Here is a 57,671-nt window from a genome sequence, read left to right as displayed (position 1 = left end):
AAACCATGCCGCTGGACGTGGTGCAGCCCTTGCCGGAAGAAATTCAACTGCGATCGCTCCCCGAAACCTGGAGCGTCATCTACGCACCCGCACCTGGAACCCAGCTCACGGCCACCACCCGCAGCCCTTGCCAGCTTCACGTCCACGGCCCGACGGAGAATTTGGAAAGCTGCCAATCGCTCCTGCGGCGCTGGCTCAACCGCAAGGCGACCTACCACTTTTTGCCCTGGCTGCGGCAGGTGAGCCGCGAGATTGACCTGCCCTACACCAGCGCCTCTGTCCGCCAGCAAAAGACGCGCTGGGCAAGCTGCTCCAGCAAACGCACCATCAGCCTAAATGCCAAGCTGCTGTTTTTGCCTGCGCCGCTGGTGCGCTATGTGTTTATTCACGAACTGTGCCACACGGTTCACATGAACCATTCCGCCCAGTTTTGGGCACTGGTGGGCAAAAAAGAACCCGACTATGAACGGCTAGACCAGGAACTGCAAAAAGCCTGGTGCTATGTGCCTGCCTGGGTCGAGCGATCGCGCCCCACCAGCGCCGCCCAATAACCCAATAAACTCGCCTCAAAGTCTATGTTAGAAATTTTGAAAACTGGAGTATCATAACACAGCCAAAGGACGCAAGCCGTGAATTGGGTGCCTCAGGAATCGACTCCAGTGGATCGACAAGTGAATTGCCAAGTGGATCGCCAGGTGAATTGCCGGAGGGCTGTTCTGGCGCTTGGGGGTGGGGGCGATCGCCCTGCTCACCGAAAATCCCCGTGAACCACAGCCGCACCCCAGATCAAGCCCATGTCATTATATTCTGTATAACCTTGCCTAAAAGGCGGTTCCCATGAGGTGTCCCTTCTGTCAATTTACCGACAACCGCGTTTTGGAATCTCGCTCGGCCGAGTCGGGGCAAAGCGTCCGAAGGCGACGGGAGTGCCTGAGCTGCGGACGACGGTTCACCACCTACGAGCGCATTGAGTTTGTGCCCGTGATTGTGGTCAAGCGGAACGGCGCACGGGAATCCTTCGACCGCTCAAAGGTGCTGCGCGGCATCATGCGGGCCTGCGAAAAAACGGGTATTCCCCATTTAGAACTAGAAAATCTGGTAGACGAAATCGAGGCCGAACTTCAGCAACGATCGGTGCGCGAAGTGCCCAGCCAGGAAATTGGCGAGCTGGTGCTGGATCGGCTGCAAGACCTGAACGAAGTCGCCTACATCCGCTTTGCATCGGTCTATCGACAGTTTCGCGGCATTCGAGATTTTGTAGACACGCTCAACCAGCTTCAGGGCGCGTTGGGAAACGGCAGCAAGTCTGAGCGGAGAGGGGCGATCGCCCCCTCAGTTCTAGACCCCTCTGAGCAGGAAGACGAGCTGGGTGTCTTATGAGGCAAGCCCCTGAGACAAACCACTGAGACAAACCCATAAGACAAGCCCCTGAGACAAACCACTGAACGTTCGCCCAGGCAAGCCCAGAAAAAGTTTCACGCTGAACTTACTTGATATACGCCTGAGACAAACCACTGAACGTTCGCCCAGGCAAGCCCCGTTCACCCGTGAGTCTGCTGCAAATTTGGAGCAGCCAGCCGCTCAATGAAACCCTGTTTGCACGAGCTTCAGCCAGACAGCCCCCCACACGCGAGAAAATTGCAAAGTTATACAAGAATTCCGCAAAAGTCTGGCTACCTGAAGGGCGACCGTGGGGTATGATAGATCTCCTAGGGTTAGCAACAACTTCGGTGCTGCGCTTACAATAGAAGGCGGCTGAAACATCAACGTCTAAAACGCAGAATCTTGGAGTATCTGGTTACGCCCCTTTGGGTGTACATCTGTCAGGACAGTGCTGGCTGATGCGGGCAGCGGTCGGGCATGTTGTGCATTAGCTTAAGGAGAATGTCGGCCCAACAAAAACTACGGAGACGAACACTAGGAAACGATTAGCATGGTCAATCAGGAAAAAGTAGACATTGGTTTTACGCACGAAGACTTTGCCGCTCTTCTCGACCAGTATGACTATCACTTTAGCCCCGGTGATATTGTGGCGGGGACGGTGTTTAGTTTGGAGCCGAGGGGCGCTCTGATTGACATTGGCGCTAAGACGGCCGCCTACATCCCTATACAGGAGATGTCGATCAACCGCATCGATACGCCAGATGAGGTGTTGCAATCCAACGAAACTCGTGAGTTTTATATCCTCACCGACGAAAACGAAGAAGGCCAGCTAACGCTGTCTATTCGTCGGATTGAGTATATGCGGGCCTGGGAGCGTGTTCGTCAGCTTCAGGCAGAAGACGCAACGGTTCGCTCTGCCGTATTTGCAACCAACCGGGGCGGTGCCCTAGTGCGGATTGAAGGGCTACGCGGCTTTATTCCAGGTTCCCACATCAGCACCCGCAAGCCCAAGGAAGACCTGGTGGGCGAAGAACTGCCCCTGAAGTTTTTGGAAGTGGACGAAGAGCGCAACCGTCTGGTGCTGAGCCACCGCCGCGCCTTGGTGGAGCGCAAGATGAATCGCCTGGAAGTGGGCGAAGTGGTGGTCGGCACGGTGCGCGGTCTGAAGCCCTACGGTGCGTTCATCGATATCGGCGGGGTCAGCGGTCTGCTGCACATTTCCGAAATCTCTCACGACCACATCGACACGCCGCATAGCGTCTTCAATCAAAACGACGAAGTGAAGGTCATGATTATTGACCTAGATGCTGAGCGGGGCCGGATTTCGCTGTCTACCAAGCAGCTTGAACCCGAACCAGGCGACATGGTGAAAAACCCCGATGTGGTTTACGAGAAGGCGGAGGAGATGGCTGCCCGCTGGCGAGAGCAGAAGCTCCAGCCCGCGCAGTCGGCTGATGCTGGGCTTTCGCAGACAGCAGACTACGAAGTGGAAGAAGTGCTGCTGGCTGCTGAGTAAGCGTCTGGCATTCGGAGACCTGACCGCTTGAGGCTATAGGCTCGGTGCGGTAGGGCAAATGGATTGATTACAGAATGGATTGATTACAGAGTGGATTGATCACATGTTAATCGTTAGCGTTTCAGATGGAGACGCTTCTGACTGAGGAGGGATTGTCCCTCCTTTTTGTTTGTTAGGACTGACGCAGTTGGTGTGCTTTTGGGGTAAGGATGCTGATTCGGTGTGGCTCGGTGATGTTTCCAGACGTGCAGGCGGTGGTCTTCGATAAAGACGGCACGCTGGCAGATTCGGCGCATTTTCTGCGGGTGCTAGCTCAGCGGCGATCGCGCTTGATTGATGCCCACATTCCCGGCGTGGAAAGTGCGCTCCAGCTTGCCTTTGGGCTGGACGGGGATCAGTTGAATCCGGCTGGACTAATGGCCGTAGGCACTCGCCGCGAAAACGAGATTGCGGCCGCCGCCTACGTTTCGGAAACGGGACGCGGCTGGCTAGAGTCGCTGGCGCTCGTTCAATCAGCATTTCAGGAGGCAGATCAGTCCTTTTCTCGAAAGGCCGACCACACGCCCTGCTATGAAGACGTGGCAAAAACGCTGCAACGGCTGGCGGGTGCAGGGCTAAAGCTGGCAATTTTGTCGTCGGATACGACGGCTCAGGTGGTAGACTTTGCCGACCGCTACGAACTCACACCCTATTTGCAGGTGTGTCAGGGAACAGAGGAGGGGCCGAGCAAGCCCGATCCGATTTTGCTAGAGCAGGTTTGTGGGAAATTGGGCGTGTTGCCAGGACAAACGCTGGTGGTGGGTGATTCTCAGGCAGATGTGCAGTTGGCGATCGCCGCCCGATCGGCCGGATGTATCGGCATCGCCCGCAATCCGGCTGCTGTATCCGGCTTAGCAGGAGCCAGCATCGTGATTGAAAGTCTTCAGGAAATTCAGATCTGACGACATTCAAAGCAGAAAAAAGCAGAAAAAAGAGGCGTAGAGTCTGATCTCTACACCCCTCACTCTAAAAAAACGGAGTCTCTAGAGCAGGCTTAGTCAAAAGCAACCCAATCCATCGACACCCAGCCACCACCAGCTAAGCGACCCCAACCACCAGAGATCTCCACAATGTCAATCGGGGTGCCGTTGGGAAGCTCGTCAATATCAATGAAGCCAGGGCCAGGGCCGCTCCGGACGATCAGCGTGCCGCCGTTGGTGGAGACATAGTAGCCGCCGATGCCGCCACCGCCGCCACCGCCGCCGCCACTGCCGCCAGCGCTCAGCCAGTCCATCGACACCCAGCCGCCGTCAGACAGACGACCCCAGCCGCCCGAAACTTCGACGATGGTGACCGAGGTGCCGTTGAAGAGTTCATCAATAATGGCAAACCCAGTGCCGGGGCCATTGCGAACCAGCAGCGTGCCGCCGTTGGTAGAGACGAAATAGTTGCCGGTGCCGCCGCCACCGCCGCCACCGCCGCCGCCACTGCCGCCAGCGCTCAGCCAGTCCATCGACACCCAGCCGCCGCTAGACAGACGACCCCAGCCGCCCGAAACTTCGACAATGGTGACCGAGGTTCCATTAAACAGTTCATCAATAACGGCAAACCCAGTGCCGGGGCCATTGCGAACCAGCAGCGTGCTGCCGTTGGTGGAGACGAAATAGTTGCCGGTGCCGCCACCGCCACCGCCACCGCCAGTGCCGCCACTGCTCTCGACTGTCCAAGCTTGTGAAATCCAGCCACCACCTGAGATGTTGTACCAGCCGCCTGAGGAACCCACCACGCGAACCACCGTGCCGTTAGACAGATAGTCGATGGGCGCAAACCCAGATCCCGGGCCGTTGCGAACGGTCAGGGGGCTGCCATTGGTCGAAACTCTGACGAAATCTGGGCCGCCGTCATCGCCAGGGCCGCCAGTGCCGCAGCTAACGCCCACGTCGTAAATCGAACCACTCAGACCGAGGCTGCTGGCGGTTGCTGGGCCGACCACGCCATCCACAGAAAGCCCCTTCGACAACTGAAACCGTCTGACAGCGGATAGCGTGTTGGAGCCAAAAACGCTGTCAACAGAGCCGGGGCTGAAGCCCGCCGAAGCAAGGGCGCTTTGCACATCGCCTACCTGGATGCAGGTATCGCCAAAGCGAACCACAGCTTGGGCTTCTGGCGCAACGCCACCAACGGCAGATACGACGACTGCGGTAGAGAGGGTTCCCAGCCAGACCGAGCTAGGAATTTCCAGGCTTACCTGAAGTTCAGGAGCCGGATTCGGGTCTTCGTAGGCAACCGCAGCATGAATATATGCTAGTGATTCCATAAGTCTCCTCACTCGTTGAATACGAGTTTTCCATGTTTTTAGACAGAACCGAGGCTCAGGTTTAGTCAGGTTAAAACCAAAAAAAATCGACGCTTCTTGGGACTATTTAAACCCAGGCTATCTCTCTCTAGAGGGCACCCGCAATATGAGAATCTGCGTGTTCTTGGAAAGAAATGGACGGCGAAGAAGGGCAGCTTTAAACCTAAACTATTTCCTGAATTATCCTACGAACTCTGAAAATCGCAAAGTGGATCGTGCAAAAATCTTGATTTAGCAAGGGGGCGATCGCCCGGAATATTTCTAAATATGGGCAAACGGGCGATCGCAACAAATCTGTAAACTAGGGCTGATTAAGAAACCTACTCAGGAAAGGGCAAAGTCTGCCCGCGATATATTGTGTCGATCCGCTACATTTTGCCACTAAACTTCTAAAGAAATTCTGAAAACCACGAACCTCAAAAGCCCCTGTCTTGTAGTACAAAAAGACTAATTTGCGTTTTTCATTGGTCCGAATCTGGTGATGAGAATCACGGGCTGGCTTTTTAGGTCTGGTAGATCAAGGTGATGCAGCATACAAATCCTCACAATGATTCGACCCATCGCTTCAATTTGCCCGACTCTCCTTTAAGACCTAAAGCCGAATCTGCTGTGAAAGCAACCCTCACATTCTCCCTATAGATTTGGCAACGAGTCGCTCCAAAAATCCAAACTGCGATCGCGATTTTGCCTGATCTTTGTCTGACTTGATAGGGCGGGTGGCTGAGTTGAGACGGGTTGACTGCAAGATTCTGATTGGCAAGCGAGATGCTCAGAATAGAGCCTCAAAAGAAGCGATCGCCTTGCGGGTTGAAAGGTCTCTTAGCTTAATCCCTTACAGTCGGACAATGCCCTCAAGAACCTGCTGATTCTGGTTCCTAAAACCAGATTTAGAGGATTTGCAAAGCCGAGAAAGATCGAAAAAGAGGCTGAATAGGGCGCTATTTTGCAGGGGCGGGAGGTGCGGACTAAGGGCGATCGCCGCCTCATTTGCAAAGCAAACTGCAACAGATTGAAACGGATATTTGCGTTAGCAAGCGGCAACGTTCATCCCTGCTGGGATTGCGCTACGATTGCGAGAGAAAGAAAAAAGTCAGGCAAGTAAAAGGAAATATCGCTTCATGTTCGACGAAATTGACAAGTCGATATCCTTCGATGGCAGGGATATTCGGCTGAAGGTGGGGCTATTGGCTCCCCAGGCAGGCGGCGCAGTGCTCGTGCAGTCAGAAGATACCGCTGTATTTGTGACAGCGACCCGTGCCTCAGCGCGAGAGGGAATCGACTTTTTGCCGCTGCTGGTAGATTACGAAGAGAGATTATACGCGGCAGGGCGGATTCCGGGTGGTTTTTTGAGACGGGAGGGGCGACCCCCTGAAAAGGCAACGCTCGTGAGTCGATTAATCGATCGCCCCCTGCGCCCCCTGTTTCCTGGGTGGTTGCGGGACGATATTCAGGTTGTGGCCACTACGATGTCGATGGATGAGCGAGTGCCGCCCGATGTGCTGGCCGTCACGGGTGCTTCAATCGCCACGCTGTTGGCCAAGATTCCCTTCAATGGTCCAATGGCGGCGGTGCGTGTCGGGCTAATTGGCGACGACTTTATTATCAACCCCACCTACAAAGAGATTGAGGAAGGCGATCTCGATCTGGTGGTCGCAGGTTCGCCTGAAGGCGTGATCATGGTGGAAGCGGGCGCAAACCAGCTTCCGGAGCAGGACATGATCGAGGCGATCGACTTTGGTTATGAAGCGGTGCGCGACCTGATTCAGGCGCAGCTTGACCTGATCAAGGAACTGGGCATCGAACTGGTGAAAGAAGCGGAGCCAGAAGTCGATTCTACGCTAGAAGACTTTATCGGCGATCGCACCACACAGGCTATCAAAGAAATCCTGACGCACTTTGAATACACGAAGGGCGAGCGTGACGAAAAGCTAGAGGAAGTGAAAGCCGCCGTTGCCGCTGAAATCGCCGAAATGCCTGAAGATAGCCCCATCCGCATGGCGGCCGAAGCCAACCCCAAAGCCCTGCCCACCGTGTTTAAGAGCGTCACCAAAAAGCTGATGCGGAAGCAAATTATCGAAGACGGGGTGCGCGTGGACGGGCGCAAGCTGGATGAAGTCCGCAAGATTAGCTGCCGCACAGGGGTTTTGCCCAGCCGGGTTCACGGTAGCGCCCTGTTTCAACGGGAGCTAACCCAGGTGTTGTCGGTGGTGACGCTGGGCACCCCAGGCGACGCGCAGGAAATGGACGACCTGCATCCCGACGAAGAAAAGCGCTACATGCACCACTACAACATGCCGCCCTACTCGGTCGGGGAAACAAAACCGATGCGATCGCCCGGCCGCCGCGAAATCGGCCACGGGGCCCTGGCAGAGCGGGCGCTGGTGCCAGTTTTGCCCGAAAAATCGGACTTCCCCTATGTTATCCGCGTCGTATCCGAGGTGCTGTCTTCCAACGGCTCCACCTCGATGGGGTCGGTCTGTGGCTCCACCTTGGCGCTGATGGATGCGGGCGTGCCCATTTCCAAGCCCGTCAGCGGAGCCGCTATGGGGCTGATCAAAGAAGGAGATGAAGTCCGCATCCTGACCGACATTCAGGGCATCGAAGACTTCCTCGGCGACATGGACTTCAAGGTGGCGGGCACCGACACGGGCATCACGGCGCTGCAAATGGACATGAAGATTACGGGGCTGCCTGTCTCGGTCGTGGCGGATGCGATCAACCAGGCCCGCGCCGCCCGACTGCACATCCTTGAAAAAATGCTAGCCGCCATAGACAAGCCCCGTGCTGAACTGTCGCCCTATGCACCGCGCCTGCTGACGATCAAAATTGACCCCGAATTTATCGGCATGGTTATCGGCCCCGGCGGCAAGACCATCAAGGGCATAACCGAGCAGACCGGAGCCAAAGTCGATATCGAAGACGATGGCACCGTCACTATTTCTGCAATCGACGGCGAAAAGGCAAAGGCTGCCCGCGCCATCATCGAGGGCATGACCCGCAAGCTCAGCGCAGGCGATGTCTATGTGGGCAAAGTGACGCGCATCATTCCCATCGGCGCATTTGTGGAATTCCTCCCCGGCAAAGAGGGCATGATCCACATTTCGCAACTGGCGGATTATCGCGTGGGCAAGGTCGAGGATGAAGTTGCCGTTGGCGATGAGGTGATCGTGAAAGTGCGCGAGATCGACCAGCGCGGACGGATCAACCTGACTCGTCTCGGCATTCATCCCGACGAGGCAACCGCGGCGCGGGAAGCAGCCGCGCAGTAGATTAGCAGCCGATATCAACTGGGGGTCAGGTTTTAGAGCTTGGAAGGGCGAGGTGTTCAAACCAAGCTACTCTCCAGCCGTTGAAATTTAGCACCTGACCCCTAGACCCTCAAACGAGTTCCTTGGCAGCAGGCAAGATACCCCGGCGGCTGAATCCATGATCCAGGCGGTTCAGAAGCTCCAGATCCGCTTCGGGCAGGGCAGCCGATGGCGTGCCCGCTGTCGGGAGCGGCTTTTCTAGAAATGTAAAGGCACGGCGGAACTGACGCGAATCTGCCAATAGTGGCGCATCCAGGTGGCAGGGCAGAATGCGGTGAAAGTCCCAGCCTGCGACCCTGGCGGCCCAGTCTAGCGTTTGCTGGGGGGCGCGGTTGAGGATGAGCTTTTGCAGAATGGGGGCGACGAGTAGCCGTCCGTCTTGGCGCAAGGCTTCAAAGGACTGTTCCCAGCCTGGTTTCCAGCGAAAAGGATAGAGTCCGAAATAGTTGCGCCGAGAGCGATCGCCCACCTGTCTTGCCTCTGCAAACACATTACCCCAAGGGGGAACCTCCAGCGCTCCGGGGCTAAAGTAAAAGGCAAATAGCACAATTCGCTGCCAGCCTTTGAGACGGTTGACGGGTTTGTCTTCGGGGACTTCCGAAGCGCGATCGCGGGCATGGAACAGCAGCGGAAATGGGTCAAGCTGCACCACAGGCGGCGGCTCAGCAGGAATTGAGACAATGGAATCGGTGAGCAGGAGGGAGTGCGATCGCCGATGAAAAAACGCCACTTCCTCAAAAGGTCCCACGCCAAGATGAATTGGCCCCAGCACGGCATAGTCAAACTCATCGGCAAAGGGCGCATCTTGCGGCTGTTCGGGCAAGGGCTGCGTCCGGCCCAGCGGCAGGCCCAGCCAGCTCAGCGGCAAGTTGAGCGGAAAACTCCACTGATGCGGCGCAACAAAGACCTGGGCAGTGCGGAACTGCCGCGCAAACGGCCCCACAAACACCTTATGCTCAAGCCCCGACACCGTTGGCAAAATGATGTACTGCACGGCACCATGCTGGGCTTCTAGCTCCCGCAGCAGGCGCACGCATTCTCTGGTAGGGGCGATCGGCGCGTAGACCAGCAGCCCGCCCGCTGCCAGCCGCACCACCGTCATCCGAATCGGCACCACCACGTAGAAAATGCCCTGGACTTGGTCAAATGTCCAGACTGTGTCTTTCACAATCTCGGTTCGCAGGGTGCGCCGATTGCCGTAGGGATAGAGCGGCACGAGGGGCCAGAAGGGCCAGCGCCAGTCTGACGAATTTTCAGACGAATCTTCAAAAAATACGCGCTGCGGCAGGCCTGAGGCCGGTGCTGGCTGCCCGCCGCCGCGTCCATTCAGAGTGGAATCATCCACAGTTGTTAATCCAGCAATCAAAAAGACAGGGATAAGACAGAAACTTCCATCCTATCCTTATCTAATCGTCAAACCAATCGCTTTAGCAATCCTGAGCCGCGTTTCTAGATGACTCCATGCTGCCTGAACCAGTCCTGCATCCGCCGCCAGCCATCGGCCGCCGCTTCGGGGCGATAGGTGGGGCGATAGTCGGCATGGAAGCCGTGGGGCGCTTCGGGATAAGCAATAATTTCGCTGGGCGCGTTGGCGGCCTTGAGTGCAGACTTCATTTGTTCCACGCTGTCCAGCGGAATGCCGTCGTCCTTTGCGCCATACAGCCCCAATACAGGAGCCTTGATGTCTGCTGCCACATCCACCGGGAATTGCGGCTGTAGCTCGGTCGGCGTGCCCACCAAACGACCATACCAGGCAACGCCTGCCTTGAGTTGGGGATTGTGAGCGGCATAGAGCCAGGTGATGCGCCCGCCCCAGCAAAAGCCCGTGATGCCCAGTCGGGTTAGATCGCCGCCAGCGGTGGCTGTCCAGGCTGCGGTCGCATCCAGGTCAGACATTACCTGAGCATCGGGCACCTGGGCCACGATGGGCCGGATCGCGTCGATATTGGGAAGCTGCGTCACGTCGCCCTGGCGCTCGAACAGATTGGGGGCGATCGCCAAATAGCCCAATTGCGCCAGCCGACGGCATACGTCCTGAATGTAGGCATGGATGCCAAAAATCTCTTGCACCACCAGCACAACAGGAAAGCCCGTGCCCGTGCTGGGCATGGCTCGGTAGGCGGGAATATCGCGATCGCCCACGGGAATCGAAACGAACCCCGCCGTCAGGCCCGCGTCGCTGGTGGTAATGGTTTCAGCCGAGATGGGACGCACAGCCACCGCGAAGCCTGCCGCCAAAGTGCCCAGCAGCAGGTCGCGACGACGAATGCCCAGCGGCAGACGAGAGTTGGAGGCATTGGGGGACATAGGCTTGGATTAAGTTTTGTAAACTGTGTCTGAGTGGATTGTACCGCCTTGGGGGCGATCGCCCGAATCCCTCTCCAGACACACAAAACAGACAGACAAAACTCGCCTAGGCATTGTTTTAAAACTTTCTAGGTCGTTGATTGCCCTGAGTCGAACCCCCTTAAATCCCCCTTAAAAAGGGGGACTTCTGGAGTGGCTCGGCTCGGTTCCCCCCTTGTTAAGGGGGGCTAGGGGGGATCAAAGGGCTTTAAAACACGCCCTAGCTAATTAGCCCAGAGCGCAGCGCCAGCACCGCCGCCTGGGTGCGGTCATCGGCACAGAGCTTGTTGAGAATATTGCGGACGTGGGTTTTGACCGTGCCCACCGTGATGAACAACTGCTCGGCGATCGCCGCGTTGCTGTAGCCCGCCACAATCAGCTCCAGAATTTCCAGTTCCCGCTCGGTGAGTGGAGAATTTTCCAGCAATTGCTCCACTTCAGGCTTCACGGCGCTAATCGTCACCGTCTTGGTTTCTATGCCCATGCCGTCGGGAACGGCTTGTCGCATCTGGCGCAGCACAATGCCCGCAATGGTTGGGTCGATCCAGGAATTGCCGCCGTGGGTCGCGTGCAGCGCTTCTGCCAGCTTGTCGATGCTGATGTCCTTCATGCAGTAGGAATCGGCCCCTGCCGCAAATGCCGCCAGCACCGACTCCTCGCTGTCGTGCATGGTGAGAATCAGCACCTTCGTCTTGCGCCCGTCTTCCAGCCCACTCTGCTGCTCCCGAAACTTGCGGGTTAGTTCAATCCCGTCCATATCCGGCAGCCCAATATCGACAATCGCCACGTCTGGTCGAACCTCTTGCAGCATTTGCAGTCCACTGGACGCATTCGCCGCTTCGCCCAACACTCGAATTCCCGCTTGCCGCTGGAGTGCCGCCCGCAAGCCTACGCGGGTAAGGTCGTGGTCTTCGATTAGCGTTACGCTAATTTCACCTGTTTGCATTACGTCTGTTTGCATACCGTCCTGCTCTGGGGCCATAGTTTTCAGTGCCACAATTTTTGATGATTACTAGATGATTACTGGATGATTAAACGCTGTATGCGTTTAGAGGGTGTTTGAAAAGGTATCGCCTGTAATATTAAGCACTCAGAGATCCCCCCTAGCCCCCCCTAAAAAGGGGGGAACCCGCCTTAAAGTCCCCCTTTTCAAGGGGGATTTAGGGGGATCTTGCACGCTTTTCTAAAAACAGTGGGACAAACTGTGGAACTTTTCAAACATCCTCTTAGAGATTTGGTTGAAGGACTTGGTTGAAACTAGTGTGAGAAATCTATCTGAAGCATCATGCAGCCTCTACCTAAACAAATATCTAGACCCGCTAGAAAAGTTTGCTTAGAGCTAATTTGTAAAGGAGCCTGAAAGCCTTGTTAATCAAGGATTTCCGAGAAACCGCTTTTCCTGGGCAAACATGACCTCAAAGCCACACATGCCAAGAGTTTCAGGCTTCTTAAGATTTGCTTCATAAATTAGCTCTTAGACCAGCCATCTCAGAGAAGCCAATCGACTCGGAAATAATGCTGTAGGCAACCTCGGCGCTTGACTTATGACCTAGATTTTTAGCTTGAATGCCAAGTCTGGATTTTCCGTTCCAAACTGCAAGATAGGCAGCATTATGGTTTGCAACTTTCACTCTCGTCATCCGTCAGCAGAGAGAGACTAAATTTGCACAGGATGAAAAAGATACCCCCCAAGGCATAGCGTAGGGAATCCATTAAACTGCCAAGATTAAGAATAGTTGCAAGCTGAGGAAGGGAATTGATAGCCGCTGGACTCTCTGAGAACCCGTCTCAGCCTCAGCAGCTATGAACCTAAGAGGGACAGCATGAGGCGCGGTAAGGAGCAGGTTTCAGAACTCAATCGGCAAGTTTTTATCAATTGGTCGAGGTTGCCAGTTGCCTATCGAGGAGCCGCGATCGCCGCGATTCCAGCAACCTGTCTGGCGATCGCCCTTGGGTCTTGGATTTGGTCGATGAATACACTGGGCGGCATTCGACGGCAGATCGAGGCCACACGAGACGTGATTACCGCTACAGATAATGTGCTGATTGACTTGCTCAATGCAGAAACCGGAGTTCGAGGTTACGGCATTACGCGCGATACCAGCTATCTCGCTCCTTACAAACGAGCTAAAGCTAGCTTAGATGACAGCTTGGCTCGGTTGGAGGCGAGCTACCAATACGGGGTTTCTGAGGCAGAGCGCGATCGCCGCAATGCAGACGTGGCTCAAATGGAACAGCTAGTAGACCGGAGCATGGGGCTACTAGATGATACAGTCAACACACTAACGACCCAGCCCAGCGTTCCCATTACGGCCCCTTCATTCGTCGGCTTGTTAGATGAAGGCAAGAAAACGGTTGATCAGGCGCGAGAATTTGTATCCCAGTTGCAGCAGCGAGAGCAGCTTCGTCTCAATGCCTACACCATTGAGCGTTCTCGATTGCTAAATACGACTTCTAGCATCATTGGGCTAACGGCCGGATTGAGCCTGATGGCATCCACGGCAGCGGTATACCTGTTTCGTCAGCTCGACCGTGAACTGCAAAGCCGAGAGCAACTGCTGAAAGAGAGCCGATTGCTGCTTCAGGCGATCGTGGGCAACGTGGTAGATGGCGTGGTGACGCTGGATGAACACGACGAAATCGAGATTTTCAATACCGCAGCAGAGCAACTGTTTGGCTACCAGGCGCACGAGGTCGAAGGGCGGCCGCTGGACGTGCTGCTAGCCCCGCAGGAGTTGCCTGTCTCTGAGGCGACCCGTTCAGAAGCCGCAATCTCTCAGACAACCAGTTCGGAGGTTACCAGTTCGGAGGTTACCAGTTTGGCGGCCGCTCCTCCGAAAGCTGCAAATTCCGAGGCGGACAGTTCAGAAGCTGCAAATTCTGAATCGGAAGCCGCAAATTCTGAAGAGGCAGTCGATTTAGAAACCCTGGATTCTACGTCTGCGGGTTTCGTGGTGATTGATCCTGAGTTCTCCAGTTCTGAGGCTGGTGAGTCCGACGTTACGGAATCTGAGGTTTCGGGGTCTGAGGCTGCGGAGTCTGAGGCTGCAAGGTCTGAGGCTATAGGGGTTGGGGTTGCCGGGTCTGATGGGATGGGAAATCATGCGCTTGCGCGGATTCAGCCCGGACAACCGCACCAAGTCATCGGGCAACGACGAGATGGTTCCCAGTTTCCGCTGGAGATTTCCCTGAGCGAGATTCAGTTTGAAGATCGGCGGATTGCGATTATTCGCGACATTACTCAGTTTTTGGAAACGGAGGCCAAGCTCAAAGCGCGGGCGGATGAACTGGATCGCTTGACGCGGGATTTGGCTGAGACGAATGAAATGCTAGAGGATCGCAACCGCGAGTTGGAACAGTTTGCCTATGTTGCGTCCCACGACCTGAAGGCTCCCCTACGGGCGATCGCCAACCTGTCTGAATGGATCGAAGAAGACCTATCGGGACAACTGCCCCCGGAAAACCAGCAGCAGCTTCACCTCCTACGGGGGCGCGTGCATCGTATGGAAGCGCTGATCAACGGGCTACTGGAATATTCCCGCGTTGGGCGTGTGGAGTCTCCGGTGGAGCGGGTGTCCCTGTCGGTGCTACTCGATGAGGTCATTGATTCCATCGACCCGCCCGACACGTTTACCATTACGATCCCGCCCGACCTGCCGACCTTGATTACCAAGCGGCTGCCCCTGCGACAGGTCTTTGCCAACCTGATCAGCAACGCGGTCAAGCATCACGACCGGCCGGATGGGCAAGTGCGAATCGGGGTCAAAGATTTGGGCGATCGCTACGAGTTTTCCGTAGCAGACGACGGTCCAGGCATCGCGCCGGAATATCACCGCAAGATTTTCATGATTTTTCAAACGCTCCAGGCCCGCGATGTGAAGGAAAGTACAGGCGTGGGGCTTTCCATCGTAAAGCGCATTGTGGAAACAGAAGGAGGCACAATTCACCTAGATTCGGAAGAGGGCGCAGGCACAACCTTCTACTTTACCTGGAATAAATAACTGTTAAGAGGCGTTTTAGCAACGCTTAGAAGTGCTGCATATCTCGCCCCGACTAAATTTACGCAGCATTTGGCTTGGTGCTGTCTTGCCCGAAAGTCATGACACCTTTAGGAATCCGGGGCAATTGCAGGTGCATCTGGAGACTGTCCCTTCATAAACAAAAAACTCTAACTCTAGGATGACGGCAGAGATATCATCGCTTATATAAAATTTAGCTATGGTAGTAAAGGCTTGCTGCTGGTGGCTGGTGCGGCTCTACCCCTAGGTTGCACTGGTTTTCCAAAAGCGCAAACCTTCTGAGGTAAGACTGTGCTGCTCTTGATCGCTGTGCCCTCCGCAGCAGTCGCATTGCCCCCGGATGTGCAGCAGTTTTCAGCAGAGTTCGGAAATGCCCGCTAATAGCGTGACGGAGAGCTGATATGGCGGGTTGCTGAATGATGGAGTGCTTAATGATGAGAGGGCGATGCGATATCGAGTTTATTCCGAGTCGCGCATGAATGGCGATCGCTCCTCACTAGCCTGACTTGCCTACAGGTTAGAGATAGAGTGCTGCTAATTCAAATCCCTTCTTATACTGGCTAAATTCGTCAAAAGTTTAGGAAATTAACGGATTTCTCAGGCTTTGGGGAGGTGGGTCAGGCATTAAACTACTAGTTCAGTAAGGTTTAGTCAAAAAGGTTTAGTCAAAGTTCTCAAAGTTCTCAAAGCTTCAACGTTCTTCAGGTTCTTAGAGGGCGATGGAGAGGGCGATAGGCTAGAAGGGGCTGGGTATCCAGGCTTTACTATGTCAAAACCTGTCGAAATCTTTGGTCTGTCAAAGCCTGATCAGAGTAGCGAGATGGGTTCAAGTTAGAAGTTTTTTATAAAAAGAGGCTTTTCTAAAAACCCAAAAGGGGTTAGTCCACTTTCAGATTATTTTACGAAATTGTATTTGTAGATTTGCGGTTTTGCAATGAGTTTCACTTCTGTTATTTCACTTCTGTTAAAAGACTTTTGAATAGAAAGATCTAGAGAGTTCTGAAAGTTAGTTTAGTGTGTCACGAGCTATGCAAGTCCAAGAGCGTGTTATCAACATTCTCCTCGTAGAAGATGACGAAGTGGATGTCATGAACGTCCGTCGAGCGTTCAAGAAAAACAACATCACCAATCCGCTGTACGTTGCGACGAATGGAATCGAAGCCCTTTCAATGCTGCGAAGCGAGGGGGGCAATCCAGCCATCGTGCCGCCGACTCGTCGGCTCATTTTGCTGGATCTAAATATGCCTAAAATGAGCGGGATCGAGTTCTTACACGAGTTGAGAACTGATCCAGAATTAAGAAAAACACCGGTCATCGTGTTGACGACTTCCAATCAGGATAAGGATCGGGTTGAAGCTTACAATCTCAATGTGGCGGGTTATATTTTGAAGCCTGTTACGTTCACCAATTTTGCTGAAACAATGGCCACGCTCAATCGCTATTGGATGCTGTGCGAGTTGCCCTAGTCAGCGGCGCTTTACAGACGGTCTAAGGACTCTGCTAGCTGATGCCTCTAGCTGATTCTTTGGCATCTTCATAATTCATAAACTGACCCTCCCTCAATTGAGAGGCGCGTGAATCATGTCTTTGAATGCTGCAACGGATGCTCTACGGCAGAGCAGTCTACTGGATGCCCCATTGTCTTTGCTGGTGGTGGATGACGACGAGATTGACCGGATGGCCGTGCGGCGATCGCTCCGAAATGCAGGCATCAACATGATCCTGACCGAGGCGGGGGACTATGCAGCGGCGATCGCCGCACTCCAGGAACGCACCTATGACTGCGTGTTTTTGGATTATCGCCTACCCGATCGGGACGGGCTGGCGGTCGTGCAGGATGTGCGAGGGCGGGGCGACAAAACGCCGCTGATCGTGCTGACAGGGCAGGGCGACGAAGAAATTGCCGTGGAGCTAATGAAGGCCGGCGCGTCAGACTATCTGCCCAAGTCGAAAGTGTCGCCAGAGGTGCTGGCGCGTATTCTCCGCAACGCCCTCCGAATTCATCAGGCAGAGCAGGAGGCCGAGCTAGCCAAGCGTCAGCGAGAGCAGCTTGCCCGCCAGCGGGAAGACTTTGTTTCGCGCTTGACCCACGATTTGCGAACACCGCTGGTGGCCGCCGACCGAATGCTGAAGCTATTCCAGCAGGATGCCTTTGGTTCGATTACGCCAGAAATGAACGACGCGATCGCCATTATGATCCGCAGCAACCAAAACCTGCTGCAAATGGTCAACACGCTGCTGGAAGTCTATCGCCACGATGCGGGCGAGAAGACCATGCTGTTTGACCCGTGCCACCTGCCGGAGATTTTGCGCGAGGTGTGCCAGGAACTGATGCCCTGGGCGCAGGACAAGCAGCTTGCTTTGGAGATGGTGGATGGCACAGAGGGCGGTGGGGTGGTGATGGGCGATCGCCTGGAACTGCGCCGCCTGTTTATAAACCTGCTCGGCAACGCCATTAAGTTCACCGACAGGGGATCGGTGACCGTGCGTCTTAGCCGGGTCGTTGCCGATGCAGAAGCCTCTGCCGCCAACGGCAATGCCCCTCGCCAGGTCTTGGTGGAAGTGCAAGACACGGGGCCGGGCATTCCGCCTGACGATCAGAGTATTCTGTTTGAGCGCTATCGCCAGGGCAACCACAAGCGGGCGGGCAGCGGGCTGGGGCTATACCTATCGCGGCGAATTGTGGAAGCGCATGGTGGGGCGATCGCCGTCCATTCGACGCTGGGGCAGGGGAGCGTCTTCAGCGTGTGGCTACTAGAGAAACGGTGAAGCTTCGCTAGGAGCGTCCCTTATCAGAAATCAGAAACGTCCCTAAAAGGCTCAGCACTCTGCTGCGCTATCCCGCCTTAGCTCCTCACAATAGGCTTTGACCTGCAAATCAATGCCAGTGATTGCCGTGCCCACGACGACCGAAAACGCGCCGAGGTCGAGGGCTGTTCGAGCCATTGCGGGGGAGGCGATACCTCCTTCACAGATTGCGGGGATCGATAGCGTTTTGCACAGTTGGCTGAGCAGGTCAAAGCCCGGTGGCTTTAGGTGGCGCGTCTCGGCCGTGTAGCCGTAGAGCGTTGTGCCCACCAGATCGGCTCCGGCGGCAGCAGCGGCGATCGCGCTTTCCAGCGTATCCACATCTGCCATTACGGGTTTGCCCAGGTCGGCGTGAATTTTTTGGATCAGGCTTGCCACCGTTTCTCCGTCGGGACGGGGACGCAGCGTGGCATCAATGGCGATGATGTCGGCTCCTGCCTGGGCGATCGCCGCTGCGTGCTGAAACTGGGGCGTGATGTACACATCACAGCCGTCTAATTGACGCTTCCACAGACCAATAATGGGAACCTGCACCCGCTGGCGCACGGCGGCGACATGGGCGGGCGTGTCGATGCGAACCCCGACGGCTCCCTGGTTTTGTGACGCAAGGGCGATCGCCGCAATCACGCTTGGCTCGTGCAGTGGCGAATCGGCCGGAGCCTGACACGACACCACCAGTCCGCCCCGCAGCGCCTCTATCCCCGAACCTGCACCCATTCCCTGCCCCCCATCACGTCTGCACTTCTTCTCCTCTTCTGATGCCGCTCGTGCGACCGACTCTTTGGATGCCGCTTGTGCGACTTGTGGCAAAGGGTCACTTGGCACCCCCATCGCCTTGTGCGACCGACCCTTCGGATGCCGCTTGTGCGACCGACGCTTGTAAACCCTACCGCGTCTGAAACGCCTCATCAAACCGGCGCGTAATCGGCTCAATCAAGAAGGTGAGAATCGTCCGCTGACGGGTCACGATTTCCGCTACGCCCGCCATGCCTGGGGTCAGGTCTACCAGTTGTCCATACACGGCCACCTGAGTCCGGCTCAGGCGAATCGTCGCTGGGAACACCGGGCCAAGCTCCCGGTCGATGGTGGCATTGGGGCTAATCTGCACCACTTCCCCCTCAATCGTGCCAAATTCCTGATACGGGAAGGTGGCCAGCTTCACCTTGGCCCGCATCCCTGGCGCAATAAAACCGATATCCCGGTTCAGAATTTGCACCTCTAGCAGCAGTTCGCTGTCCTCCGGCAGGATAGACATCAGTTCTTTGCCGGGTTGCACGGTGCCTTCTGCCAGCGTCACCTGGAGGTTGTAAACCGTGCCCGTCACGGGGGCGCGGACGGTATCTTGTTCCTGGGCGCGGGTCGCCTGGGCGAGTTGTCCCTCAACCGTCGCTAGTTCTTCGCGCCGCTGGTTGAGCTGCGCCAGAATCTCGCTCTGGCGTTCGGAGCTGAGGCGGTCGGCGGCCTGGCGGGCGCTGCGATAGGCTTCCTCTGCTCGTCGGATGGCCTGGGTCTGTGCCACGATTTCTTGCTGGAGTGAGGCGATTTGATCTTGCGCCTGGGTTAGCCGATCCTTCGCCTCCAAATAGTCAAACCGGGGAACGGCTCCTGTGCCAGGTTCTACCAAGGGCCGCAGGCTGCGCTCTCGTTCTTCGGCATTGGCCAAGCTGGCACGGGCGCTGCTCAGGTTTTCTTGCAATCGGGCTAGGCGGGCGCGAGACTCGGCGATCGCCGCCTGTTGTCCCTGGGCCTCGGCCTCCGCCGCCGCCCGCCGCCCCTCAAACTCGCGCCGCCGTGCGGCCAGCAGTTGATCTTGCAGGGCGACCCCCGTTTGCGCCTGCCCTGTGCGCTCGGCCTCCAGTCGTGCAATGTCCTGACGAATCAGCGTCGCGGCTTCCCGCAGTCGGTCAATTTCGGCCTGGCTCACCTCGGTCGATTGCTCCAGCAGCACGTCGCCCCGCTCGACGCGATCGCCCTCCTTCACCAGAATGTTCTCAATCTTGCCGCCCTGGAGCGCCTGAATTGGGCGAATCTGCTGCGCGGGGATCAGCGCCCCCTGCGCCGTTGCCACCTCATCTACCTTGCTGAAATGGGCCCAGGCGATCGCCCCCAACACCAGCGCCGACAGCGTTCCCGCCAGCAACCGCGTATACAGCGGCGGCAACTCTTGCACCGCCTTTCCCAACTCATAGGACAGGTAATCTTCTGGCGTGGCAAACTGCTGCCGTGCCTGTCGCGCCTGGGCCGGAGAGATGGGCTGGATCATAGGAGTGGATGATGGGGGAGGGTTGGGACGCTAAGGCAGATGGGAGGGTAGGGCAGGGATCGGAGCCTACAACCCCGGATCAGCTTGCCCATTTAGCGAACCGGAATAAACCAGTCCACGCTGGATATCCAGGGTCAGCAACGTGCCGTCGCGGATCACCTGAGCGGCATCCTTGACCCCGACGATGACGGGAATGCCCAGGCGGAGACCGATCACGGAGGCGTGGCCTGTAAGGCTGTCGTCCTCAGTGACGATGCCTGCGGCTTTGCGGATGGCATCCAGGTATTCGGCTCCAGTGTTGGGCACAACCAGAATTTCACCAGGGTTGAAGTTGCTTACTTCTTTGCTGCTGCGGGCAACGCGGGCGCGGCCGCTGATTAGCCCCTGCCCAATGCCGATGCCGCGCCCCAGCACCGCAGTCACCACTTCGACCTTGATCAAATCAGTAGAACCGGATACTCCCTGTAGGGTTCCCGCCGTCATGACGACGAGATCGCCTTCTTTGAGAAAGTTTTTTTCCTGGGCGACGTTGAGCGCGGCCTGGAAGGTTTGCCCCGTTGAGGGCAGGTTTAGCACCAGCAGCGGCCGCACGCCCCAAACCAATTGCAACTGCCGCGCCACATCGACGTGGGGCGTGACGGCCAGGATGGGCGTGCCAGGGCGATATTTCGACACATTGCGGGCAGTGGCTCCCGTTTTTGTCAGGGTCATGATGGCAGCGGCCTGGAGCTGTTCCGCAATGCGCCCGACGGCCTGGCTGATGGCATTGGGAATGGAGTGTCCGCCAGAGTTGCTGTCCACGTTGCGGGCGATCGCCAGATTTTGCTCAATCTGCACCGCAATCCGCGCCATTGTCTCGACGGCCTCTACCGGAAACTTGCCCACCGCCGTTTCATTGGACAGCATAACCGCATCCGTGCCGTCCAAAATCGCATTCGCCACATCCGAAATTTCGGCGCGGGTAGCACGGGGATTGCTCACCATGCTGTCGAGCATCTGGGTAGCGGTGATTACAGGAATCCCGAAACGATTCGCCGTGGCAATCAGCCGCTTCTGCAAAATCGGCACTTCCTCGGCGGGCAACTCTACGCCCAGGTCGCCCCGCGCCACCATCACGCCATCGCAAATCGACAGCACCGCCTCCATCTGCTCAATCGCCTCGTGCTTTTCGATCTTGGCAATTACGGGCACGTCTTTCCCGGCGCTGGAAATAATTTCTTTGATTTCCAGAATGTCCTGCGGATTGCGGACAAAGCTGAGGGCGATCCAATCCACGCCCTGATCCAGCCCAAACATCAGGTCAGTCTTGTCTTTGTCGGTCAGCGCTTTGATCGACAGATACACGCCGGGGAAATTCACGCCCTTGTTGTTCGACAGCACGCCGCCCACCACCACGCGGCAATGCAGTTCGCGCTGGTCGAGGTCTACTGCTTCCACCCGCATTTCGACTCGCCCATCGTCCAGCAAAATCGTCGCGCCGACGGGCACTTCGTCTGCCAGCGGCTCGTAGGTCACGGAGCTAATATCCTGAGTGCCGAGGAGGGGGCGACTGGTGAGGATGTAGGGATCGCCTTTTTTCAGCGTGATGGGGCCCTGCTCAAATTTTCCCAGGCGAATCTTGGGGCCCTGCAAATCTTGCAAAATGCCCACGGGCTGGTTGAGTTCAAACGACACCTGGCGAATGGTGCGGATATTGCGCTGGTGGTCTTCGTGGGTGCCGTGGGAAAAGTTTAGGCGCAGCGTGGTGGCTCCCGCTTCAATCAGGCTGCGTAGAACTTCGGGGCTGCTGGTGGCAGGGCCAATCGTGGCGACAATCTTGGTACGACGCAGGTGTTGATGCGGTTGCATGGGTTCTCGAACTCTCTCAAGGGATACTCAGGACACAAACTCTCGGCACGGAAGCTGGAGGAGCGGGCAGGGCTGGTCGCTGGCGGCCAAATCTGGCGTGAGGTCCGGCGTGCAAGGGGCAGTGTCAAGCGTGGCGATCGCCCCCTGGAATAGTGCCCTTCGACTGTTCCCCTCGTTTCGCTCCTATTCTTAGCTAAACTGCTTTGGGCCCGGCCCTTCCATAATTTAGGGTAAATGTAATCATCTCCGATCAAGATTTCTCAGAGCCGCCTCCCAAATTTGCCAGGTCAGCCACCCAGGGGCGATCGCCCAAACACAGGTTCTCCCAAAGCAAACTTCCCTTAAGACGAGTCCTCTCAAAGCAATTAAAGCCTCCCCCAAAAACTCGCTCTTCGTTCTTCCCTCTTCCCTCTTCCCTCTTCCCCCTTCTACTGAGGCTGCCCCGAAAACGGTTCCGGCGGATTCGTCCAGTTAAAGTCGTTAATCCGAATACCCAGCGATCCCACCTCTCGGTCGGGGTTGACCCGCAGAATGATGGAATACGTGCGGCGACTATATTCCAGGAAAAAAGTCGTGTCAAAACCTTCCCGCTTGTCAAGGTTAATTGACGTTTGAAAGCCTGCTCGAATCGGCCCGTAGATTTGTTGCAGGAGCCCAAAGGACAGAACCTGAGGATCAGCAATCCGGTCAAATCGAAACGGAGATTCCCCCTCCACAATCGCATTAGAGTAGGTGACGTTGAAGCGGGTGTAGTCCAGAAAATTCCGGGAGAACCGGCCAAACTGCCCCTGGAGGCTGGCAAAGGCCGTCAGGCTGCTCTGGCTATCTTCGCTAGTGTAATAGGCAGTAGTGCCGCGCAACCCGACGACCGCGACGAGGTTGGGAACAATGGGCGTGGGCGAATAGCGCAGTCCTCCTTCAGCAGTGGGCGGCAGGGGCGGCGCAGACCACAGTAAAAAGGCCCGCGTTAGCCCCGCACTGGCCTGAAATCGACCCAGCGTGACGCGGCTATTGCGGCGCTCCAGGGGGGGATCGAGCAAGTCCTCGCGATCGGTGTTGGCGTTGATTAGCTGGGCGCTGAATTGATAGTTGAGGTTGATACGTGAACTGCCCAGCGGAATGTTGGGGGAAGAAAAAACAGCACCCAGGCTGCTCTGCACGTTCTGAAACCCAAGGGTGCCGTTAAACAGGCGATCGCGGTAGCTATATTCCAGCGTCAGTTGGTGAATGCCCACCTGCTGCCGCAGCCGCAGACTGCCCCGCACCTTGTTTTCTAAGTCGCCCAAATCGAGCGTGCCAAAGGTCGCCGTGCCCACCAGCGACGTGGAGGGGCCGAGGGTGGCATCCAACTGCGCCAACAGCCCAATACTGCTGGGATCAAAGAAATTAAAGTTGTTGTCTGTAACGGCCCGCTGAAGCAGAATTGCGGGCGCAAGCACAAACTGCACGCGGGGTTGGTTGATCACCGTCAGCGGCGCTTGCACAAATAGCCCGCCCACCTCTTCGTCATAGCCCAACCGAAGCAGGGGCGGCTGGCGGCGGCGATTGTCGATCACCACCCGGTTCTGCAAAAAGGGCAGGCTGAAGCGCTGGTCGAACACGAGCCGGGGATTGCGGGCGCGAACCTCCGCCTGGAGCGGGTTGAACTGGGTATAGGTGAGTTCGGGGGTGCGGAGTTCCAGTTCGGGCGGCGAAAAGGGGTCATTGGTAAGGCGCACATTTTGGGCGACCCAGCCGTCGGGAAAAAACTCGATAGATTCGGCCTCGAAGCGAAAGCGGGTGAGCTCGCCTTCGCGCTGCCCCGTGAGCGCCAACCCCTGATCCAGGTTGGCCCCCACTTCTACCAGGATGCCGCCGGGACTGGAAACAGGGGGCGCACCCGGAGGACGAGGCGTGGGGCGAGGTCGTTCAGCGCCCGCAGCGGCTTCTTCCAGCGGCGATAGCAGGGTGAGATCCGTACCGCTGGAGGGCAAGAAGATTTCGCCCCTAGCTCCGTCCACCGTGCCTTCGCTTTGCACAAAGTTGTAGACGAGGCGATCGCCCTGAAGAATCTGGGCCCCCCGCACCAGTTGCACATTGCCCTCGGCCACCGCAATGCGATTTTGCAAATTCACCTGCACCCGATCTGCCGTCAGCACTGCCCGCCGGAAACGCATTTCTACATTGCCTTCGGCGGAGAAGACCTCGCGCAGGGTGTCAAAATCTTGGCGATCGCCCCGAATTTCCACCAGATCAGTCAGGCTGGTGGGCGTTGCTGAATCCGTCGCAGCAGGACTAGGAGAAGGGCTGGGAGAAGCAGGCGGCGACGGGGAAGCAACCGGCGCATCGACCGGAGCCTCTCCGTCTGGCGGCGGGGTCGCCGGGTCGGGCCCGTCGTCTGGGGGCGGAATCAGCAGAATTTGCCGACCCGAATCGGGGTCTTGCTCCAGGGTTTCTGGAAACGGGATGGGCGCGGGCAGGTTTGGGGCGCTGTCTGGATTGAGGGGTTGGTTCGACGGGGGAGGAGCCTGGGCAACGATACTTGCGTCGCTGCGGCTAGAAAGCGCTGCAAGCAAAGGAATGGGATTGCTGGAAACAGCCCAGGTCTGGCTGGGAAGCTGGCGCTCGGCAGGGACAGACAGGGGGCGATTCCCGCAGGGATCGCTCCGCGAATCGCCCTCCATCAGCCCCATTTCCCTTCCCCCAATCGCCTCGGCGCTCAGGGTTGAGGGGCAAAACGACAGCGAGGACCGCGTAATCGCAGGCTGTAGGGATGCAACGGGCGATTCAATCGGCTGCCAGGGTTCTCCCAACAGTCGCCAGTCATCAGCCAGGTGCGGCGGTGCAGAGCGGAATATCGTCGTGTCGGAAGGCGGTGCGGCTAGCAGAGTCCCCGGTGTCAGCGCGGGAAGGTATTCTGGGACGGATGCTAAACCAGAACCAGATTCCACAACAGGAAGCGTCACTGTGCCGTCTGCCCCTGGAGCGACTGTTGGGGCGACGTTAACCGACAGCGGCACACCCAGGGACGCGGCGGACTGGGCATTAGCAACGGCAGGCAGAGGCGGCGGCGTGGCAGGCAGACGGCCACTTAGACGAGCGGGACGAGTCGTGAAGCGATCTCTGCGGGAATCGCCCGACGAAACCGAACGGCGGCCCAGATCGCTTCCCTGATTCGATGTGGGAACGGACTGCGCCCCAGAGACAGGATCGGCTGGCTCGACAGCAGCGACAGGAGCAGCGGGGCGATTCACAAAGCGATCCCTGTGGGAATTACCAGCTATCCCGTCCTGACGAGTTTGCAGCCATTGTCGGGCGGGACGAGTCGGCGAGGCGCTGGCTCCTGGGGTGCGGAATCGTGAAGCCACATCCGCAACCGACCCAGGCGATGATGCGCTCATCGGCTCGACTGTTGATCCGGGCGTAGATCCTCCAGGCGTAGATCCTCCAGGCGCAGATCCTCCAAGCGCAGATCCTTCGGGCGTAAACTCTTTGGGCGTAACTTCAGCGGTCGATGGGGCTGTTCCGGCGCTTGTAGACTTTGACCGGGGTGACCACCGAACCCCTGAACCTAGCTCTGGCAGGGGACGCGAATCAGATGCGATCGCAGGTGCATCAGCGGATGGGCGATCGCGCTCCTGAACCGGGGCAGCAGGTGCAATATCGACAATCGCAGCAGGGGGAGGCGGGAAGCTAGGGGGCGGAACCGGGACGGGCATACGCAGCTAAAACTAAGTCAAACCATCAGGTCAGGCAAGCAGCCCTGAGTGCGAGCAGCCCTGGGGGTCAGTCACGACGCTTGACGACGCTTCCCACGATTAAGTGCCCTGCCGCGGCTGGGGGCGGAGGGTTGTTTAGACAAAAAATATTCGAGAACTATTCGAGATCTCGGCGGTTGGGGTTGCGCGAGGGGTCGTTGGACAGGAAGCCAAACACGAACAGGCTGATGAAGAACAGCACGACGATATAAACAATCACTTTAAGCGTCAGCATGGATACTCTAGCAGGGTTTCAAAAACAAGCTCCATTATCATATCGAAACGATGTCCCCTTTTTCGACCTAGGGTGAGCGCAACTTTTACCCGGTTTTTTCCAGAAGGCAGTTGGGAGTGTTGGGCGATTCCCGCAGGGATCGCTTCGCGAATCGCCCGCCTCCGTTTGCCAGCTTTGGCATCCGCTTTGGCACCCGCTTTGCCCCCATTTCAGGGACTCTCTGAGCAGGGCAAAATCCCGTTCAATAAATCCTTTTGGCCGCCATAGGCTCAATCGAAGCATCTGGGCTAAAGTCTTAGTGAACCTACTCTTTGAAAGCGTCCTGCTGTCATCGTGAATTCACCTGAGCCACCCGCCGCGCCGCAGCCGCCTCGTCCGCCCCGTCGTCGTCTCCGCCTGGCCTGGCGACCCGTTGCCCTGGGGTTGGGGCTGGTCGCTCTGGCAGGCAGCGTGGGCGGAACGCTGTGGGTGCGAAGTTTTTTGCGAAACGACCTAGCTCCGCTGCTGTCTACTACGCTGAGTGAGACGATCAACCGCCCCGTTCAGGTGGGCCCGCTGCAAGGCCTTGCGCTCAACTGGCGCGGCCAGGGCGAGATTGTGTTTGGCGAATCAGTCTTGCCGCCAACGGAGACCGATGGCGATCGCGCTACGGTGCAGCAAGTCCGCGCCCGGTTTAACCTCCTGGATCTGCTCCAGCGTCGTCTGGGGCTGGTGCTGACCCTGCAAAACCCCGACATTTTTCTCGACCAGACCGACGACGGCAAGTGGATCGCCATTGAACTGGCCGAAAGCGAGGACGACCCCCCGCTGAAGGTTGAGCTGCGGCAGCTATTGATCGCAGACGGTACGGTGACCGTGGCTCCCTCGGCGCAACTGATGATCGAGGCGGAAAAGCCGGGGGTGCAGCCTGATTCGGACTTATCGGTGCGGCTGCAACAGGTCAACGGCGAGGTAAACCTGGACTCCATCGAGGCTACCGATGCCAGCGGGGTGAGGCTGGAAGGGCAAAATATTCGCTTTGATGTCACTGGAAATCCTGGCCGGGGTGGGGCGCTGCGGCTGCGGGGCGAAGGGATCACTGTGCCCGATTTTCGGCTGAATTTGGTGGTGCAGTCCGATGGCATTGCCGTGCAGGATGTGGGGGCGCTGCTGGCGATGCCCGTGGCGCTAGAGGACGGACGGCTGTCTTCTAACCTGGAACTCCGGTTTGCCGACGACACGGTGACGGGGCTGAACGGGACGGCCCGGTTTGCCGATGTGGCAGTGGCGATCGCCGATGTGCCCAAGCGCATTACCCAGGCCGGGGCCCAACTGCGGTTTCGCAATCGGCTGATCACTATCGAAGACGGGCGCGTTACCTACGGCACGATTCCCGTTGAAGTAGAAGGAACCTATGACCTGCGTGAGGGCTACAACCTGTCCACTCGCGTCCGCAACGTGGATTTTCGCCAGATCGAAGAAACGGCAGACGTAGCGACCCCGATCACCCTTGCTGGGGCCTTTGATGCCGATGTGACGGTGACGGGGCCGCCCGATGGGCCGATTGTGGCGGGCATGGTTCGCAGCAGTCGCCCCCTGCTAATTGACAAAGTTGCCATTGCTCGCCTCAGTGCCCGCTTTTCGCTGGTGAAGGAGCGGGTTGATTTGACGGATCTGGTGGCGCAGCTTCCGGGCGGTGGCGTGGTGACGGGGGGCGGCGTGCTGGGGCTGGGCGAGGAGGCGACCGTGCAGGCGCGAGTCCAGGCGCGAAATCTGCCCGCCGATGCCCTGGCGCGAACCTACGGCGCAACGCTGCCGCCAGAAATCGTGCTAGGACGGGTTAATGCAACCGCGCAGGTAGAGGGGCCGTCTAATGCACTCCGCACGGCGATTCAATGGCAGGCGGCGGAGGCGACCTACCCAGCACGGGGGGAACTGCTGATTGCGGGCGAGAATCTGCGGCTGCAAAACACGACGCTGGAGGTCGCGGGCGGGCGCGTGAGTGCGGAGGGCGACCTGGTGGGCGATCGCTGGCAGGCCGTGGTGCGGAGCCAGGGGGTGGGGCTGCGGCCGTTTTCGCCGGAGCTGGCGGGCACGCTGGATGGCACGGTGCGGCTGGCAGGCACGCTGGCCGATCCGACGCTGGCGGGCATTCGGGCAGAGGGCGATGTGCGGCTGTCGCAGGGCGTGTCGCTGCTAACGGGGCCACTGACGGCAGATTTTCGCTGGCTGGGCGATCGCCTTGTGCTGAATCGGGCGGCGGCTCCGGGCTTCCGCGCCAATGGCACAGTCTTTGCACAGACCACAGGCAACACGCCGGAAATCTCTAGCTTTGACCTGGCGCTGGAGGTGCAGGACTTTGACCTGAATCGACTGCCTGTCACCTTGCCGCCCCAGGTGCGTGTGGCTGGGCGGACGGACTTTTCCGGTCGGGTGTCGGGCACGCCTGCTGCGCCGAATGTGAACGGACTGCTGGCGCTCAACGGGCTGGCCATTAACCAGCGCCAGTTTGATCCGCGCCTGGCCGGGCCGGTGCAGTTTGCAATGGGTCAGGGCGTGCGGGCTGACCTGACGGGCCGCCGCGACCAGATTTCGCTCGATCTGGATGGCAACTATCTGCCGCGCTCGTTTCTGCTGGTGCATGACGGGGCGCGGGCAGCAGGAACGAGGCGCAATCGCACGCTGGTCACCACATTAGAAAACCTGCCCCTAGACTGGTTTGCCCTCACCCCGGCAGCCGACTTGGGGCTGGGCCCGGTCACGGGCACGATCACCGCCAGCGCTGACGTAAACCTCGACACCTACGCCACCGAAGGCAATCTCACCATCGTCCGCCCTGCCATTGGCTACCTATTTGCCGACCAGTTCAGCGGGCGCATCACCTACCGCAACGACCGGATCGAGCTAGAGGACGGGCTGCTGGCACTGGCATTGCCCACCGAGCGGCCGCCCCTGGATCAGCCCTACAGCACGGTCGCAGTGAACGGCAGCGCAACGCTGGGCGACGACCCGCAGTTCGAGGCGACCCTGGAAACCGACAACGCCCGCATTCAGGACGTGCTGAATACCCTGCGCTGGTATGACTTCGACGACGTGGCGCGAGGCTTCCGGCAGCCGCCCACGGCCCAGTCCACCGACCTGGCCACCGTGCCCATACAAACGGGCGATCGCCCCATTTACCAGCAACTCCAGCGCTATTCCGAGATCCTGGCGCTGCTGGATCTACAAAAACAGCAGGACGAAGCCGCCAATCCTCTGCCTCGGCTGGCAGAACTGCAAGGCAACTTTGAAGCCACACTGAACCTGTCTGGTTCAGTGCGGTCGGGCGTGACCGCAGACTTCAACCTGGCGGGAGAAAACTGGCAATGGGGCGAGTTTAACGCGCAGCAGGTGATCGCCCAGGGTACGCTCCAGGATGGGGTTCTGGAACTGTTACCGCTGCGGCTGGGGTCGGACGAAGCCTTCCTCAGTTTTAACGGGCAGTTTGGCGCAGACGAGATTTCGGGCCAGCTTCAGGCGCAGTCGGTGGATATCACACCCCTTCAGGACATCGTGCGGTTGCCTATTAGCATCACGGGTCGGGTGAATGGTAACGCCTTTTTGCAGGGCAGCCTTGGCGATCCAGAGGTGCGCGGCGAAGTGAGCTTGTTCGATGCCAAGATTCAGCAGCAGTCCGTTCGAGATGCCAGGGCGCTCTTCAGCTACGACGATGCGCGAGCGCGGATCATCGGGCAAATGAGCGTCAACGAAACAGAACCCCTGCGCCTGCGGGCCGATATTCCCTACGCCTTCGATTTCATGGACGTATCGCCCGACAGCGAGGCGATCGCCATCAACCTCTCCGTCAAAAACGAAGGCTTGGAACTGCTCAGCCTGTTTACCAACCAGGTGGCCTGGGCCGGCGGCGAGGCGGATATCAACTTGGACATTACGGGCACGCTGAGTGCGCCGCTGGTGACGGGCGCGGCCGAGTTTAACGGAGCCTCGATGACCGCACCCGCCCTGCCAGAACCCCTGACCAACATCACCGGCCGCGCCCAGTTCAACACCAGCTTTGTGGATGTGGAAGGCATTCGCGGCCAGTTCCGCCAGGGAGAAGTGGTTGCAGAGGGCATCTTGCCGATTTTTGACCCCAATGATTTTCCACAAAGCGAAACAACCGTCAACCAGCCACTGACAGTCAGCCTTAATCAGGTCGTGCTGAATCTGAAGGGCCTGTATAGCGGTGGGGTCGATGGCGCAGTGCAAGTTACCGGAACCGCCCTTGCGCCGGTAATTGGGGGCGACATTGCGCTCACCAACGGTCGCGTCCAGTTGCTCAGCGGCGACGCGCCACCGCCCGAAGACGATCCCATTGACCCTAATGACATCACCATTCCGCCCCGGTTTGATAACCTGCGATTGAGCCTGGGGCGCGGGTTGCGAATTACACTCGACCCGCTGCTGGACTTTCTGGTGGCGGGCGAACTGCGGGTCAACGGCACCGTCCGGGCCCCCCGTCCAGAGGGAGAACTGCAAGTTCGTCGGGGCATCGTCAACCTATTCACCACGCAATTCAACTTGGTGCGGGGCTACAACAACACCGCCGAATTTACGCCGCAGCGGGGACTCGATCCTTACCTGCAAGTGCAGCTTGTGGCCTCAGTACCAGAGGTGACCCGCACACCGATCACGACCTCTAGCGGAGCCGCCGAGATTAACGAAACCCTGGTGACAGACTTGGGCAGCCTCAGTAATGTGCGGGTCATCGCCACAGTAGACGGCTATGCCAGCGAAATGCTGGATGGATTCCTCACCGGGTCAGACACGTTTGCGCTAACCAGCAGCCCCGCCCGCAGCGACAGCGAAATTATTGCGCTGATTGGCGGCGGCTTTATCAATACCTTTGGGCAGGGCGACAGTACGCTGGCGATCGCCAACCTAGCAGGTTCCGCCCTGCTCCCTGGCATCCAGGGTGTCATCAGCGAAGTGCTGGGACTGTCGGATTTCCGGCTGTTCCCCACGCTGCTGCCCTCCGAAAACGCCTCCAGCACCACCCTCGAACTCGCCGCCGAAGCGGGGATTGACCTGTTTGGCACTGACCTCTCCGGCTCTGTGCTGGCGATCCTGACGGCCGATGCGCCTGTGCAGTTCAACCTGCGCTATCGCATCAACGACCAGTTCCTAATCCGCAGCTACATCGACACCGATGGCGGAACCGGGGCGATTCTGGAATTTGAGACGCGGTTTTAGCAGCGTTGGGCTAGGAACCCTTCGTCACTCCGTCAGCACCTCAACTCCTGTAGCAGTAACCAAAACGTCATCCTCAATGCGAATGCCGCGCACATCAGCAAACCCTGCCAGACGATCCCAATTCACCAGGGCGGAATAGCGATCGCGCTTTTCTGGGTCTTGCAGCAGGGCCGGAATTTGGTAAAAGCCGGGTTCCACCGTCACCACCATGCCCGGCCGCAGGGGACGATCGAGCCGCAGATAGCATAGCCCGAAGCGATCGCTCCTCGTCCGCCCCGGCTCATAACCCGCGAGGTCGCCCAAGTCTTCCATATCGTGGACATCCAGCCCCAAGAGATGCCCCACGCCATGCGGGAAAAACAGCGCGTGGGCATCTTGCTCGACCAGTTCCTCTGGCGCACCGCACAAAATGCCCAGGCTCACCAGTCCTTCAGCCAGCACTCGCGCCGCCAGCAGGTGAATCTCGCGGTATTCCACCCCAGGGGCGATCGCCTCGATGCAGCGGTCATGGGCCGCTTGCACAATGTCGTAAATATCGCACTGGGTGGGCGAAAACTGCCCCGACACCGGCCAGGTGCGCGTCATGTCCGCTGCCCAGCCCAGGGGCGTTTCGGCTCCCACATCGGCCAGCAGCAAATCCCCTGGCTCCAGCCTATGTCCATAGTGGCAGTTGTGCAGCACCTCCCCATGTACGGTGACGATGCTGCTGTAGGCAGGGGTCATATCCGCCGCCAGGATCACCTGCTCCATGGCCGCCCGCACCTCGGCTTCGGTGGTGGCCGTTGCGGTTGCGGCCCTGCCTGCCGCGTGGGCCCGCCGCGTCACCTGGGCCGCCCGCCGCATTTCTGCCAGCGCCAGGTCATCGTGACAGAGCCGCACCTGGGCGATCGCCCCCACCAGGGCCCGATCCGGCTCCTGTGCCAACTTGGGGGCAACGAGCGATCGCCCCAAGAGCTTCTCTTGCTGTTGCCGCGTGGTGCTATCCTGCACTGCAATCGTCGCCGCGCCTGCACAATACTGCTCCAGGTCGGCCAGGGGCCGTGCGTCATCCGCGCCGATCTGTTCCGCAAGCTGCGATCGCGTCGGGCCAGGCCCGTGCCACAGCACCTCGGCGGGGGTTGGCTCGTCCCAGAACAGCGTCAGGTGGGAACCCTGGAGGGCGATCGCCGCCTTGGGTAAGTTCAACCCCGCGAAGTACAGAAAATGGCTGCTGGCGCGAAACGGGTAGGAATTCGCCGGAAAATTGCGCGAGGGACTCTGCCCCGACCACAGCACCACGGGAACAGAAATCAGGGTCGCAAGCCTCTGTCGCCGCTGGCGCAGCGCTGCCGCAAGGGATGGAGAACCAGACGCGGACTCAGCTTGCAGGAATTCGGCTTGCATGATTCAGAGACAGATAAAATACACCTAAAATACACCCTGATTCAAGCATTTTTTGCCCCCGGTCGGGCGATCGCCCCACCCAAAAGTTCTGCACAAAGTCGGCCCGAAAGGCACAAAGCCGACCCAAAAGTAAGACAGCGAGAACTCCGCAGGGCAGAACTCTCGCTGTTGCAAAGATTTAGTTGTTCTGAATGTGTCCTGAATGTGTCCTAAGTATGTCCTGAGTATGACCTAAATGCGTCCTGAATGCGTCCCGAATGCGCCCTGAATGCGTCCTGAAATCAATCCTGAAACGTGTCCCGAAATGCTGCTAGCCCGCAAGACAGAGGGACAGCCTGGACACTGGACATGAACACTAGTCCTGGACTCTGGGCCTGGACTCTGGGATACACACCGGACATACACACTTGGCATCCACCGGGCATACACACTGGGCAAAGCTGTTTGACGGATTACTTCAAAACGCCGAAGTAGTAGGCCGCCACCACAAAGTTGATGCCGAGCAGCAGCAGGGCCCAACCGGCGCGGAAGGTATAGGGAGGTTTGCTGGCGGGTTTGGATTTAGAAGTCATGGCAATTCCTAACAGCGATAAACAGCAGAGAATCTAATCGTTCATTATTAACCACAGCGGGGGACTTGATAACCCTCCGCTTGGCAAAACGAAACATTACAAATAGGGGGACAAATCAGGAGGACGAATCAGGGGGACAAGAATCAGGGGGACAAATTAGAGGGCAGCTAGAGGGCAGCCATCTTTTTCCCAAACCCCAGTTCCGTCCAAGCACGCCCCAAATCGTTTGCACAGCAAAACGCATGTACTATAGAAAATCCTGAGAACGTGTGTATTATGGCATTAAGAACGTATGTATTACGAAACCAAAAAGCTCGGTACATCTTTGCAATACGCCCGCAAAAGCTTGCAAATCACCCTGCAAATTATCTTGCAAATTACTGAGCGTGAATGCTAGTGCGAACGGGTTACGGAATTAGCGTATGGAATTGGAAAATCCATTGGGGTCTGTGATTCAAGGCTCCCTCAGCCAGGGGCTAGAGGTGCGGCTACACGCAGATGTGTCGGTCGAAGACATGCGCGTGGGCAAGTTTCTGGTGGTGCAGGGGCGGCGATCGCGCTTCTTTTGTATGCTCACCGATGTCTCTCTGGGAACCACCAACCCCCGCATTGTCTCCAACCCGCCCGACCCCAGCAACACCTTTTTGCAAGAAGTTCTAGCAGGCAGCGGCACCTACGGCACCATCAACCTGTCGCCGATGCTGATGTTCACCCCCACCGATGAACAGAGCGCCCCATCCAAAATCCAAAATCCAAAATCCAAAACCAGCCCTCTCCAAGCCAACACCAGCGCCATCGAGCTATTGCCCGTCAAAACCATTCCCAGCCACTTTAGCCAGGTGTTCGACGCGAGCGATCGCGACTTTCGCGCCGTCTTTGGCTGGGAAGACGACCCCCATCGGCGCAATTTTTCCGTGGGGCAGCCGATTGATATGGACGTGCCCATTTGCATCGATCTGGATCGATTTGTGGAGCGCAGCAACGGTGTATTTGGCAAGTCGGGCACGGGCAAATCCTTCCTGACGCGGCTGCTGCTGTCGGGCATTATTCGCAAGCGGGCAGCGGTGAACCTGATTTTCGATATGCACTCGGAATACGGCTGGGAGGCCACCAGCGAGGGCGGCTCCAAGTCTCGCGTGTCGATGGTGAAGGGGCTGCGGCAGTTGTTTCCGGGGCAGGTAAAAATCTTCACGCTCGATCCCCAATCGACCCAGCGGCGGGGCGTGCGCGATGCCCAAGAGCTATTCATCAGCTATGACCAGATCGAGGTAGAAGACCTGGCGCTGGTGCGCGGCGAACTGAACGTCTCGGAGGCAGCGCTAGAAAACGCCATTATTCTCCGCAATGAGTTTGGCAAAGCCTGGATTTCTCGCCTGCTGTCGATGAGCAATGAGGAGATTCAGGAGTTTTGCCAGGTGAAGATGGGCAGCCCAGCGTCGATTATGGCGCTCCAGCGCAAGCTGACCCGGCTGGATGATTTGAAATATCTGCGTCCCGCTTGTCCGCATAACTATGTGGGGCAGGTGCTAGAGGCGCTGGAGGCGGGCAAGCATGTGGTCGTGGAGTTTGGCTCCCAGTCGAACATGCTGTCCTATATGCTGGCGACGAACATCATTGCGCGACGCATCCACGCCAGCTACGTGCTAAAGGCGGAGCGCTTCTTGCAGACGAAGAATCCGGGCGATCGCCCCCACCAGCTCGTCATCACCATCGAAGAGGCGCACCGGTTTCTCGATCCGGCCACCGTCCGGCAGACCATCTTTGGCACGATCGCCCGTGAAATGCGGAAGTATTTCGTGACGCTGCTGGTGGTGGATCAGCGCCCGTCGGGCATCGACAACGAGGTGATGTCGCAGATCGGCACGCGCATCACAGCCCTCTTGAATGACGAAAAAGACATCGACGCAATTTTTACGGGCGTGTCTGGTGGGCAGGCGCTGCGGTCTGTCCTGGCGAAGCTCGATTCCAAACAGCAGGCGCTAATTTTGGGGCACGCCGTGCCGATGCCCGTCGTGGTTCGCACTCGCCCCTACGACGAAACTTTCTACGCCGAAATTGGCGAAACCGCCTGGGAGGAAATGCCCGATGCCGCCGTGTTCCGCGTTTCGGAGACGGCCAAGGCTGATCTAGGCTTCTGATCGCAGCGCAGCCACCTTCTCCCTCGCCCAGGCCCGCAGCGTCAATTCTGCCTCCACTTCGTCCTGCTGCGCCTGCTCCAAAAAGCGGTAGAGGTCGTCTTTTTCCACCCAGCCAAAGGTAGGACTGTGGCTCTGCTCAACATACTCGCCCGCTTGCAGGTGGTAAATCCGCCACTCGCGCCCGTTGTATCGCCAAAACTCTGGCACGCCGAGGCTGGCATAGAAGCGATTTTTGTCAATGTCGGTGTGGGTGATGTCTACTTCCACCACCAGATCGGGCGGCGGGTCGGTGGCAAAGTTAACCTTGCGGCCGGCAACCTGCGGCTGATGCTGAATGTAGTAGGCGCAGTCGGGTTCTGATCCGCGATTCAGGTCTTCCCGATTCATGGTGGTGGAACCCATGGTCTTGATCTTCATGCCCAATTCCACCACCAAGATTCTTATAAACAGTTCGATCAGCCTTAGCGAAAATTCGTGATCTTCCAGCGGCATCGTGATTTCGAGGGTTCCCTGATCATAGGTAAGGCGGGCGGCGCGGCTCTGGGGCAGGGCATCCAAAATTTGCAGATAGCCGTCCCACGTTAGCCCGCGCAAGGTGACGCGCTTTTCGCCCAGGACGGGTGGGCGGGCGATCGCCGTTTCTGCACTGCTCACGGTCTGCATCTCACCCTCCTGCACCTCACCCTCCTAAACCCACACCTCGACCATCAAAATCACCCCGTTGAAACTAGCCTGTTTGGTCTGCCTCTTTAACCCATTGATCTACTGATAATCGACCTACTGATGATCGACTGATCTACGCTGTCTCGCTCCAATCCAGCCCTATCCAGGGAGTTCGGTTTTCCCCCCGTACTAGCCGAACCTGATCTCTCCATAAATCGCTAGATGATAGGGAGACACGGTGAACATTTGTTTTGATTTCTCCGTCCTTTGTTAATGTTAAAGGTTTGATGTCAAAGGTTCTTACGAAAGCCGCTCACGATTCTTCACCTGAAAGCTCTTCACCTGAAAGCGCCACGCCGTCCTCTCGCCGTTCACCTGCAAAGTTCACCCGTTTGGATGAATGACCAACCCTTTACGGAAGCCTAAACTTGTATTATAGTCTTCATACAAGAGTGAACTCATAACGACTTCGCTTTTGTGATACCTCTATCGTCTGTCTACTTCTACTCTAGTTTCGCTTTTTGGCTCTCTGTCCTGGGCTTTCAGCGCCACGTTCAATCTGTTAGCGCTTTGACCATTGGTTTGACTGCCAGTTTTGACTGCCAAGAGTATTGGTCTATTGGTCTTAAGAAAGAGTTACTACTTTCCTGAAGAATGCCGCTAGTCGTAGTAGTATCTACATTCAACTTGCGTCTAAGCTGTTTTTAAGCTGCCCTGGGTTGGTTAATAGAGAGTCGTCCAGAGAGACGCACCCAGGCAGTGGTTTAGAGATCTCACCTGTTTTTGCCTCACCTGTTTTCGTCTGAGCGTCGCTTCTTTCGTTCGGATTTTCAATTCCTACTTCGGACTTGTTCGCCAGCCCCAACATCGTTCCACTGGTTTCCTCAGTGGGTATAGTCAAGCCTCTTCATAAGGCGGTTTCCAGGTCTAGAAACTGCACTAGAAGCTGGCTCATAAGTTAGTCTCTCTATTCTTTGCTTCTTTGCTGGGGCTAGTAGAGCGTCTGAACCATCCAGTTTACGTTTCCTGTTCGATTCAAGATTGTTCAACGGAGTCTCGCATTCATGGCAACCGCAAACACCACAGCTAAAACGACGAAACCGCTGTTTACCGCAGATATGGTGCGAACCTATCTGCACGAAATTGGTCGGGTGCCGCTGCTGACCCATGAGCAGGAGATTGTCTATGGCAAGCAGGTGCAGCAGATGATGGCACTCCTGGAGGCGAAAGAGGCTCTGGCCAACAAGCTGGAGCGGGAGCCTTCGCTGGCAGAGTGGGCAGCCGAGGTCAATCTGACGGAAGCCGAGTTGAGCCAAGCCCTGCGCGTGGGTCAGCGGGCAAAGCAAAAGATGATTGAGGCGAACCTGCGCCTGGTGGTGGCGATCGCCAAGAAGTATCAGAAGCGCAACCTGGAATTCCTGGATCTGATCCAGGAGGGCACGCTGGGTCTGGAGCGCGGCGTGGAGAAATTTGACCCCACGCGGGGCTACAAGTTTTCGACCTACGCCTACTGGTGGATTCGTCAGGCCATTACGCGGGCGATCGCCCAGCAGGCCCGCACCATCCGCCTGCCCATCCACATCACCGAAAAGCTCAACAAGATCAAAAAGGTGCAGCGCGAACTGACGCAGGAATTGGGCCGTGCGCCTACGCCCGCAGACATCGCCGCAGCACTGGAGCTAGAGCCAGGACAAATCCGTGAATTCTTGCTGATGGCGCGTCAGCCCGTGTCGCTAGATCTCAAAGTCGGCGACAACCAGGACACCGAACTGCAAGACCTGCTAGAAGACGACGGCGCATCGCCTGAAACCTTCACAGTGCAGGAATCGCTGCGGCAAGACATCCAAAACCTGTTGGCGGAGCTAACGCCTCAGCAGCGGGAGGTGCTGGTGCTGCGGTTTGGGCTAGAAGACGGCAATGAGCTATCGCTGGCAAAAGTGGGGCAGCGGATGAACATCAGCCGTGAGCGCGTGCGTCAGCTTGAGCGGCAGGCGCTGGATCACCTGCGTCGCCGCAAAGTCAACGTTCGTGGATATTTGGCCAGTTAATTCCAGCCAGTTCGTCAAACTGTCCTTTCTTCCCGTTTGTTTAACTGGATGCATGGGATGAATAGAGGTGGAGCGGTGCATACCCCCTCCACCTCTATTTCATAGGTGATGATGTGAGGGTCAGACGAGGAGGTTTTTTTCTAAGCCTTCTGCGCTGCCTCAGGGTCATCATTTTTTGCTGCATGTTTTGCTGTATGAATGCCCCAGCAAGCGGTGATTAAGATCACCTACTTGGGTGAGCGAATCGGGTGATTTGCCTCCTACTCTCGCTCTATAAAGTAAGGCCATAGCGGTTCAGCGGTTCAGATTCTCTCGCAAGGTTACGCACAGCTTCCGTCATCTCATTCCCAGGCTCGATCTCATCATCCTGTGGACTGGGCTAGGCTTCACTCAAGACTTCCGGCGCGGCTTCTAAAAATGTTCAGTAGTGAACTTTTCTAAAAAGTTTTGCAATTTTTTGAAGCGAAATCTGGAATTTGAATCCTTGGCGGTGTAGCTGTTCGGAGAGACGGTGGACGTTTCAAACTCTCGAAATTAGCCCCCTTTTCTTCAAGAGTTGTGAAGCCCATCCAAAGCGTTAAATCGAAGCTCGTAAGCTCTATCTAGGCAGCAAAATAGGCAGCGAACTATAGAGCGAATTTCTAATTGTAAATCTTCTATCTAATCTTTAGTTTTGTGAAGGAGGACTGCCAATGCTGAACTTGACTAACCGTTTCCCCCAAACGTCGCAGTCCCTTTGGAATCGTTTTGAAAAGCCCTTTACGGCGCTGTTTTTAACATTAGGACTGGCGGCTGCGGCACTGGCTCCAGCCCATGGTCTCGAAGCATCCCGGCTGACGCAAGCAAGCGCTGCAACGGTTGCCCGCTTGGAAGGTGCAATTAGCCAGCGGTTTCCCAATGGCGTTTATTTGTATGGACAGTCTCAGCAGCCCGACCAGCTTGGCTCCGCCTACATGGTGTTTGAAGTCAGCGAGAATCAAGTGGTAGGCGCGTTCTATATGCCCCATTCCTCCTTTGATTGCTTTTATGGCGAGGTGCAAGCCCAGGAACTAGCGCTAAACGTGATTGATTCCTACGAGCAAACGGTTCATCCCTACTCGGTGGCGCTTCAAGCGAATGCGTCGGTCGCGGCGACAGGCGGAGAGGCGATCGCCCCTCTGAACCTGGAAGGATTTCACCAGCTTTCTGCACTGAGCGAAAACGACCAGCGCATTCTCAACACCTGCAAGATTAGCCCTGAGCGTGTGAATTAGAAAAAAGAAGAACGAAAAGAGAAGAACGAAGAGGGAAGAATGGTTTTTTCGTTCTTCGTTCTTCTCTTTTCGTTCTTTAAAAGTTCGTTCTTCTCTCTTCTTTTTTCAAAACACCGTTCCATCACTTTGAATCGAGATCGGAGGATCGCCGCCCGGACGCAGCTCGGCGGCGATTTTTCGGCCGGCTGCCCAGGTTCCGCCTTCCAGGACTTTCACGAGCGGCAGTTCGGTGACGCTGAGGCCGAGTTCGGTACGGATGGCATCGGCAATTTGGTCGAGCAGAACCAGCGTGAGCGATCGCCATTCCACAATCACCTCAGAACTGGGCAGGTGCGGCCCACGCAGTACGTCAGCGTGCTTTGGCTCCAGCAGCCCCAGGTCTACGCAGAGGCCGCCGTTGCGATATTCTGCCAGACCCGTAAGCTGGTCAAGCTGCGTGATTTCTAGCCCCAGGTCTTGCAGCGGCTCCAGCAGGGAATAGGTGAGCCACTGCGACAGCTTGTGGAACGGCACGAGGTTTGCCCCCGGCTCAGCGCTGGACAGAGCAGAGTGCGGCCAAACATCGCCCAGGTTAACGCCCTCTAGCGTGATGCGGCCGGGCCAGATGTCGCCGAGTCCTTGCAGCACGGCCATCAGCACGGTGGGCGCGGGCAACTGGCGATCCTCGGCTTGGGCCAACAGGTAGTCCACCAGGTTGCCCGGTCGGGGCGTTTGAGTGCCAAAGAATTCTGGCTTTTGGGCAAGGGTGTGGCCCAACTGTTGCAGCAGGGCCACGCGCCCCGCCAGCCCGATTAGCGGATTGTCTGGGGTGACCTGGAACGCTTGAGCCAGATCGGACTCGGTGATCTGCTGGAGGGCGGCGGCGGTTGCCTGGAGGGGAGCAGCGCGATCGCCCGAAAATGCGCCCTCGCAGAACATCCAAAAGCTTGCCACCGCCAGCCCTTCTGACCGCTGAAACACCTGACCGCTGCTGGCTTCGCGATAGCGCCACACCGCACCCGCCCCCGCATCCAGCAGCACGCTGAGAATCACCAGATCGAACTTGGCCCGCGCCTGGGCCACCGGATCAAGCCTCGCCAGCCGCGCCTGCAACTCGGCCGCCCGATCGACCTTGCCCACGCCAAAATGTCGCCAGCGGCTATGAAACGGCACGTTTAGGTCGGGATAGTGTTCCCGCATCACCCGCAGCACATAGTCGGCCGTGGGCTGGAGGCGATCGCCCCGATAGCGAAAGTGCGTTAGTTTGTCGGCGCGGGCCAGCTCAAAAAGCTGCTGAGTGCGATCGCGAATCGCCTGGGGACTCTGGAGGTAGATAGCGGTGGACATGATGGAACCCGTAGAGGCAAATGCAGACAAGCGTTTAGCCCCCTCAGCTTAACTGTTATCGCAGCCCAAGAAATACCCATCCAGCAAGAACACCTCCTCGCCGCTGCAAGTGTGTCAGAATTTATAACTGCTGCTGTTCTGGATTTTTGCCCATGTTGACCACTACGCCGATTGCCGAGTTGCCCTTTTTGGGCGAAGAGGTCGCCGCCGACTATGACACGGCGCGGGTCGTGATTTTGCCGATTCCCTACGAGGCGACGACGACCTATCGCAAGGGCTGCGAACACGGCCCGGCGGCGATTTTGGAAGCGTCGCATCAGGTGGAATATTACGACGAGGAGCTAGAGCGGGAGATGTGGCCCGTCGGCGTGTATACCCACGGGGCGATCGCCGATACGCGCAGCGGCCCAGTGTCTGCCGAAGCCATGCTGAAGGTCGTTGAGGACACCACCGCCCAACTCATTGCCGACGGCAAGTTCGTCATCGGGCTGGGCGGCGAACATAGCATCACGACGGGTCTGGTGCGGGCTTATCGAGCCGCGTCTACGGAGTCGTTTACGGTGGTGCAAATCGATGCCCACGGCGACCTCCGCCACGAATACGAAGGCTCGATCCACAACCACGCCTGCATTATGCGTCGGGTGGTGGACATGGGTCTTCCTACGGTGCAAATCGGCATCCGCAGCATTTGCAAAGAAGAAGCGAATTTAATTAAGGAAAAAAATCTGACCGTATTTCGAGCGCGAGAAATCGCCACCCAGCCCGACTGGGCCGAACGGGCGCTGGCCGCCATCCCCACCCGCAACGTCTTTCTCACCATCGACCTAGACGGCATTGACCCGACGCTGATCCCCGGCGTGGGCACACCCGAACCCGGCGGGCTGAACTGGTATTCCCTGCTGGGCTACTTGCGGTCGGTGTTTGAGCATCACCACGTCCTCGGCGCAGACATTATGGAGCTTGCGCCCGTTAGCGAGTCGGTGGTGTCGGAATTTACCGCCGCCAAGCTAGCCTACAAGCTGATTGGCTATCAGGCGATCGCCCAGGGTTGGAGCTAGGTCAAAATGCAGTCCCCCGACCCGTCGCCCCCGTCTATCCCCACAGATGCGATCGCCGAAGATGCCGCCGCGCCGGGGTTTATCTCACCAGCGGTTCCCCCCAGCGTATGGCAGCGCCATTTTGCAGGCGCACCGCTGCGGCTGGGCGTGCTGGCCTCTGGCAGTGGGTCAAACTTTGAGGCGATCGCCCAGTCCATTTCCCAGCGCCAGCTCAACGCCCAAATCCAGGTGATGATCTACAACAATCCCCAGGCCGGGGCAGCGGAGCGGGCGAAACGACTGGGCATTCCAGCAGAACTGCTGAACCATCGACAGTTTCCCAGCCGCGAAGCCCTGGATCAAGCCATCATCGACCAACTCAAGCGCTATGACGTGGAATGGGTGATCATGGCGGGCTGGATGCGCGTGGTGACAGACGTGCTGATCACCGCCTTTCCCGACCGCATTTTGAACCTGCACCCCAGCCTGCTGCCCAGCTTTCCGGGGGCCCGCGCCGTCGAACAAGCCCTCGCCGCCGGGGTCAAGGTGACGGGCTGCACCGTCCACTACGTCCGCCTGGAAGTAGACCGCGGCCCAATCATCATGCAAGCCGCCGTGCCCATCCTGCCCCACGACACCCCCGACACCCTGCACCAGCGGATTCAGGTGCAGGAGCATCGTATCTTTCCGAGGGCGATCGCGCTGGCGAGCAGCGGCGAGGAGAAAAACGAAGAAGGAAGAAGGAAGAGGGAAGAACGAAGAACGAAGAACGAAGAATAGAAGAACGAAGAGGGAAGGGCAGATCTTCGGTTTTCGTTCTTCGTTTTTCATTTTTTTCTTTACGGGAGAAGAACGGATTTTTCGGTTCTCTGTGCAAGGGAAAAGCGATTTTTCGTTTTTCGTTCTTCGTTCTTCGTTTTTCATTTTTTCTTTACGGGAGAAGAACGGATTTTTCGGTTCTCTGTGCAAGGGAAAAGCGATTTTTCGTTTTTCGTTCTTCATTTTTGTTCGTGTCCTTAGTTTTTCGCCACCTCGATCTGACAACCGCTGAAACCCTTACAGCATGGTTGCTCTTGATTGGTCATTTTGAGAGTGGCGAATAAATTGAGACACTAACGATTTTTCGGTTTTCTGTGTAAGGGAAAAGCAATTTTTCGTTCTTTGTTCTTCACTTTTCGCTCTTCGTTTTTCACTCTTCTTTTTTCCCAAACGTTTCAGTCCCCTTCCGGGAAAATGGGCTTGAAAGAATAGCCGTCAAGCAGATCGTGAACTAGCGCAAGCTATTGTTTCAGCCCCCTTGCGGGGAAATGGGCTTGAAAGATTTAGCCCACGACTCTTATCGCAGTAGTAAAGCTTTGGATGTTTCAGTCCCCTTGCGGGGAAATGGGCTTGAAAGTGAATGGCGCGTTCAATATTGGCAGAAAAGTAATTCCCAGTTTCAGTCCCCTTGCGGGGAAATGGGCTTGAAAGTTGCTACTAAGCTATTATTAATATAAAATTTTGCATTTGGTTTCAGTCCCCTTGCGGGGAAATGGGCTTGAAAGTCACTTTCAGGGCACACTGATTAATGAAAGACGATTGTTTCAGTCCCCTTGCGGGGAAATGGGCTTGAAAGCATGGCTAACGCAACAAGAATTACACGAAAAAAACAAGTTTCAGTCCCCTTGCGGGGAAATGGGCTTGAAAGGATTGTCTAGGGGGTATATTCAAGGGCTACTGCCTGCTCTGTTTCAGTCCCCTTGCGGGGAAATGGGCTTGAAAGAGGTTAATTTCCTACCCTTTACGCTTTATTCCTGCATGTTTCAGTCCCCTTGCGGGGAAATGGGCTTGAAAGCCAATAAGGCAAAAAACTCTGAATGTTATACTCCCGTAGGCTCACAGTGTTTCAGTCCCCTTGCGGGGAAATGGGCTTGAAAGAAATCGAGAAAAAAGGCAAGCAAAAATGAAGATAACCAAGTTTCAGTCCCCTTGCGGGGAAATGGGCTTGAAAGACAAACCCTCTAGCGTCAAAGACTCGATTCATCGAATTCCAAGGGTTTCAGTCCCCTTGCGGGGAAATGGGCTTGAAAGTCTAGGATATCCTTTAGTGATTCTTATTCCTGTAATATAGTTTCAGTCCCCTTGCGGGGAAATGGGCTTGAAAGTCAACAAAATTTTAGCCGATGATCCCTATGGGATACAGTTTCAGTCCCCTTGCGGGGAAATGGGCTTGAAAGTTAATATAGCTAATAGTAAGTGTAGATTCAATCAAGTTTCAGTCCCCTTGCGGGGAAATGGGCTTGAAAGACGTATTACTTACTAATAGATCCTTATATTTTATCCAGTTTCAGTCCCCTTGCGGGGAAATGGGCTTGAAAGGAGTTCCCTAAAAGCGTCGCAACGCTGAAATACTACGGGTTTCAGTCCCCTTGCGGGGAAATGGGCTTGAAAGTCAGTAGTATTTTCCCTACGCAAGATAGCTATGTTTCAGTCCCCTTGCGGGGAAATGGGCTTGAAAGCTTCAATGGGCAGCTTGAAATTGTGGTTGAGCAGGTCGGCGGTTTCAGTCCCCTTGCGGGGAAATGGGCTTGAAAGTACTGCTGCTTTAGCCGATTTGCTGTCATTACTTTAAATGTTTCAGTCCCCTTGCGGGGAAATGGGCTTGAAAGCATCATCTATAGTTTAGGGAGAAGTGGCATTTCAGTAGCCAAGCGTTTCAGTCCCCTTGCGGGGAAATGGGCTTGAAAGACTACATATCTCCTAGTAGGCTATCTTTGCTTTGCTCCCAGGTTTCAGTCCCCTTGCGGGGAAATGGGCTTGAAAGACTGTATAGGGGCACTAGAACGAGGTACTCTTAAGATAATAGTTTCAGTCCCCTTGCGGGGAAATGGGCTTGAAAGATCCGCGCGCAGCTAGGTAGCTCGTACCGTCAGTGGATTGTTTCAGTCCCCTTGCGGGGAAATGGGCTTGAAAGTACAAGCCGCAAGGCGCAGGCAAAATGTATCTCTTAAACGTTTCAGTCCCCTTGCGGGGAAATGGGCTTGAAAGGGAAAAGTGACTGCAGCATTCCGAGCTTTTCAGAATATAGGTTTCAGTCCCCTTGCGGGGAAATGGGCTTGAAAGCAGAAGAGGAATAGTTTTAAAAAGTGTAGATAAATTATCTAAAGGTTTCAGTCCCCTTGCGGGGAAATGGGCTTGAAAGAGTACGGGGAAATAACAGGAATACCAGATGCCCTCGTTTCAGTCCCCTTGCGGGGAAATGGGCTTGAAAGAGTAATAATTGCAGCTAAAAACAATACTAGATTCAAGAAGTTTCAGTCCCCTTGCGGGGAAATGGGCTTGAAAGTCAAAAGTTTGCGGCGACCCACTGCTAAAACTGGAATCGAGCGTTTCAGTCCCCTTGCGGGGAAATGGGCTTGAAAGTCGTCGATCACTTCATCCTCACCCAGGATTTCAAACTCTACGGTTTCAGTCCCCTTGCGGGGAAATGGGCTTGAAAGAAATCTGAAGATACAAATGAACTATACAACATAGAAGAGCAAGTTTCAGTCCCCTTGCGGGGAAATGGGCTTGAAAGACGTGCCTAGAGTACTCTAAGGCACTAGTAGCCTTCATTAGTTTCAGTCCCCTTGCGGGGAAATGGGCTTGAAAGCCTCTACTGCCTCTAAGTCCACTTCAGAAAAACCCTCGAAGTTTCAGTCCCCTTGCGGGGAAATGGGCTTGAAAGCGGTCTTACCATTGCCATTATCGTATTCTATATAGTTTCAGTCCCCTTGCGGGGAAATGGGCTTGAAAGATATGCCTGGTCATATTGGAAAAAAGAGCTATATAACTGTTTCAGTCCCCTTGCGGGGAAATGGGCTTGAAAGACTTCTGGGAGGTATGTTTACCACTAATCTTCTTGTTTCAGTCCCCTTGCGGGGAAATGGGCTTGAAAGAGTGATACTAACGTTACTGTATCTACAACTACTACTGTTTCAGTCCCCTTGCGGGGAAATGGGCTTGAAAGATTTTTTTTATCTGCCTATTTTGAAGTCTATTAGACCGGTTTCAGTCCCCTTGCGGGGAAATGGGCTTGAAAGTAATTCTCTATTTGATTTTCTAACGTGCCTAGAATACTGTTTCAGTCCCCTTGCGGGGAAATGGGCTTGAAAGAGGGATAACAGATAAAATACAGTTTCAAGACATAGTCAAAATAATCAGGTTTCAGTCCCCTTGCGGGGAAATGGGCTTGAAAGAGTTTCAAGACCTGGTCAAAATAATCAGGATAAACGCAGTACCTATGTTTCAGTCCCCTTGCGGGGAAATGGGCTTGAAAGTCTACAGAAGACTTAATTGTAGGATTTGACACAGAAAGTTTCAGTCCCCTTGCGGGGAAATGGGCTTGAAAGACTACATATCTCCTAGTAGGCTGCCTTTTATTTTATTCCCAGGAGTTTCAGTCCCCTTGCGGGGAAATGGGCTTGAAAGCTGCTTTTTTATTATAGACCACAAAGTGGCATATTGAAGTGTTTCAGTCCCCTTGCGGGGAAATGGGCTTGAAAGATGCAAGCAATGCTGTGCGCGGCATGGCTATTGCCGCTGCAAGTTTCAGTCCCCTTGCGGGGAAATGGGCTTGAAAGTTTACTTATGGCTAGGTTTTTCTAACTCAGGTTAGTAGGTTTCAGTCCCCTTGCGGGGAAATGGGCTTGAAAGATGTAAACGGGCTGCCGTCAGCCCACTCGATTTCCACAGAGTTTCAGTCCCCTTGCGGGGAAATGGGCTTGAAAGTGTGATGGTATCTGCGCCCTCATGCAGCCAGCTAAGGCTGTTTCAGTCCCCTTGCGGGGAAATGGGCTTGAAAGAGGTAAGATTGTGAATTTTGAATTTGAAACGGAAACGGAAGTCGAGTTTCAGTCCCCTTGCGGGGAAATGGGCTTGAAAGAGTACCGTCTGAAACCTGCTCCTGGCAATGCCTCGTAAGCAGAAATCGATGGTGGTCGTTTTTGGAGTCTAAAAATGAATTTTCCTTCTTAAAACTTTAGCTTTCTAGCGTCTGAGTTGCCCACTGAACAAGGCATCAACGCTGGTCAACGAAGTTATGCGGCTTTCAAGGTTCAGGCGAGATGGGAATATGACGTATCCATACCCGCATCATAGGAGACTGTCGCCAGAAAAGTCAATGAAAGAAACGTTAAACGGAAGAACAAAGAGGGAAGACGGAAGAGCGGGTTTTCGTTCTTCGTTCTTCGTTCTTCGTTCTTCGTTCTTCGTTCTTCGTTTTTCCCTCTTCGTTCTTCGTTTTTTCTTCAAGCGACGGGCAGCGATCGCCCCTTTGCTCCATCTACCACGTCCTCTGTGGTGGGGAACAGTTTCAGGGCGGCGGGGTGGATGGTGAGGTGAACGAGGGTGCCGGGGGGGAGGGGCGCGGCTCCGCTGGCGGACGAGGTTCGGTCGGCGGGGATGCGGGCATAGAGCTTGTTGCCGCTGGGGGTGAGCAGCGTGTAGCGATAGTCGCGGCCGAGAAACTGGCGATCGCCCACGGTCACCGTTCCCGATGCGCTGGGCTGAATTTGAATGTCTTCAGGACGAATCATCAAATCGGCGGTTTCCCCTTTTGAAAATGCCGGGAAATTGTCTGAAAGGCTCGATTTCAGGTCAAAGCTGCCGATTTCTGTTTCCCAAATTTGCCCATTCCAGCGGGCAGGCAGCACGTTCGCCTGGGTGACAAACTCCGCCACAAAGCGGGAGACGGGCGCTCGATACAGCGCTTCCGGCGGGCCCTGCTGTTCGATTTGCCCGTGCCGCATGACGGCGACCTGATCGGCGATGGCCATCGCTTCTTCCTGGTCGTGGGTGACAAAAACCGCTGTCGTGCCCGTTGCTTTCAAAATGTCCCGCACTTCTTGCCGCAGATATAGCCGCACCTGCACATCCAGATTGCTCAGCGGCTCGTCTAGCAGCACCAGCGACGGGCGCGGGGCCAGGGCGCGGGCCAGGGCGACGCGCTGCTGCTGCCCGCCCGACAGTTCGTGCGGATAGGCGCGTTCATATCCGGTTAATCCAACCAGGGCGATCGCCTCGCTCACTTGTCCCCGCGAGTCGCCTTTCCCCAGCCCAAAGGCAATATTTTCCTGCACTGTGAGATGGGGAAACAGGGCAAAGTCTTGAAACACCATGCCCACCGAGCGCTGTTCCGGCGGCACCATGCCATCTGCATTGGCGACTATTCGGCCGGCGATCGCCACTTCCCCCTGCTGGGGCTGCTCAAAGCCCGCAATCAGTCGCAGCAGCGTCGTTTTGCCACAGCCCGACGGCCCCAGCAGCGCCAAAATTTCACCCGGCTCCAGGTCGAGGCTGAGGTTATACACCGTGGGAGCGGGGCGATTGGGAAACTGATGCGTCACCTGCTGAAGCTGCAAAACGGGCGAAGAATTCATGCTGGCGCTCATGGAAGTGCATTATTGAGACTTAGAATCAATTAATATCTTCTCAACAACTCGACAATTCGAGCGGGCAACGCTCAGAAATTCGGGTCAATTCCTTATCATGCCATGAGCTTTGTTGCAAAACCGGCGGACATCGCCGTTTCCAAAAAATTGCATCTTTCTCGCAGTAAGTCCGGGCTAGACCTGTGGACGCTGGCGGTGGGGGCGATCGCCCTGCTGATTGCTGCACCCGTGCTGGTGGTGGCGGCCAGCCTGTTTACGCCTGCCTGGGACGTATGGCAACACCTCGCCGCCACGGTGCTGGGGCGCTACGTGGCGAACTCTCTGGCGCTCATGCTGGGCGTAGGCGCGGGGGTAGTTGTGCTGGGCACGGGCACGGCCTGGCTGGTAACGATGACGCAGTTTCCAGGACGCGGCATTCTCAGTTGGGCGCTGCTGCTGCCGCTGGCCTTTCCCGCCTATCTCCTGGCCTACACCTACACCGAACTGCTGGACTATTATGGCCCGGTGCAAACGGGCCTGCGATCCCTCTTTGGGTTCCAGTCGGCGCAGGACTACTGGTTTCCGCCGATTCGATCCCTGGGCGGGGCGATCGCGCTGCTAGTGCTGACGCTCTATCCCTATGTCTACCTGCTGGCACGGGTGGCCTTTGGGGAACAGTCGGTCTGCACGCTGGAAGCCAGCCGTAGCCTGGGCTGCAACCCCTGGCAGAGCTTTTGGCGGGTGGCGCTGCCGCTGGCCCGGCCGGCGATCGCCGCTGGCACGGCCCTGGCGCTGATGGAAACCCTGGGCGACTTTGGCACGGTGCAATATTTCAGCGTAGACACCTTTACCACGGGCATCTATCGCACCTGGTTTGGCATGGGCGAACGGGCAGCCGCGTCCCAACTGGCGGCGCTGCTGATGCTGTTTGTGCTGGCGCTGATTGTGCTGGAGCAGTGGTTTCGCCGCCAGGGGCGCTATTACCAAAAACGCGGCAAATCCTATAGCCAGAGCCGCTTTCGGCTGGGGGGCTGGCGCAGCGGACTGGCGATCGCCGCCTGCGTAGTTCCCCTGCTGCTGGGCTTTCTGGTTCCCGCCGGACTGCTGCTGCACATGACCCTGCGAAATCTGAACCAGCTTACCGACCCGCGCCTCTGGGGGTTTGCCAAAAACAGCTTCCTGGCAGCAGCGCTGACGGCGGGGCTAGCGGGGGCGATCGCCCTCCTGCTGGCCTACGGCGTGCGGCTGCGTCCCAACGGGTGGATGAACCTGTCGCTGCGAACGTCGGCCCTGGGCTATGCCATTCCCGGCTCGGTGATTGCGGTCGGCGTGCTGGTGCCCCTGGGCGCGTTCGACAACTCTGTCGATGCCTGGATGCAGCGCACCTTTGGCATTTCCACCGGGCTGCTGCTGAGCGGCACGATCGCGGCGCTGGTGTTTGCCTATCTGGTGCGGTTCCTGGCTGTGGCGCTGAATTCGGTCGAGTCGGGTCTGGAGCGAATCAAGCCCAGTCTGGACAATGCCGCGCGATCGCTCGGCGAAAATTCCCTCGGCGTGCTGCAGCGAGTCCATGCGCCCCTGATGGGCGGCAGTCTGCTCAGTGCGGCGCTGCTGGTGTTTGTGGACGTGATGAAGGAACTGCCCGCCACGCTGATCGTGCGCCCGTTTAACTTCGACACGCTGGCGGTGCGGGTCTACCAGCTTGCGTCCGACGAGCGGCTGGCGGAATCTTCAGCGGCGGCGCTGGTGATTGTGGCGGTGGGGCTGGTGCCCGTAATCTTGCTCAGCCAGCAGATTGCCGGGGGCGATCGCAATTAATCGCAGTGAATCACGATGAATCGCGGCGCATCCTGGTGAATCACGATGAATCGTCGCGAGAAAGCAGGTTAAAGCGGGGCGATCGCACTCTAATCGCGCTCTATCAGTTCGCATAGTTCGCAAAAGCCGCTCCATAACCAGACAGAAGGCAGATCTATTTCATTGCGATGGTTGAATACGGTACTCTGTAACAGATATTTATGTAGACACTGAGTGGACTGTCTTGAGGCAATGCAGGTCATCCACTTGCGGTAAAATCAGCCGACAGCGCAATGCTTGCCATAGGGTTCAGTCCAGGCACAAGCGTTGAGGGCGATCGCCCCCTTGAATCGTCCACCTATGTCACCATCACCTCAGTAAGGCGTTAGAGCACTATGTCAGAGCGGAAACGGGCACTGATCACAGGCATCACAGGACAAGACGGGTCATACCTGAGCGAGATGCTCCTAGAGAAGGGATACGAAGTCCACGGCATCATCCGCCGCACCTCCACCTTCAACACCGACCGCATCGACCATATCTACGAAGACCCCCACAACGAAAACGCCCGCCTGTTTCTGCACTACGGCGACCTGACCGACGGCACCACCCTGCGGCGCATCCTCGAACACGTGCAGCCTCACGAAATCTACAACCTAGGCGCACAATCCCACGTGCGCGTCAGCTTCGATGCCCCCGAATACACCGCCGATGCCGTCGGCATGGGCACCCTGCGGCTCCTAGAAGCCCTGCGGGACTACCAGCAGCGCACCGGCAACGAAGTCCGCTTCTACCAAGCAGGCTCCTCCGAAATGTACGGCAAAGTGCAAGCCGTGCCCCAAAGCGAAAGCACCCCCTTCTACCCGCGCAGCCCCTACGCCTGCGCCAAAGTCTACGCCCACTGGCAAACCGTCAACTACCGCGAATCCTACGGCTTATTTGCCTGCAACGGCATCCTGTTCAACCACGAATCTCCCCGCCGGGGCGAAACCTTTGTCACCCGCAAAATCACCCGCGCCGTCGCCCGCATCGTCGCCGGTCAGCAAAAGAAACTCTACATGGGCAACCTAGATGCCAAACGGGACTGGGGCTACGCCAAAGACTACGTGCAAGCCATGTGGCTAATGCTGCAACAAGACCAGCCCGACGACTATGTCGTTGCCACTGGCGAAACCCACGAAGTGAGAGAATTCCTGGAACTCGCCTTTGGTTACGTCAACCTCAACTGGCAAGACTACGTCGAGTTCGACGAACGCTACCTGCGCCCCGCCGAAGTTGACCTGCTGATTGGCGACCCCACCAAAGCCAAGACCCAACTCGGCTGGCAGCCCAGCGTCAGCTTCGAGCAGTTGGTCTACCTGATGGTCGAAGCCGACCTCAAAGCCCTGGGTCTCATCCCCCTCAACGGCAACAGCGCCCAGACCGTCCTCGACCACGCCACCATCCGGCAAGCCGCAGGCACAAGCGCAACGCCCTAGGAAAAAAACGAAGAACGAAAAACGAAAAACGAAAAACGAAAAACGAAAACCCGCTCTTCCCTCTTCCCTCTTCCCTCTTTCCCCTATGCCCCTCTCCTTCTCCAACCAACGAATTCTCGTCACGGGCGGTGCCGGATTCCTCGGCAAGCAGGTGGTGAACCAACTCATCCACGCGGGTGCCGACCCCGCCAAGATTACGGTGCCCCGCTCTCGCGACTATGACCTGACGCAGATGGAGGCGTGCCGTCGCGCCGTTGACCAGCAAGACATTGTGATTCATCTCGCAGCCCATGTCGGCGGCATCGGGCTGAATCGGGAAAAGCCTGCGGAACTGTTCTACGACAACCTGATGATGGGGGCGCAACTGATTCATGCTGCCTATGAAGCGGGGGTGAAGAAGTTTACCTGTGTGGGCACGATTTGCGCCTATCCCAAGTTCACGCCTGTGCCGTTCAAGGAAGATGACCTGTGGAATGGCTACCCGGAGGAGACCAATGCTCCCTATGGGGTGGCGAAGAAGGCGCTGTTGGTGCAGCTTCAGGCGTATCGTCAGCAGTATGGGTTTGATGGCATTTACCTGCTGCCGGTGAATCTGTATGGACCGGAGGATAATTTTGACCCGCGCAGTTCTCATGTGATTCCGGCGCTGATTCGCAAGGTGCATGAGGCGCAGTTGCGCGGGGAGAGGACGATTCCGGTGTGGGGGGATGGTTCGCCGACGCGGGAGTTTCTCTATTCCACCGATGCGGCGCGGGGGATTGTGATGGGGACGCAGTTCTATGCGGAGCCGGAGCCTGTGAATTTGGGGACGGGCTATGAGATTTCTATCAAGGATCTGATTACGCTGATTTGTGAACTGATGGACTATGACGGGGAACTGGTTTGGGAGACTGATAAGCCCAATGGGCAGCCCCGCAGGTGTCTCGATACGCAGCGGGCTAAGGATAAGTTTGGCTTTACCGCAGAGGTGGAGTTCCGCCAAGGCTTGAACAATACGATCGAGTGGTATCGGCAGCACGCGGCGTAGGCAGGGAGCCGCAGGGAGCCTTAAGGCCAGCCGCCGACACCCCTCTGCGTGAAGACCAGGAAACGGGGGGCGATCGCCCTCTCAAATCTCCCGTAATTTCACAGAACCGTTGATTCGGCTCGCTGGGCTAGGGTCTGAACTGGAAGCTCATAGTGGGTGCGTCTGCCTATCCCACTCCTTCCAATCAGTCACCCCAACCTTATGCCAACCGATCATCAGCACGTCCCTAAGCACACTCTCCATTGCCCTAGTGTGGCGATCGCCCCTTGTCCGTCGTCTGAGAATCGTTTCCCGCAGTCTTTTCTGCTTGCCCCATTCACCCGCTGTGCTGCCCGCGTTGCCAGTCTGACCGTTGGACTGTTTCCCCTGTGGCTGGCGATCGCCCTGCCTGCCCAGGCCACCGTCTCGGCCTCTGTGGGGGAGTCCGTCGAGTTTTCCTGCCAGGACTCAGAATCCGTTGTGCGGCAAAAGGGTGGCCCCGTGGTCACGATCGGGCGATCGCGCATCTACATTGGCTATCGCCAGGTGTCTGCCAACAACAAAAACCCGATCGTTGTCCGGTTTAACCGGGGGCAGCGGGCCTGGTGCCGCGCAGATTACGAAATCACAGCCGACGATGGCGAAGGCTATGGGCTGGTGTGGGACGGCAGCAGTGCCCTCTATGCCGTGTTCAGCGCCACCGGAACCCAGGGCACTGCCAGCCAGGACTATCGCCGCTTTACCCGTCAGGGCTGGCTGACCAGCTACGGCAGCGGTGGCGGCCCCAAAGTCGCTGTGTTGGCGCGGCTCAACCCCACCAACGGCGCACCCACCGCCGGGACGTTTCTGACCGCTCAACTCAGCAACGGGCGCAGCAACTCGCTAGAAGTCACCGGCCTTTCCTGGACAGGTTCGCGGCTCGTCGTCACCGCCAACTCGTGGTTTTCGCCCCGCCGTGCCAATCGCCAGCCCATGAGTTGCAGCGGTTCGTCGCCCTTTTTCTATCGAGTCGTGTTTTCGGGAGATCTGCGCCAGGTCTTTCGCGCCCAGAGCGATCGCTGCTCATAGGGCTTCCGGTTCAGGTTGTGTGCGTCGCCCATGACCTGAACCGTTTCTCAATACGCCATTTCTCAATACGCCATTTCTTAATACATCGTTTGCATCAACTGTTTGCGATAGCTGCGGGTCAGCGGGTGGTCGTCGCCCAGCAGGTCGAACAGCACGATCATCGCCTTGCGGGCCCCGTCCTGCCGAAACTTGCGATCGCCCGCCACGATCTCCAGAAAGCCTGCAAACGCCGCTTCGTAATTGCCTTCCAGGGCGTGCTGCTCTGCTTGCCGATATTTCGTCTCCAGTTCGCCCGGTTCCGCAGGACTGGCCAAGTCTCGGTGAAACGCGATCAGCCCGCGCACCGCCTGCGCCCGCCGAAACAGGTCTTTATCCCGCTCAGGAATCGGCGACAGCAGCTTCTCTGCCGACTCGATTTGCCCCTGGCTGACCAAAAATTCTGCCGCCTCCAGCATCAGCCGTGCATCGGTCGGGTAAGCCTGAATCAGGTCTGTGAATCGTTGCTTCACCTGGTTTACATCGCCCGCAGCCCGCGCCGCCCGAATCTCTGCCAGCCCTTGCTCCAGCGCCGAGTGCAAATTCAGCTTGCCCAATAGCTCGCGCAACTGCGGTTCTGGCAGCACGCCGACAAAGCCATTCTGCATTGCGCCATCCACCACAATCCGCACATCCGGCACGCCTTCTACACCGTAGGCATTGGCCAGGTCAGGATTTTGGTCAATATCCACCTTTGCCAGCACGAAATCGTACTCTTGCAACAGCTTTTCTAGCATCGGCTTGAGCAACTGGCAGGGTCCACACCAGGTGGCGAAAAAATCCACCAGCACTGGTTTTTCGTAGGATTTTTGCGTCACTTCTTGCGCGAAGTTGGCTGCCGTAATGTCAACAGAAGTGCCCATAAGCAAGCGGTTGAGAGAATGGTAGGGTGTTGAAAGTGCATCTTCTCGCCCTATCATGCCTGAGAATGGAGCCATGACCGAGCAACCTTATGTTTTTTTAGCAGGTGCTAGCCGGGGCGTGGGGTTCGAGCTGGCGCGTTGGCTATTGCAGCGGGGCATTCCCACCCAGGCGCTGCTGCGGCTGCCGCCCGATACCGATGGAACACCCTCGCCTGCGCAGGCAGAGTTGGAGTCTCTGGGTGCGGCGATCGCCATTGGGGATGCGCTGGATGCCGAGGCGGTCAACCGTGCTATGCAGGGGCCACCCTTCAACGCGCCACCCTGGGCAGTGGTCAGCACAATTGGCGGCATCGGGCCAGACGGGCGGCGGGCTGATTTTTTGGGCAACAAGGTGCTGATCGACGCGGCCGTGCAGGCGGGGGTGCGGAAATTTGTGTTGGTGTCGTCCATTGGTGCGGGCAAAAGCGCGATCGCCCTGCCGCCGCAAGTGCTGCAAACCTTGGGGCCAGTCTTGGCAGAGAAAGAGCAGGCAGAGGAATACCTGATGGCCAGCGGGCTGACCTATACGGTTGTGCGTCCTGGCGGACTAAAGTCGGAACCCGCCACAGGCAACGCAGTGCTAACGCCGGATGTGGCGATCGCTGGCAGTATCCACCGGGCTGATGTGGCCGATTTGGTGGGGCGCTGTTTGTTTTCCGAACGGGTCAACGGCTGCATCCTGTCGGCTGTCGATCGAGGTCTGCTCTATGGCAAGACCGCGTTTGAGGTCGTGCCTCTGGAGGATGTAAATTTCTGCTCTTGATCCCTGCGCCGAGATATTCCTCCGACTTGTTTTGCTGAATCTGTTAGGACTTCCGCAGTTGGGCGATTTCTCGTGGGCTGGCCCGCGAGAAATCGCCCAAAGCCCAGAAAACTGATCGCAAGTGCGTTAAGTCCTGTCTGTTTTTGAAAGGTGTTTTGCAATTTACATGCGGAAAATCGCGCATTAATCAAGCCCCATTGGAATGAACCTGAAGAACTGATTAATTAGATTGGAGTCATCGGACTGGCGAGTGAAAAGATTTTTTGCAGACTGTGCCTACAAGACTGCTTTCAAAACCTAAAAACGGGCAGCAAGGCTCAAGTTTTGGTTGATTGAATGGTCGCATAAGGGGGCAATTTGGAAAGGGTTTGTTCAGGAGGATTCGCGGTTTTGTCGATTTCAGAGCTAATTTATAAAGAAAATCTAAATAGAGGCAGGCGAACCTGAGGGTGAACTTTAGTCTGAAAGAGATGCTTCTGAAGCCCGCCTATGAGTCGCCTACCGGAAATCGCCAATCCCAAGCGCAAAGCCTATCCCAGTGATATGAGAGATGCAGAATGGAGCGTTTTGCAACCGCTGATACCTGCCGGTAAAGGCTTTGGTCGTCCCCGTGAAGTGGACTTTCGAGAAATCCTCAACGCAATCTTCTACGTGCAGCGTACTGGATGCCAGTGGGAAATGCTACCGCATGACCTTCCCCCGTATACAACGGTGTACTTCTACTTTTGCAAATGGCATCGCAAGGGGATTTGGCAGCAGATGCACGACCAACGCCGAGCAGACCTGCGGCAGAAAATGGGCAGAACCCTGCTTGACTGACAAAACTAAGAAGCTGGAATACGGCTGAGGACAGTGAATTCACGCTTTAGGGAGTCATCGTGTTGTCGCCTTGATGCGATGGCAGGTTGAGGGTCAGGTGAACAGGAGAGGAACTGATAAACGTGAATCTTCCACTGGTGAGTGATAGCCAGCCGAATCCAATTCCAGCCCAGCTTGAGATAACTCATGCCGCGCTTCCAGTGAGCATCGACTTGGCGACGCTTGCCGGATGCGACCACTTGCACCCCTTGGAGAACTAAGAACAGCATCGTCAAGGCGATTACCCCACACAACTGGGAAAGGGCAACCTTGTCTCTGAGTCTGGAGGCTTCGAGATTAAACCCGTTGGACTTCAAATCCAAAAACGACTCCTCCACCTGAAATCTCAGTCGATATTGGGCAAACGTCTGCAAGTTCGTCGGCTCATCACTCACAATTGTCCAATTCTCGCTGCTGAGTTTGTCGTGGGCAAAGGCAAGGTAAACATTGTCGTAGGGCTTTGTTCTACCCACCGACACTGCAGGCGTAAAGTAAGCTTGTCCTGGTTGCAATTGAACCGACGATACCTGGCGCCACTGCCCTTGGTGCTGAAATTGGAAGGAGCGTTTGATGCGGATGCGGAAATGCCAACCCAGATTCTCCCGGAGGTATTTCATCAACTTGCCATCGGCAAACCCTCGGTCTGCCAAAAGGACAATCGCGACACCCTCGGGCATCAGCCGTTGCGCTTGCCGCAGTACCCGTTGAATCGTCCACAACCTGACGGTGCTGCTTGATTGCGCCACCACTTTCCAAGCGACCGGAACCGTTCTTCCTCGGTACACCACTGCGACCCAGACGATGCAGAAACAATTCCATACGACCGTTGTATCGAGGCTTAAGTAGAGTCGTTGGGTCTGCCAGTTGGACAGAGCCTGCCCAATCAGCGCATGATGAGCGGACGCGACATTGATCCGCCGATTCGACAACCAGCGGCGAAACCGGCGTTGGTGGGATTGAGCCATTTGAGCGCGACTCCTCACATACACCCCAAATCCATTGAGATGAACGTTTTGGCTTCCAATCATGCCAATGATCATCCAGCACAGTGTTTGCAGATGGCGAGCATCCTGCCACTGAATGTCGCATTGACGCAGAAAATCATTCAACGCATCATAAAGACGGGAAGTCGGTGACATTGATTTGACTGGTTTGTGTGGTTACTTCTCAGCCTAAATCATGCTCTGCTTCCCGCATGGCTTTCGTTCCAGCTTTAACCTGTTTTGTCAGTCAAGCAGGGGCAGAACCATAGACTCCAGTGTGGCAATTGCTGATTCCCAATCGGTCAAGACCACCGAAAAAAGGGGGGCATCTACGGTTTCGACGGTGGCAAAAAGGTTAAGGGGCGTAAGCGCCACCTCGTTGTAGACTCCCAAGGGCTTTTAATTGGGGTATTAGTCACCGAAGCGAATGCCTCAGAACGGCTTGGAGCCGTGGTCACGCTCGATGAAGCCAGCGATAAACTCTCCCGGCTTGAGGTGGTGTGGGTAGACCAGGGGTATAGCAGCAAGAAGTTTGCCCATGCAGTCCAACAGGTCTGTGGGGAACCTGTCCGCGTAGAAGTCATCAAACGAACCTCCAAGTCGTTTGAAATTCTGCCTAAGCGCTGGATTGTGGAGCGAACTTTTGGCTGGTTGAATCGCTATCGACGCTTGAGCAAAGACTACGAATTGTATTGCGAAATGAGTGAAGCCATGATCTACGGTGCCATGATTCAATTGATGCTCAAGCGCTTGGCAGCTTAGCTACTTTATAAATCAGCTCTCACAGATTTTCGGTAATCTATCTGGGAGGATCTCCGCAAAACTTGCAAAACTATTTACCTGGGTCGGGGTTGCAGATTATCCTGCATAAGGTTGCGCCTGTTTTTTGTGGATTCGGCCCCTTGCTAAGCCGTGTGTGACCCATGTGTGACCCGTGGTGAATGACTACACAGCAATACTTG

The 57,671-nt window shown here is 56.7% G+C and carries 36 protein-coding genes, 2 pseudogenes and 1 CRISPR repeat array (1 of these 39 running past the window's edge); of the genes and pseudogenes, 22 read left to right on the top strand and 16 right to left on the bottom strand.

What is annotated here, in order from left to right; genetic code table 11:
• The 4 genes from HPC62_RS18180 to HPC62_RS18165 all read left to right on the top strand — a co-directional run.
• On the top strand, positions 1-551 hold the 3' portion of the coding sequence (locus tag HPC62_RS18180) for a M48 family metallopeptidase (protein WP_225906614.1). 292 nt of this gene lie to the left of the window's left edge; 551 of the gene's 843 nt are visible here — the last part of the coding sequence; its start codon lies off the left edge, out of view; it ends in the stop codon at positions 549-551.
• A gap of 286 nt (positions 552-837) precedes the next feature.
• A complete protein-coding gene (gene nrdR / locus HPC62_RS18175; RefSeq protein WP_172357925.1) occupies positions 838-1,380 on the top strand; it encodes a transcriptional regulator NrdR in 543 nt (180 codons plus the stop codon).
• Positions 1,381-1,933: 553 nt separating this feature from the next.
• On the top strand, positions 1,934-2,899 hold the full coding sequence (locus HPC62_RS18170) for a 30S ribosomal protein S1 (RefSeq protein WP_172357923.1): 966 nt from the start codon (positions 1,934-1,936) through the stop codon (positions 2,897-2,899).
• Positions 2,900-3,108: 209 nt separating this feature from the next.
• Positions 3,109-3,840: an HAD family hydrolase gene (locus HPC62_RS18165; RefSeq protein ID WP_172357921.1), complete on the top strand. Its 732-nt coding sequence runs from the start codon at positions 3,109-3,111 to the stop codon at positions 3,838-3,840.
• A 92-nt stretch (positions 3,841-3,932) separates the two neighbouring features.
• Here HPC62_RS18165 and HPC62_RS18160 read toward each other — a convergent pair whose 3' ends face one another.
• A complete protein-coding gene (locus HPC62_RS18160) occupies positions 3,933-5,195 on the bottom strand; it encodes an SH3 domain-containing protein (protein WP_172357919.1) in 1,263 nt (420 codons plus the stop codon).
• Between the two features lie 1,157 nt (positions 5,196-6,352).
• Here HPC62_RS18160 and HPC62_RS18155 point away from each other — a divergent pair.
• Positions 6,353-8,503 carry a polyribonucleotide nucleotidyltransferase gene (locus HPC62_RS18155; RefSeq protein WP_172357917.1) on the top strand — a complete coding sequence of 717 codons (2,151 nt, stop codon included), beginning with the start codon at positions 6,353-6,355 and terminating at the stop codon, positions 8,501-8,503.
• A gap of 109 nt (positions 8,504-8,612) precedes the next feature.
• Here the strand turns inward: HPC62_RS18155 and HPC62_RS18150 are convergent, their stop codons facing one another.
• The 3 genes from HPC62_RS18150 to HPC62_RS18140 form a co-directional block, all read right to left on the bottom strand.
• On the bottom strand, positions 8,613-9,830 hold the full coding sequence (locus HPC62_RS18150) for a DUF4336 domain-containing protein (RefSeq protein WP_172359032.1): 1,218 nt from the start codon (positions 9,828-9,830) through the stop codon (positions 8,613-8,615).
• A gap of 161 nt (positions 9,831-9,991) precedes the next feature.
• Entirely contained in the window at positions 9,992-10,849 is an 858-nt protein-coding gene (locus tag HPC62_RS18145; protein WP_172357915.1) for a dienelactone hydrolase family protein, read from the bottom strand.
• Positions 10,850-11,108: 259 nt separating this feature from the next.
• Positions 11,109-11,849: a response regulator gene (locus tag HPC62_RS18140; protein WP_216655284.1), complete on the bottom strand. Its 741-nt coding sequence runs from the start codon at positions 11,847-11,849 to the stop codon at positions 11,109-11,111.
• A gap of 862 nt (positions 11,850-12,711) precedes the next feature.
• Between HPC62_RS18140 and HPC62_RS18135 the strand changes: the two genes are divergently transcribed.
• The 3 genes from HPC62_RS18135 to HPC62_RS18125 all read left to right on the top strand — a co-directional run bounded on the left by HPC62_RS18135 (position 12,712) and on the right by HPC62_RS18125 (position 17,676).
• A complete protein-coding gene (locus HPC62_RS18135; protein WP_172357913.1) occupies positions 12,712-14,889 on the top strand; it encodes a sensor histidine kinase in 2,178 nt (725 codons plus the stop codon).
• Positions 14,890-15,935: 1,046 nt separating this feature from the next.
• Positions 15,936-16,373 carry a response regulator gene (locus HPC62_RS18130; protein ID WP_068509283.1) on the top strand — a complete coding sequence of 146 codons (438 nt, stop codon included), beginning with the start codon at positions 15,936-15,938 and terminating at the stop codon, positions 16,371-16,373.
• A 115-nt stretch (positions 16,374-16,488) separates the two neighbouring features.
• Positions 16,489-17,676 (top strand): hybrid sensor histidine kinase/response regulator, encoded by a 1,188-nt coding sequence (locus HPC62_RS18125; RefSeq protein ID WP_225910572.1) that lies wholly within the window; start codon positions 16,489-16,491, stop codon positions 17,674-17,676.
• 51 nt (positions 17,677-17,727) lie between these two features.
• On the opposite strand, the gene HPC62_RS18120 is transcribed toward HPC62_RS18125, so the two are convergent.
• The 4 genes from HPC62_RS18120 to HPC62_RS18105 form a co-directional block, all read right to left on the bottom strand.
• The gene (locus tag HPC62_RS18120; protein WP_172359029.1) at positions 17,728-18,432 is read right to left on the bottom strand and encodes an N-acetylmannosamine-6-phosphate 2-epimerase; all 705 of its coding nucleotides are present in this window, start codon (positions 18,430-18,432) and stop codon (positions 17,728-17,730) included.
• Positions 18,433-18,601: 169 nt separating this feature from the next.
• Positions 18,602-19,978, bottom strand: coding sequence for an HlyD family type I secretion periplasmic adaptor subunit (locus tag HPC62_RS18115; RefSeq protein ID WP_172357911.1), 1,377 nt, complete (start codon positions 19,976-19,978; stop codon positions 18,602-18,604).
• Positions 19,979-20,044: 66 nt separating this feature from the next.
• Complete coding sequence (pyk, locus tag HPC62_RS18110; protein WP_172357909.1) at positions 20,045-21,826, bottom strand: pyruvate kinase; 1,782 nt, start codon at positions 21,824-21,826, stop codon at positions 20,045-20,047.
• A 428-nt stretch (positions 21,827-22,254) separates the two neighbouring features.
• Positions 22,255-25,206, bottom strand: coding sequence for a DUF3769 domain-containing protein (locus HPC62_RS18105; RefSeq protein ID WP_172357907.1), 2,952 nt, complete (start codon positions 25,204-25,206; stop codon positions 22,255-22,257).
• 149 nt (positions 25,207-25,355) lie between these two features.
• Here HPC62_RS18105 and HPC62_RS18100 point away from each other — a divergent pair, with 149 nt between their 5' ends.
• Positions 25,356-25,502 (top strand): hypothetical protein, encoded by a 147-nt coding sequence (locus HPC62_RS18100; protein ID WP_172357905.1) that lies wholly within the window; start codon positions 25,356-25,358, stop codon positions 25,500-25,502.
• Between the two features lie 179 nt (positions 25,503-25,681).
• Here the strand turns inward: HPC62_RS18100 and HPC62_RS18095 are convergent, their stop codons facing one another.
• Positions 25,682-25,798, bottom strand: a complete 117-nt coding sequence (locus HPC62_RS18095; protein ID WP_068509295.1) for a photosystem II reaction center protein I — start codon at positions 25,796-25,798, stop codon at positions 25,682-25,684.
• A gap of 333 nt (positions 25,799-26,131) precedes the next feature.
• Here HPC62_RS18095 and HPC62_RS18090 point away from each other — a divergent pair, with 333 nt between their 5' ends.
• On the top strand, positions 26,132-31,009 hold the full coding sequence (locus tag HPC62_RS18090; protein WP_172357903.1) for a translocation/assembly module TamB domain-containing protein: 4,878 nt from the start codon (positions 26,132-26,134) through the stop codon (positions 31,007-31,009).
• 24 nt (positions 31,010-31,033) lie between these two features.
• On the opposite strand, the gene HPC62_RS18085 is transcribed toward HPC62_RS18090, so the two are convergent.
• On the bottom strand, positions 31,034-32,392 hold the full coding sequence (locus HPC62_RS18085; RefSeq protein ID WP_172357901.1) for an aminopeptidase P family protein: 1,359 nt from the start codon (positions 32,390-32,392) through the stop codon (positions 31,034-31,036).
• A gap of 452 nt (positions 32,393-32,844) precedes the next feature.
• Positions 32,845-32,964, bottom strand: coding sequence for a photosystem I protein PsaX (gene psaX, locus HPC62_RS18080; protein WP_172357899.1), 120 nt, complete (start codon positions 32,962-32,964; stop codon positions 32,845-32,847).
• A gap of 422 nt (positions 32,965-33,386) precedes the next feature.
• Here psaX and HPC62_RS18075 point away from each other — a divergent pair, with 422 nt between their 5' ends.
• Entirely contained in the window at positions 33,387-35,102 is a 1,716-nt protein-coding gene (locus tag HPC62_RS18075) for a helicase HerA domain-containing protein (protein WP_172357897.1), read from the top strand.
• Here the strand turns inward: HPC62_RS18075 and HPC62_RS18070 are convergent.
• A complete protein-coding gene (locus HPC62_RS18070; protein ID WP_172357895.1) occupies positions 35,091-35,765 on the bottom strand; it encodes a Uma2 family endonuclease in 675 nt (224 codons plus the stop codon). The two genes, HPC62_RS18075 and HPC62_RS18070, sit on opposite strands and share 12 nt — an antisense overlap.
• Before the next feature lie 1,064 nt (positions 35,766-36,829).
• Between HPC62_RS18070 and HPC62_RS18065 the strand changes: the two genes are divergently transcribed.
• Positions 36,830-37,813 carry an RNA polymerase sigma factor, RpoD/SigA family gene (locus HPC62_RS18065; RefSeq protein WP_172357893.1) on the top strand — a complete coding sequence of 328 codons (984 nt, stop codon included), beginning with the start codon at positions 36,830-36,832 and terminating at the stop codon, positions 37,811-37,813.
• A 692-nt stretch (positions 37,814-38,505) separates the two neighbouring features.
• Positions 38,506-39,066: a hypothetical protein gene (locus HPC62_RS18060; protein ID WP_172357891.1), complete on the top strand. Its 561-nt coding sequence runs from the start codon at positions 38,506-38,508 to the stop codon at positions 39,064-39,066.
• Positions 39,067-39,171: 105 nt separating this feature from the next.
• Here HPC62_RS18060 and HPC62_RS18055 read toward each other — a convergent pair whose 3' ends face one another.
• Complete coding sequence (locus HPC62_RS18055; protein ID WP_172357889.1) at positions 39,172-40,392, bottom strand: URC4/urg3 family protein; 1,221 nt, start codon at positions 40,390-40,392, stop codon at positions 39,172-39,174.
• A gap of 152 nt (positions 40,393-40,544) precedes the next feature.
• On the opposite strand from HPC62_RS18055, the gene speB reads away from it, so the two are divergent.
• Positions 40,545-41,450, top strand: a complete 906-nt coding sequence (gene speB, locus HPC62_RS18050) for an agmatinase (RefSeq protein WP_172357887.1) — start codon at positions 40,545-40,547, stop codon at positions 41,448-41,450.
• A gap of 6 nt (positions 41,451-41,456) precedes the next feature.
• Positions 41,457-42,209, top strand: coding sequence for a phosphoribosylglycinamide formyltransferase (gene purN, locus HPC62_RS18045; RefSeq protein WP_172357885.1), 753 nt, complete (start codon positions 41,457-41,459; stop codon positions 42,207-42,209).
• Positions 42,210-42,640: 431 nt separating this feature from the next.
• A CRISPR array of direct repeats spans positions 42,641-46,332; the repeat unit is 35 nt; unit sequence GTTTCAGTCCCCTTGCGGGGAAATGGGCTTGAAAG.
• Positions 46,333-46,696: 364 nt separating this feature from the next.
• On the opposite strand, the gene HPC62_RS18040 is transcribed toward purN, so the two are convergent.
• A complete protein-coding gene (locus HPC62_RS18040) occupies positions 46,697-47,827 on the bottom strand; it encodes an ABC transporter ATP-binding protein (RefSeq protein ID WP_172357883.1) in 1,131 nt (376 codons plus the stop codon).
• A gap of 114 nt (positions 47,828-47,941) precedes the next feature.
• Here HPC62_RS18040 and HPC62_RS18035 point away from each other — a divergent pair, with 114 nt between their 5' ends.
• From HPC62_RS18035 to HPC62_RS18020, 4 genes are all read left to right on the top strand, one after another.
• Positions 47,942-49,636, top strand: a complete 1,695-nt coding sequence (locus tag HPC62_RS18035; protein ID WP_172357881.1) for an ABC transporter permease — start codon at positions 47,942-47,944, stop codon at positions 49,634-49,636.
• 374 nt (positions 49,637-50,010) lie between these two features.
• Positions 50,011-51,093, top strand: a complete 1,083-nt coding sequence (gene gmd, locus HPC62_RS18030; protein ID WP_172357879.1) for a GDP-mannose 4,6-dehydratase — start codon at positions 50,011-50,013, stop codon at positions 51,091-51,093.
• Between the two features lie 85 nt (positions 51,094-51,178).
• On the top strand, positions 51,179-52,120 hold the full coding sequence (locus HPC62_RS18025; RefSeq protein WP_172357877.1) for a GDP-L-fucose synthase family protein: 942 nt from the start codon (positions 51,179-51,181) through the stop codon (positions 52,118-52,120).
• 201 nt (positions 52,121-52,321) lie between these two features.
• Entirely contained in the window at positions 52,322-53,167 is an 846-nt protein-coding gene (locus HPC62_RS18020) for a hypothetical protein (RefSeq protein ID WP_205369476.1), read from the top strand.
• 77 nt (positions 53,168-53,244) lie between these two features.
• Here HPC62_RS18020 and HPC62_RS18015 read toward each other — a convergent pair whose 3' ends face one another.
• The gene (locus tag HPC62_RS18015; protein WP_172357875.1) at positions 53,245-54,066 is read right to left on the bottom strand and encodes a tetratricopeptide repeat protein; all 822 of its coding nucleotides are present in this window, start codon (positions 54,064-54,066) and stop codon (positions 53,245-53,247) included.
• A 73-nt stretch (positions 54,067-54,139) separates the two neighbouring features.
• Here HPC62_RS18015 and HPC62_RS18010 point away from each other — a divergent pair, with 73 nt between their 5' ends.
• Positions 54,140-54,868: an SDR family oxidoreductase gene (locus HPC62_RS18010; RefSeq protein WP_172357873.1), complete on the top strand. Its 729-nt coding sequence runs from the start codon at positions 54,140-54,142 to the stop codon at positions 54,866-54,868.
• A gap of 489 nt (positions 54,869-55,357) precedes the next feature.
• Positions 55,358-55,672, top strand: a pseudogene (locus HPC62_RS18005) (transposase); the annotation flags it as partial.
• 20 nt (positions 55,673-55,692) lie between these two features.
• Here the strand turns inward: HPC62_RS18005 and HPC62_RS18000 are convergent.
• Entirely contained in the window at positions 55,693-56,865 is a 1,173-nt protein-coding gene (locus HPC62_RS18000) for a transposase (protein WP_172353422.1), read from the bottom strand.
• A 100-nt stretch (positions 56,866-56,965) separates the two neighbouring features.
• Here HPC62_RS18000 and HPC62_RS17995 point away from each other — a divergent pair.
• Positions 56,966-57,471, top strand: a pseudogene (locus HPC62_RS17995) (IS5 family transposase); the annotation flags it as partial.
• Positions 57,472-57,671: the final 200 nt, after the last annotated feature.

This window comes from Thermoleptolyngbya sichuanensis A183, assembly GCF_013177315.1.
GTDB lineage: Bacteria > Cyanobacteriota > Cyanobacteriia > Elainellales > Elainellaceae > Thermoleptolyngbya > Thermoleptolyngbya sichuanensis.
Note: the sequence above shows the minus strand (reverse complement) of the source record. Positions and strands in the feature narration are given on the sequence as shown.

Coding starts and splice junctions, on each gene's coding strand:
- nrdR (WP_172357925.1), top strand. CDS start 838: ATGAGGTGTCCCTTCTGTCAATTTACCGACAACCGCGTTTTGGAATCT.
- HPC62_RS18125 (WP_225910572.1), top strand. CDS start 16,489: ATGTCTTTGAATGCTGCAACGGATGCTCTACGGCAGAGCAGTCTACTG.
- HPC62_RS18140 (WP_216655284.1), bottom strand. CDS start 11,849: ATGCAAACAGACGTAATGCAAACAGGTGAAATTAGCGTAACGCTAATC.
- psaX (WP_172357899.1), bottom strand. CDS start 32,964: ATGACTTCTAAATCCAAACCCGCCAGCAAACCTCCCTATACCTTCCGC.
- HPC62_RS18020 (WP_205369476.1), top strand. CDS start 52,322: ATGCCAACCGATCATCAGCACGTCCCTAAGCACACTCTCCATTGCCCT.
- HPC62_RS18115 (WP_172357911.1), bottom strand. CDS start 19,978: ATGATCCAGCCCATCTCTCCGGCCCAGGCGCGACAGGCACGGCAGCAG.
- HPC62_RS18015 (WP_172357875.1), bottom strand. CDS start 54,066: ATGGGCACTTCTGTTGACATTACGGCAGCCAACTTCGCGCAAGAAGTG.
- HPC62_RS18145 (WP_172357915.1), bottom strand. CDS start 10,849: ATGTCCCCCAATGCCTCCAACTCTCGTCTGCCGCTGGGCATTCGTCGT.
- HPC62_RS18025 (WP_172357877.1), top strand. CDS start 51,179: ATGCCCCTCTCCTTCTCCAACCAACGAATTCTCGTCACGGGCGGTGCC.
- HPC62_RS18065 (WP_172357893.1), top strand. CDS start 36,830: ATGGCAACCGCAAACACCACAGCTAAAACGACGAAACCGCTGTTTACC.
- pyk (WP_172357909.1), bottom strand. CDS start 21,826: ATGCAACCGCATCAACACCTGCGTCGTACCAAGATTGTCGCCACGATT.
- HPC62_RS18095 (WP_068509295.1), bottom strand. CDS start 25,798: ATGCTGACGCTTAAAGTGATTGTTTATATCGTCGTGCTGTTCTTCATC.
- gmd (WP_172357879.1), top strand. CDS start 50,011: ATGTCAGAGCGGAAACGGGCACTGATCACAGGCATCACAGGACAAGAC.
- purN (WP_172357885.1), top strand. CDS start 41,457: ATGCAGTCCCCCGACCCGTCGCCCCCGTCTATCCCCACAGATGCGATC.
- HPC62_RS18130 (WP_068509283.1), top strand. CDS start 15,936: ATGCAAGTCCAAGAGCGTGTTATCAACATTCTCCTCGTAGAAGATGAC.
- HPC62_RS18120 (WP_172359029.1), bottom strand. CDS start 18,432: ATGGGTGCAGGTTCGGGGATAGAGGCGCTGCGGGGCGGACTGGTGGTG.
- HPC62_RS18170 (WP_172357923.1), top strand. CDS start 1,934: ATGGTCAATCAGGAAAAAGTAGACATTGGTTTTACGCACGAAGACTTT.
- HPC62_RS18165 (WP_172357921.1), top strand. CDS start 3,109: ATGCTGATTCGGTGTGGCTCGGTGATGTTTCCAGACGTGCAGGCGGTG.
- HPC62_RS18160 (WP_172357919.1), bottom strand. CDS start 5,195: ATGGAATCACTAGCATATATTCATGCTGCGGTTGCCTACGAAGACCCG.
- HPC62_RS18035 (WP_172357881.1), top strand. CDS start 47,942: ATGAGCTTTGTTGCAAAACCGGCGGACATCGCCGTTTCCAAAAAATTG.
- speB (WP_172357887.1), top strand. CDS start 40,545: ATGTTGACCACTACGCCGATTGCCGAGTTGCCCTTTTTGGGCGAAGAG.
- HPC62_RS18060 (WP_172357891.1), top strand. CDS start 38,506: ATGCTGAACTTGACTAACCGTTTCCCCCAAACGTCGCAGTCCCTTTGG.
- HPC62_RS18055 (WP_172357889.1), bottom strand. CDS start 40,392: ATGTCCACCGCTATCTACCTCCAGAGTCCCCAGGCGATTCGCGATCGC.
- HPC62_RS18010 (WP_172357873.1), top strand. CDS start 54,140: ATGACCGAGCAACCTTATGTTTTTTTAGCAGGTGCTAGCCGGGGCGTG.
- HPC62_RS18000 (WP_172353422.1), bottom strand. CDS start 56,865: ATGTCACCGACTTCCCGTCTTTATGATGCGTTGAATGATTTTCTGCGT.
- HPC62_RS18075 (WP_172357897.1), top strand. CDS start 33,387: ATGGAATTGGAAAATCCATTGGGGTCTGTGATTCAAGGCTCCCTCAGC.
- HPC62_RS18105 (WP_172357907.1), bottom strand. CDS start 25,206: ATGAGCGCATCATCGCCTGGGTCGGTTGCGGATGTGGCTTCACGATTC.
- HPC62_RS18070 (WP_172357895.1), bottom strand. CDS start 35,765: ATGCAGACCGTGAGCAGTGCAGAAACGGCGATCGCCCGCCCACCCGTC.
- HPC62_RS18135 (WP_172357913.1), top strand. CDS start 12,712: ATGAGGCGCGGTAAGGAGCAGGTTTCAGAACTCAATCGGCAAGTTTTT.
- HPC62_RS18085 (WP_172357901.1), bottom strand. CDS start 32,392: ATGCAAGCCGAATTCCTGCAAGCTGAGTCCGCGTCTGGTTCTCCATCC.
- HPC62_RS18040 (WP_172357883.1), bottom strand. CDS start 47,827: ATGAATTCTTCGCCCGTTTTGCAGCTTCAGCAGGTGACGCATCAGTTT.
- HPC62_RS18155 (WP_172357917.1), top strand. CDS start 6,353: ATGTTCGACGAAATTGACAAGTCGATATCCTTCGATGGCAGGGATATT.